This window comes from Zarconia sp. (genome assembly GCF_057467645.1).
On record NZ_JBRJXU010000091.1, the window covers coordinates 1 to 40,497 of the forward strand.

Here is a 40,497-nt window from a genome sequence, read left to right on the forward strand (position 1 = left end):
TGGAAGTCATGCACGAGCGCAACGCTCACAACTTCCCCTTAGACTTGGCTGCTGGTGAGTCGGCCCCCGTGGCTCTGACTGCTCCTTCCATCAACGGCTAATTTAGATGTTTCTAAATTAGACTTTGAGAACAAGGTCTAAAATTTAAAAACGCTCTCCCCTCGCGGGAGGGCGTTTTTTATTGGGCGCAGGCTCCCTCTTATAGAACCCATTTGGGATCTTGTGGAAAAAATCAGTATTAATTAGAAACGGCTTAATGGTTAGGTGACCGCAATCCCACGCGATGGCGCCCTACCCATCGAGTCAAATCAAATTAATTAGAAACCATCCTTCCACCCCTCGGACTTATCCGGGGGGTTAATTTTTGAAACAGAGAAATAAGGTAAGCATTTAGCTACGAACCATTAGCAGTTGCGTAGAGAACGTGTTTTTCCAGGAGATGTCCCGATGGCAATGCCGGATGATTGAAAGTGCCCGCAAACTCCAAACCGATGCGTTCCATTACCCGGCGCGATCGCCGATTTGCCGGGACGGTAAAGGAAACCACTTGGGGTAACTGGAGTTGAGTAAAGGCATAGTCCAGGACGGAAGCGGCCCCTTCTGTGGCATATCCGTTGCCCCAATAGTTGAATGCCAACCGCCAGCCGATTTCCACGCAGGGGGTGAAAGATGCCTCGAAGCGCGGTACGGATAAGCCGATAAATCCGATAAAAGTTTGGGTGGAGGCGAGTTCGACGGCATATAAACCAAATCCGCGATCTCGAAAATGATTTTCGATCCGATCGACCATATCGTTACTTTCATGGGCAGATAACAGTCCGGGCATATATTCCATCACCCGAGGATCGGCATTCAGTTGGGCAAACGGTGCGCGATCGCTTTCTTGCCATCGCCGTAAAATCAGCCGGGATGTTTGGATTTTATCCACATTTTTCATGTTTCGATCGAATTCGACTCTTTCTCTAACTCTTTATCTAATTTCGTCCCACATCGCTTGCAAAACAATGCATCGGCATCGTGACTGGACCAACCGCAATTTTCGCAGGGATTTTGGATATAATTCGCCGCTTTGATGAGTTGCTGAATCAATTCTCGCAACTGCCACGGGACGATCGCCACTCCCGTGATAATCATCAGCAACGTCAAGCATCGCCCCATTTCCGATAATGGCGTAACATCGCCAAATCCCACAGTCGTCATCGTGACGACGGAAAAATAAAAGGCATCGAGAAAGTTGCGAAATAGTTCGGGGTTTTGGGGATGTTCTACCTGATAGATTAACCCCGAATAAATAAACACAATCGTGAATAGGGTAAATAATATCTTCGATAAAATTAGCCCGTCTTCTGTGGTGATTCTAAAAATCGAAAACTCTAAATCTAAAAATCGAATCAAGCGTAAAATTCGAAACCAGCGAAAAATTCGAATAAATAAAGTATTTCCCAAACCCAAAACAAATGGGAGAATAACGAATAGTTCGATTAATGCATTTAAGCTAAAAAAAAACTTGATTGGATTTTCAGCGACGCCCAAACGAATTAGATATTCGATCGAAAATAAAATCACGATTGCCAAATCTAGCCGTTTGAGCTGAATTAAAACCTCATCCGGTAATGTATAGGTTTGAGCCACAAAACCCAGCGCCGATATCAGAATTAAACCCAAAATCGTCAAAGAAATCGTGCGACCCAGCGGGGTTTCAATATCTTCGAGATAAAACGCAATATCTTTGCGAGTTAGCATATGCTAAAAAAGATAAAAGCTCGACAAGTCTTGTGTGAGGATTCAGGATTAGACTACAGGTTAGAGCATTTTTCGGGCAACGGGGGCGCTAGCTGTTCTTACGATTTGCAGTATGGCGATCGTCATCATTACTTCAGTCAGGATACACGTGTAATCCTACCGGGGTCTTTTCCCCTGACAGGGATCGGTTTTTTACGATCGGGTAATCATAACGCTTCGTCGTCAGTTTATTGACACGATTGAAGAAATAATTTGTTTCTATTCCCAATTGCCTATTCCCTATTCCCTATTCACGCGGTGTGCGCTCTTTTTGCGCTCGTTTGGATGGTGAGCGAGTAGACTTATCCCCCTTTTCCCCTTCCCCCTTCCTTTCTTTCTTCCCTCCTCGCAGGAGGGACTGAGGGAGGTTCCCCCGTGCGAGAGGATTTTGGAGAATTAAGTTGCACATGGCGTTATTCCCTATTCCCGATGAGTTTGGCATAGAAACGCAGCCGGAACTGCGTTCTATCCTACAAATTACAGCCAGAATTCAAGCCTAAATTTAAACGAATCGCACACGGAGATCGAGTAATGCTAGTGCAAAAATGCTTCGACCTCGCCAGCGACCGGTTGAGCGGCGATCGCCCCCGGTTTAGTTGCCGTCAGGGCCCCCACCGCACAGGCATAGGTCACGATTTGCTCCACCGTTGCTCCATCGGTTAATCCCTTAGAGCCATTTCGGCAGAGTTGATGCAACAACCCGGCAACAAATCCATCCCCCGCTCCTGTGGTATCTTCCACTTGTACGGGAAACGCATCCACTCGACCGGCAAAATCGTTCAAACAGTAAGAACAACCCCGTTCCCCTAAGGTGACGAGAACCCCTTCCACATCGTTGAGGCGATGGGAAATCGTTTCGGCATCGGTGGTTTTGAAGAGCCACTGTGCCTCTTCTTCTGAAAGTTTGACAAAGTCTACCTGACTCATCATCTTCCAGATAGCGCGTTCCCCTTCAGCACGATCGTCCCAGAAAACCGGTCGCCAATTGACATCGAGGAAGATTTTCGTATAGTGGCGATCTGCCAACTCTAAAGCCCGTTCGATCGCCCTACGGGTTTCCGGATAGGCCATCTCTAAGGTTCCCAACACGAGAAACTCCGCCCCAGCGAATAATTTCTCGGGTAACTCATCCGCCTGCAAGCGCGTATCGGCAAACTTATCCGTCGGCAAATCCCCAAAGCCGGCAAAGATGCGATCGCCGTCGTTCGATCGCAACACGTAAACCTGCCGCGTCGGTGCAGTCGGATGGCGCTGCACTCCTGTGGGCTCGACTCCCACTTTGAGCAGCAGTTCCACTAACTCTTCTCCAGGTCGATCGTTCCCGATACAGCCGATAAACCCAGCGGAGGTCCCTAACTTCACCAAACCACAAGCAACGTTTGCTGGAGCACCTCCGGGATAGGGAGTCCACGACTCAACTCGTTCGAGAGGCTCCCCGGCTCGATCTGCGAGGCAGTCAAACAAAATTTCACCCAGACAAAGAACGCGAGGATCGGTCATATGAATTTATTAAATCTGCAATTTTAAAGAATCTGCAATTGTAAATTGAATACTCGATTTGTCTTCGGAAAGTCAAGGGTTCTGTTAATTGCGTTCCCTTGAGAGGGGGAAACTCGATTCGTCTTGTGCTACCCGCTCGGGCTGAATTTTTCGAGTCGATCGCCGAGCAAATCGAGCGCGTCGGGTGAAAACACGCTAGGATCGGTTGAAAGAGTTCTCTCCTAAGTATCATCACTCATCATGTTCTTCGACGAGTTACAACCGATTTTCCAAGAATTGACCCGAGAACCGATTGCTTTCCTGGGTGGATTCTTCTCTGGCGCGTTCCAACTCAATCTTGGGGAAGATCCGGTCAAAAGCTGGCTCGACGAGCAAGCGGGTTCGCCGTCCTCTCCTTCAACCCCTTCGAGTTCCCCCAATATGAATAACGGAAGTAGCAAAGGACCGCAAACAATTTCGATCGAGTAACGTCAGTTTTGCTGAAGTCGCCTCACCGGCATGCTGACTCTCGATGACGTTCGAGCAGTCGACAAGTAGATGGGACGTGAGGGAAAACACTCGGATATATCTTCTGCGAGGGAAAGAAAGTATTCCATTCCCTTTTCCGAATTCCGAATTCTCCCTTCCCCACTATCACCGGAAACATTCTGATGCAAAACTGAGGTTCGAGTAAATCCGACAAGGGAAATCGGCGACCGATCCTCAAAACCCATCTAGAACTATAAACCCACCTCAAACATACCGTTGGGGTGGGTTTATAGTTCCCAGTCGAGAGGCTCCGAATTTGGAACAATGGAATTGACAATCGCAAGAGCGCGAAAACCTGACGAGGTTTCTCGATTTCAACGCAACTCTCAACTGGCTCTCTTGAAATGTCAAAAGAACTTAGATGCTCGCATCTAAGACCGCAGAAATCCGATCGACCACCTTCACTCGCCCTCGACGGACGGCCATCAGCAATCGATTGGTGGCGAGTCTTTCTTCTTCCGTCAGTGAATCATCAAGCATTGCTGCCATCAGTCCGTAGCGATCGGCAACAGTTAAATATCCGGTTTGGGCAACAGAAACTAACATCTCCGGAATTGCATCGGGCAGGAGTTGAACGGGTTGCATGAATTTAGGTAGAAGCTTGTATACTGACCATCGATTGTCTCGGTCTTTTGTCCGTTTGGGATGAAGGATTACAGCCTAAAGGGGTATGACCCCTCATTCTTAAGGTAGGGAGAGCACCCTTACACAGAGGTGTTTCTTAGATTCCGGTGGATTTGAGCACAGGGAACTGGGAAAGCACCGGGGAGAAAAAATGCAACGGGATACCGATGCCTATCCACCAATCCCCAAGGTTCCCGCCACACTAGGGGTCAGAGGAATCAACGTCACGATCGTTAAAAATAAAGCCAGTAAGACCAACGCTGCACGGGTATCGTCCGGTTCGATGAGTTCGTTGAGGCTAGGACTTTCGAGATTGCGCTGCAAGAACAGAATCACGATCGCCCAATAGAGAGCGATCGGATTGACCAGAGAGACCAGTCCCAAAACGATCAGAGTGGCGATGGTGGTGCGTCCGGCAGTTTGACGGCCGTAAATGGCTTGAATCGCCCGACCTCCATCTAACTGACCCGCAGGCATTAAATTTAAGGCGTTAATGACCAATCCCAACCAGCCAATTGCCACCAGGGGGTGAATATCCACCAAGGATTCTTCCAACGCCGAACCCAGCACGACTTTGGCAAGGGTTCCCACCAGCATCGAACCTTGGAAAAAATCCGAGGGAATCTGAAACAGGCTACCGGGATGGGAAAGATACAAACCCGTCATCAACAGACCCAAAGAAAGCAAACCCCCCGCAGCTGGTCCGGCGATGGCAACATCAAACAAGACCGTTCGATCGGCTAAAAAAGACTCGAAGCGATTGATGGCACCAAAGGAACCCACTTGCCAGGTGGGAATAAAAAACGGCCAACTGATGCGGACGTTGTGGCGCGATGCCATGACTTGATGACCGATTTCGTGGGCGATGAGTACGGCCCAAATCCCCAAACTCACCGGTAGAACCTCTTGGATGCGACCGAGATCGTTAAAAAAATCAAACCCGATTAAGATGCCGGCCGTTTCTAATGTGGTGGCAAAGGTGGCGATTGCCAGTCCGATAGCGAGGGCTTTTTGGGTGGTGCTCAGGGGTTTGGGTTCGTTTCGACTGGGTAAAACCACCACGATCGGCTTATCTTGGCGATCGGGAACCAGAAACAAACGATAGCGATCTCCCACGCGCTCTTTGAGTTTTTGGGCCAGCTTGGTGTAGGCGGCTTCGGGTTCGCCGCGCAGGTTCCCTCGGAAATACGCACCATCTTGGTAGGGAACGCTATCGGTGGCAAAGAAGGTATCCACGCCGAAAATCCCTTTGATGCTTTCTAGATCTTCCGTGGGGATCGCGATCGGTTCGACGATCGCGGTAGGAACGACTGGGGTTTCTTTCGCGGTTGGGGTTTCTTTCGCGCTGGTGGAATCGGTTGCTGATGATTCGGTTTCCTCTGGTTGGGAGGGAGTGGGGTTAGTTTTAGTCCGCAGCATTTTTTCAAGCTGCGCGCGCCCCGCGGGGTCTTGACTGAGGGTTCGGAGTTTGTTGCCTAGGAAAATATAGGTTCCGGCGGAAACGACGATTAGAAATAAGACACCGGCCAAATTGATATAGATCCCAAGGGCGAATAGGCCGAAAAATAACAACCAGGGAGCCATCAAGGCAACGGATTGCAACCAGGATACGATCCCCAATTTGCCAAAGGATCGAGAGCGATAAAAACCCACCGCCAGTATGCCGACAGCGATGAGTACGATCGACACCGTTACGATATTTTCGGATGCGATACCCATTGAATCTCCCTCGTTTTCCTCCATGTTCCTCTCGGGGATGCCTGAGTCGATCGGTCAACGACAATTTGCCATCGATCTCGATGTTGGCTCCGATTGAAAACTCAGACATCATCTTACCTAATCCTAACTCGCGCCACTCACCAGAATCCCTCGATCGAGCGATCGAGGGAATAAAAAGAAGATGGAGTTGATGGTTTGCTCGTCGCGTTTATTGGGTGCGAGACTCACGACCGACGCCGATCGTTTCCTGGCGGGCCGCTTTATCGGATTGGTTTCGCAAAGCCACCTGCAATCGCACCCAATTCAGCCACGCTTCGAGTCCAAATCCGGTGTGGCTCGAAATCGGCAGAATCGGCATTTTGGAATCGATCTGCCGCAGATTGGCGATTGCTCCTTCGATGTTCGCCCCCTCATCGGCAGCCCGATCGATTTTCGTCAGCAGTACGCAGTTTGCTTCTCGAAAGAGGAGGGGACAATCGACAATTAAGTCTTCTCCCCGAGTTGCATCGAGTAGGGCGACTTTCAGATGTTCTCCCACGGCGGTGAGATTGGAATCGGCGGAATCGAGGTTTTTTTCGAGCCAAACGAGATCGAAGTGAGATGGCGTATATTGACCCTCGAACCGATCCAAACTTTCAGCAATGCTTCGAGCGTTGAGACCCTCTGTATTTCCGGTTCGTGGAGCCAGAGTGGGAATGCCTTGCAAACGCAAGCGATCGGCTTCCCGTTCGCAGATCGGATCGCCAACAATGGTGGCGACTTGGAGTCGATCGTTTAAAGCCGCCAGGGTGCGATCGAGCAGTGCGGTTTTACCGACACCAGGGCGACCCAACAACGCGATGCAGGTGATTCCCCATCGATCGAATCGGACGCGATTGAGATCGGCTAATCCGCGCAAATTATCCGCTCGGGCAAAATCTGGAGCCGCCGTTAAAATTTGATGCATTTTTTTCAATTGAAATTGTCAAGGGTGAACGCGGAGCTTGAGGCAAGAAGTTCCGCCAGCGTAAAAAAACCGGGTTTTTCGCCACTGCGAAACCTCGGCACTCACATCGTTTTAGTTACTTCTATTTTTTACAGGTTTCCCAAACAGACTTGCTAGACTTTAATATTTTCTAAGGTTTGGTCAGTTGCCAATTTTTTCGATCTTTGTTTCGCTTCTCTGTTCGTTTAAAATCTTCAACAAAAGCGATCGTTTTGTAATATTACAGAACTGTATAACTTGTGTTTCTTTCGGTATTTTTGACCTCTCATCTGGAGACCGACTACTTACCTTAAACTATCTAAACCCTTAGATCAAGGGGTATCAAAAATATCAATTTAATTTAGTAACTCAGTTTACAAAAAACAAAAAAATTAAGTTAACGAATGTATTGCTTTTCCTCACCCAGTTGCCGGGGATATCGAGGACGACAGGGGGTTCCCAGGCATACCCGAGCCGCCGGCAAATTGCTAAATACGCTGCTGCGCGCGCCCACCACTGCATTGGCACCGATGGTGACCCCCAGCCCGACAAAACAATCCGTGGCCACCCACACCCCATTGCCGATGGTAATTGGGGCGGTCTTGAGACCGAAAGCCGGATCTTGGATATCGTGAGACCCGGTACAAAGGTAGGTTTTCTGGGAGATGACGCACTGGGTGCCGATGCAGATGCGATCGAGGCTGTAGAACACCACATCATCCCCGATCCAGCTATAGTCGCCAATCTCCACCTTCCAAGGATAGGTAAACCGAGCCGTGGGCCGAACGAGTACCCCCCGACCGATTTTTGCCCCAAACCGTCGCAGCAGCCAGCACCGAAAGCCATTGAAGTTGTGCAAGCTCAAGGGAAAGGCGATCGCCTGCACCAGCCACCACAACAGAACGAACCAACTCGGTCGTCCGCGATCGAATTGGGATTGGTCGTACTGGCGCAAATCGACAAAAGGTCGATCGTCAAGGTTGGCTGAATCAGTCATGGGGGGTGTTGAGAATTTTAGATTTTAGATTTTAGATTTTATGCCTGATGTGAATTAAATTTGACCCTGACCCTATGGGGATTCCACGTGGTACCCAAATCCAGCGACTTCTGAATTTGAACGAATTTGCGTCACTCTAGCATCTAATTCACACAAGCAGTTGTTGAGGGCCAAAAGCCCCCAAACCCACAACTAGCGAGAAGATTCCAGTTGAGGAATCACGGGCGACCTTTTTGGCTTTTCCTTGGTGACATTGAGCTGACCGCCACAGTTTCGCAACTCGTATAGCTTCGCCCCAATCTGAAACTCGTACTGACTCAACAAACGAGCGTACATATAACCGGCTCGACCGTCCAAAAAGCCCAGTTGGATGAAGTAGAACAAAATAAATCGCAAGAAGGGTTTAAAGGGCAGTCGAACCCATACCGTTTTCAGGAAACGCTTGCGCTGTACTGCATCTCCAAACAGATTCGCCCCGATGGTACCGCTCTCGCCGCGACCCATCAGTAGATTGTAATAAACTCGAGCTTCCCAGTTCGAGTAGCGGTTGTGTCGCGCCAACCAATGATAGATATCTCGGAAGTCCTCGTGGAGCATATCGTTTTTCAGATAACCCGCCGTCGTGGGTAGAATCACGTGTTCGTGAACTTCGTTATCGCCGGTATTGGGCACTTCTTCCGTGCTGAGGTTTTCGTATCGACCTTTGGCGTGTTTGAACAAGCGCAGGTTCCAGTCTGGATACTTACCCCCATGACGAATCCAGGTTCCCAAGAAAAAGACGCGACGGTTGAGATAGTACCCATCGTAGTCGGGGTTGGCGATCGCCTCGGTAATTTCATCCCAAAGTTCTGGGGGAATCCGTTCGTCGCAATCGACAATCAAAACCCATTCATTCCGAAACGGCAGATTGTCCAAAGACCAGTTCTTCTTTTTCGGCCAAGACCCGTTAAAGTGAAACTGCACCACGGTTGCCCCGTAACTTTCGGCGATTTCGCCGGTGCGATCTTCACTTTGGGAATCGACCACGAAGACTTCATCGGCCCTCGCCACGCTGGTCAAACAGGCCGGCAGATTGGCTTCCTCATTTTTGGCAGGGATCAGAACGGAAACGGCTACTTTATCAGAGGTGGAAGTCATAACATTAGGCAGCTAAAGGGTTAGCAATTTGCGCTTGAGCGCGTTCGTCGTTTCACAAGTACAAAGCGAAAGATGCACGATGTCGGGATAACTGCGGTCGGCACCACTCACGCGATATTAAGAAGGCTTCGTGGTTTGGGATGTTGAGAGCATCCCCCCGATGGCAGCGCCCAGATAGCCAATTTGACCGTAGGCGTAAACTAAATTATCAAATCGTCGTGCGGGATCGGTGATATATTTCAGACCGTTATAGAGTCCGCGAATCATGCGTTCTCCTCCCCGTGGCAACTGTTGCCAACCGGCTTGACCGGCAAGTTGTTCTCGATAGCACTCGCTGATGCCCTGCCACCAACCCCGTTTCAAAAACCAAGACCGATACAGGCGTTCGGGGGAGACATTGTGGGCAACTCGAGCTTCGGGAAGGTATGCCACTTGCCAACCGCCTTCTAAAGCTTTTTCGGTGACAAACAGTTCTTCATTAGAAAGCAATCGCTTACCGATGCGACCGAGGTTGGTGTCGAAGCCACCAATGTGTTCGAGGAAGGTGCGCCGGATCGAGTAGTTTAAACCCCTCGGCGTCAAACCGGGAATTTGAATATCCACGAGGGTTTCCCCCAAATCGTAAGCACCGAGGTTTCCAGCTAATCCTGGAGATAACCACTTGGGCGGTCGCACCCCCTCAGGCCACAAGAGCGTCACTTTGCCACCAGCAACGACCAGACGTTCGCAATTTTGGTAAGCTCGATAGAGACTGCTCAGCCAAGAAGGACTGGCCACGGCATCATCGTCTAAATAAGCGATAACCGGAGCGGTCGTTTCCCGCGCACCTGTATTGCGAGCGACTGACAAACCCACTGTCGGTTCCCAAACGTACCGCAGGCGAGGATGAGGCAAGCGTTCTTCAACAATTGCCCTCGTGCGATCGGTGGATGCATTATCAACGACGATCGCTTCAAAATCGTCGAAGTCTTGGGCGAGTAAACTATCGATCGCCGCTCCTAAATACGCATCCCGATTGTGCGTACAAACGATCGCCGATATCTTCGGATCTGACATAGCTCCATCGAAAACTTAGGAAGCGGAGATTGTGAGTTTTCTCCTACTCCTTTCTTAACACGATTAGAACGAATCCCCAATAATGCCACGTGCAACTTACATTATCTAAAACCTGACAAAGCTCGGAACAAGGGAAAGGGGAAAGGGGAAAGGGAGATACCATCGGCTCGCTCGCAACATGGCTTGGCTTAAAGTCGCACATCGCATTTTTGCATTTTTACCAACGAGCGATAACGATCGCCCATCGAGTGTTACCGCAATCGAAGTTGAAATCTTCTGGGACGCAACCGTTTTGGGTGCGAGTTTCGCCACGATCGGCGATCGCAATTTAGATTAAAGTGAAAAGAGTACGATCGAGCTAGCCTTTGCCTTTCCACAACCATACTCTTTTCTAAAATTATCGATAAAACTATCTATGTCACTTGCCGAAACCCCCATTCCATCTCTTCGGGAGAAACAACATCCTTTAATTCGCCAGTTAGCTGATTCAATTGAGGAAATTTGGCATCGCTATCTCGAGCTATCGCCTTATCAGCTTCCAGAAGATTTAGGGTATGTTGAGGGACGTTTGGAAGGCGAAAAGTTAACCATCGAGAATCGAGGCTATCAAGCCCCTCAGTTTCGGAAAATGCATCTGGAACTGGCTCAAATCGGCAACTCTCTCGATATTTTGCATTGCGTGATGTTTCCGCGCTCCAACTATCCATTACCCATGTTCGGTACGGACTTGGTGGGGGGACGGGGGCAAATTAGTGCGGCCGTGGTGGATTTGTCTCCGGTTACCGACGGACGGACTCTATCTCGGGAATACCGGCAGAGTCTGAGCGCTCTCCAAGCATCGAACTTTACTCAACCGCGAGCGCTACCCCCTTGGGGAGATATTTTTTCGGAGTTTTGCGTGTTCGTGAGACCGAGCGATCTGGCTGAAGAAAACCTGTTTTTAAACCGGGTCGAGCAATATCTCGAAATTCACTGCCAACAGGCTATCTCTACACAGCCCGTCACCGGAGAGCGACAAGCTCAAATTATCGCCGGTCAACAGTACTACTGTCGCAAACAACAAAAAAACGATAAAACTCGCCGGGTTTTAGAAAAAGCCTTTGGAACCCAGTGGGCCGAGCGTTACATGACGACGATTTTATTCGATCTGCCAGAAATTTGAAACGATCTAAAACCCAGGGTGTGGAAGGGCAACGGGGAACAGGTCGCATGAAGTCAGGAGACGCTAAGGGTTTGAGCTTCTGAGATCCGGCGTGAATGGGTCGGGAGAAAGTTGCCAAAAGGGAGAGGACATACGAACCGCGTAGAATCCTCTAGACGTTTTGTCCCTAGTCCAATCTAAAGCTGTTCGTTGAGAATTCGGGCGTGTTATGATTGAAAGCTGCTGAATTTATACAATTAATTTCATCGTATGCCCCTCTCACAAACGAAAAAGCAAGAAATTATGGCCGAGTATCAAATCCACGAAACCGATACGGGGTCGGCGGATTTGCAAGTTGCCATGCTCACCGAACGCATCAATAACCTGAGCTTGCACCTGAGAAAAAATAAGAAAGATTATTCCTCCCAGCGCGGGTTGATGAAAATGATCGGACGGCGCAAGAGCCTGCTGGCATATATCATGAAACAAGATGAAGCGCACTATCGCGCCCTCATCGGTCGTCTCGGAATTCGCGGTTAAACTGCTACTATGCCCTCTGACTCCCAACGCAACCCCCTACCCTTCGAGCCGAAAAAAAAACCGAAGAAATCTGCTCCACAGGATAGTTCTAAATCTGAAACTCCAACATCGGAAAAGTCTGCCAAAAAAGTAGAACGGCGCTCTTCCCAATCTTCTAATTCCAACGAGAAAGGGAAGAAAGCCAAAGGCAAAAAGTCTAACGCTTCCAAAGAACAAACCACCATTCCAGAAGCTGTCAGCCGAAGAATGATAACTCGAATGGGTTTATTCAGTGGAGTTCCCACCGTTATGGGGATGGGGACTTTGGTGGGCAGCTACTTCATTGTTACCCGCGAGTGGTTTCCTTTGCCGAACGTGGCTGTTTTGTTGGTGAGCATGGGCTTTTTGGGCTTGGGCGTGTTGGGATTGAGTTACGGCGTTTTTTCAGCTTCTTGGGACGAACGACAAGAAGGCTCGAAGGTCGGTTGGTCTGAGTTTAAAACGAATATCGGGCGAGTCTATAAAGATTGGAAAGAGTCGCGGCAGAAGAAGTAATTACGTCGCACCCATACTGCAAGTCAAACCGATCGGACAAGGGGAAAATACCTCTTGTCCTCATTTTTTATCCCCCAACTGTCTACCCTTCAACTCAGAATAAGTACGCTAGAATAAACTTTATCGACCACCATTTAGCTCCAACTGTGGGATTTGCACTGTTAGACGGACACCGTGTCAACCTGTTGGAAGTTCGTGCCAATCTGGCAGCCTTTTTCGCGCCGATCGCGGTTTAATCGATCGTATCGAAAACTTCGGGTCGATTCAATTTGAAATGTGAGCGAGCGGAGTTTTTCCCCTCGTCGCTTAGGGTTTTTGCCATTTCAAAGGGTTAAGCAAAAGCTCAAAAATGTCTCTCAATTTAACCTTTTAATCCAAATCGTTCATTGGGGAGTTCTAACATGATTATTGTCATGAAAGTCGGTACGCCAGAAGCCGAAATCGATCGCCTCAGTGGGGAACTCGAAAACCGAGGATTTACCCCGGAGAAAATTGTCGGACGCTATAAAGTCGTCGTCGGCTTAGTGGGAGATACCGCAGAACTCGATCCCCTGCTGCTGCGAGAAATGAGTCCCTGGATCGAAAACGTCCTGCGAGTCGAAGCCCCTTACAAACGCGCCAGCCGCGAGTACCGCCACGGTGAGGCCAGCGAAGTGAGCGTCTCGACCCCCGAGGGCAACGTTATTTTCGGCGAGCATCACCCCGTCGTGACCATTGCCGGTCCCTGTTCTGTGGAAAACGAAGAGATGATCGTCGAGACAGCCCGTCGGGTGAAAGCCGCTGGGGCGAAGTTCCTGCGAGGGGGTGCGTTCAAACCGCGTACCTCTCCCTACGCTTTCCAAGGTCACGGAGAAAGCGCCCTCGATTTACTCGCAGCCGCGCGGGAAGCCTCCGGTTTGGGCATCATTACCGAAGTCATGGATGCAGCAGATATCCCCAAGATTGCCGAAGTAGCCGACGTCCTGCAAATCGGCGCGCGCAATATGCAAAATTTCCCCCTGCTGAAAAAAGTGGGGGCGCAAGATAAGCCAGTGCTACTCAAGCGGGGGATGTCTGCCACGATTCAGGAATGGCTGATGGCAGCCGAGTACGTTCTGGCTGCGGGCAATCCTAACGTGATCTTGTGCGAGCGGGGAATTCGCACTTTCGATCGCCAATACACCCGCAATACCCTCGATTTATCGGCGATTCCAGTGCTGCGGAACCTCACCCACCTGCCGATTACCATCGACCCCAGCCACGGGACGGGGTGGGCAACTCTGGTCCCCACAATGGCGAAAGCGGCGATCGCGGCCGGAACCGATGCCTTGATGATCGAAGTGCATCCCAACCCCCCCAAAGCCCTCTCCGACGGGGCGCAATCCCTGACTCCCGCAGCCTTCGATGACTTGATGCAAGAACTGGCAGTGTTCGGAAAAGCTGTGGGTCGCTGGGAAGAAACGCCCGTGTTGACCTAAAGAAGTACGGGCAATCCGCAACTCCCGTGTTTCAACCGGGAGTTAGGACGACGCGGGGGCTTCAACCCCCTTCCCTCGATTTAACCTGGATTATTCATGAGCCGGTGACGAAGGTGCGATCGTGGGTCGGTCTTGGGGTTCGAGCGCTATCAGAATGACCCGTGACTGGGGTGGATCGGAAAAAATACTCAGTGCGATCGCTCAAAAACCCCGTGGGTCAAGAAATTAGACACACCCTACCTAACGTCAGTTTTGGTTAAGCTACCTCGCCGGGATACCGACTCTGGATGACGTTCGGGCGGCCGTCTTGCCTCTTAATGAGCGAAGCGACAACACTGGCTACATCTGGTTGCTGGGGAGCAAAGTACTCCATCCCCATTCCCCATTCCCCATTCCCCGCCCTCACCTGAAACAGTCTTATCCAAAACTGACGTTAACTTTGCGGTAACGTGCCTGCTTGGATGCGGGTTTCAACGGTGCGACCGTTGCGCTGTACCTCGACTTGGAGTTCGCTGCCGACACTCACGTCGCTAACGGCTGTTTGCACGTCGTCGGTGGTGGTTACCGATTTGCCGTTGATGGTTTTGACGATATCTCCCGATCGCAATCCCGCGCGATCTGCCGGCGAATTCCCCACAACCCGGACAATTAAAACCCCTCGATCTTCGTTCACCCGCAATCCGGCACGGGGGTCTTGGTTGATGTTTTGCCTCATTTCGGGGGTGAGGGTGAGCATTTGAATGCCCAAATAGGGATGTTGGGCTTTTCCGTTAGCAACCAGTTGGTCGGCAATCTGCTTGACGGTTTCGATGGGAATGGCAAAACCGAGTCCCTGAGCCCCTTGGAGAATGGCAGTATTCATCCCGATGGCTTCCCCGTTTTGGTTGAGCAGGGGACCGCCGGAGTTGCCGGGGTTGATAGCGGCATCAGTTTGGATGAACTGCACTCGCTTGTCGGGAACGCCCACTTGAGAGCTAGAACGCCCGGTGGCGCTGATAATGCCAGTGGTGACGGTATTGTCTAAACCGAGGGGATTGCCAATGGCGATCGCCCATTCTCCCGGTTGCAAATTGTCGGAATCGCCCAAATTCACAACGGGTAAATTTTCATTGGCATCGATTTGAATCACCGCCACATCGGTGACGGTATCTCGACCGACGACGCGACCGTCAAATCGGCGACCGTCTTTGAGAGTGACGCTGACAACATCCGCCCCATCGATGACGTGGGCGTTGGTGACGATTTGACCGTCTGCTTCGAGAATGAAACCCGAGCCGGTTCCCGATTGTACTTCCGGCTGGGAGGGGGTTTGTCCTCGGAAAAACGGTTGGAAAAAGGGATCGTCGAACTCATCTCGAAAGCGGTTACTGACGGTGCGCTGGGTATCGATGCGCACCACTGCCGGTCCGACAATATCGACAACTTCGGTGACGAAATTCTGAGGAACGATGCCGCGAGTGGGGGATGGAGTCGTCGATTGGGCAACAACTGGGGTCGTGGTGGTGACTTGGGTGCCATCGGTAGGATTCTCCGTGCGGGGTGAGGCTGCCAGACGGGCACATCCCGAGAGGATACCCGCACCGAGGAGGGTCAGTGCCAGATAGCGAATGGTGGATGGGGTTGAGAATGAAAGGTTCGTTTTATCTTGAGATCTGTTATTCATCGCTTTGAGCTTTTGTAGACATTTCACGTTGAAGTTGGGTTGGGTGGGTAGAATCGATATCGATCGGGTATTCGGACCATCCCCAACAGCTTAGGTCTCAAGGTTGAAGCTCTAAAAGACCCAACCCACATCATGGGGGTTAGAATTTGCGCGGTAACGCGCGGAGTCACCAAATTTGCGATCGCACACCCTGTTCACTAATGCAAGAGATTTGGGTGTCAGCCCGGAAGATTGAGGAACGAACGCGATCGGGCTGACACTTTCTACAGTAATTTGAGGGTGTGACGTTCCTGTGACAGCTAGATGGCATGGAGATGAATTTTATAGCCGTCGCCAAGGCGGTTAGGGCGTGTTTTATGTTTTAAAACCCCCTGAGGGTGAACGGAGCAAGTGACGAACAGGTAGCGCGTGCGGTACAAGCGATTATCGACCATAACGATCGATTCCTCGCAGGTGAAATGACTGAAAAGGAGCACGCCCCGATCGCCGATTTTTCAATCGTGTTATACCGATAGATACCGTTACACCAACGTCTCATGATTCGATTTGAGCGCTGGGTTTCCATAGCGTCTTGTCTGAGTGCGGGTTTTAGCGTTGGGATGCTCTTCCCACCCGATCGCGTCCTCGCCCAAATTCTCCCTGATGGAACCCTGCCGCAAAATTCTACCGTCACTACAAACGGTAACCTTCAACGGATCGCCGATGGCACTCAAACCGGGAGCAATCTTTTTCACAGCTTCAGCGAGTTTAATGTTCGTACCGGAGAAACCGCTCATTTTGACAACGCGCCGAGGGTTGAAAATATCATCACCCGCGTTACCGGAGGTCAACTTTCCCACATCGATGGCATCCTTCGTACTAACGGCAGTGCTAACCTATTTTTGGTTAACCCTAACGGCATTCACTTTGGTGCCAACGCCCAACTCGAGATCGGCGGTTCCTTCGTTGCCAGTACGGCCAGTGGGGTAAATTTTGCCGACGGCAGCGAGTTTTTAACCACTGGTGGCGATACACCGCTACTGACGGTGAGCGTGCCGGTGGGGTTGCAATGGGATGGGTCGAATTCAGGGTCGATTACCAGCAACGGCGCGAATCTTACCGTTCCCACGGGTCAAACTCTGGCGTTGGTGGGGGGAGATATTGCCCTTTCTGGAGGCACTCTCGTGGCTGGGGGAAGTCCTTTTATTGAAGTTGAAGGTATTCCGACGGCTACCACATTAGGAGGACGGATCGAACTCGGTAGCATTCGCCATGGAGAGGTTCATTTTGCCCGGGGCGATCGCAGTTTGGACTTTAATTATGCTGGGTCTAATGATGGTGGAGCGATCGATTTTGGTGACATTCAACTCAGAGCAACAGATGTTAATGTTACTGGGACGGGAGGTGGCGATATCCAAATTGTGGCGCGGAATCTGCAAATGAGCGATCTGGCGCGAGTCATATCCGTGACTCAAGGAACGGAAGCTGGAGGCAACATCACCGTCAATACTACCGAATCTGTCGAATTGACAGGGACGGGGGACTTTACCCAAACCATCCAACAATTTACATCGGGAGATGCGACTCCATTCAATCTTCGGGTGACGGGTCTGTTTAATTTAACCTTGGGGATGGGGAATGCCGGAGAAATTGCCGTTGACACTTCTCGACTGGTGGTTCGCCAAAATGCCGCGATTCTCAACGGAGCTCAGGGCCCGAATGCCGGAGATTCTGGAGCTTTGAGCGTCCAAGCTGCCCAGAGGGTTGAGGTGACGACGGCTTTCATTGCCACGGCCAATGGAGTGGGGGGGATGGGAGTTGGCGGCAACCTGACCCTTTCGACAGACCGGTTATTGCTCCAAGAGAACGGATTGGTGCTGGCAACCACCTTAGGAGCGAGTCGAGGGGGCGATTTAACCGTTGAGGCAGACACAATCGAGCTAACCCGCGCTCAACCGTTTTTAGTCAATCCCATCCTCACCTTTGGGACGACGCTCTCCACAGGAACCCTTGCCGACGGAGATGCAGGGGATTTAACCGTCAACGCGCGCACCATTGAGTTGAGCGATCGCGCCCAAATTAACTCCGGCACGATCGATTCGGGGCGAGGAGGGAATCTGACGGTGAATGCCTCGGAGTCGATCGAGTTACGGGGGGGAGAAACCGTGAGGGCCACGGCAGCACCGGATAACTTTTTCAATACTTCGATTACTACGGGGACGGTGGTGGTCGCCGATGCTGGAGATTTAAGATTAACAACACCTCGGCTGGTGTTGCGAGATGGAGCTTTTGTGGCGACTGAGACCTTCGGTTTGGGTCGGGGGGGGATGTTACAGATCGATGCCGAGACGATCGAACTGAGCGGCACCTCCCCCGACGGTCAGTTGCCGACGGCGATCTCTAGTCGCAGTATCAGTCTTCTGGGTGGTGGCAATGCCGGAAACGTTCGCATTGAAACCAATCGACTGAGCGTTCGAGAGGGTGCGCAGGTGGCTGCAAATAGTCGGGGAAGCGGTAGTGCCGGGAATTTGGAGATTACCGCCACAGACATTCAACTCGAGGGCGGTGGAGAACTAACAGCAGCGACGGCGGCTGGGGCACAGGGCAATATTACCCTAAACGCTTCGGCGATCGTACTGCGCGATGGCAGCCGCATTACCACCAATTCAACGGAGTCCGCCTCCGGAGGCAACATTACCATCGACACGAATACCTTGGTAGCACTCGACAATAGCGATATTACCGCCAATGCCGAAGAAAGTTTTGGCGGTCGAGTGAGTGTTGCCGCCCGAGGTCTTTTCGGCACGGCATTTCGAGAGAACGACACCCCAAACAGCGACATCACCGCCAGTTCCGAACAAGGATCTCAATTCAGCGGTACGGTGACGATTAACACCCCCGATATCGACCCGAGTTCGGGGTTGGTGGAACTGTCTTCATCAATCCTCGATGTCGAGAACATTCTCGCTCGAGGTTGTTTGAACCCAAGTTCGAGCCAGCGCGGTCGTTTCGTCATTCTCGGATCGGGGGGTTTACCGGTGCATCCCAACGCTCCGACCAGTTTCCCCTTCGAGACGTATACTATTCCTTCTCGGTCATCAGCTCTTCAGGAGAGGGTGAAAATGAGGGAGACTGGGGCAATTCTGGAGGCGGAAGGAGTGTTTCAACTCGAGGACGATCGCTTCGTTCTCGGCCGTCAGTGTTCTCGGAGCGATCGACGAGCGGGTGCAACGCAGATCGACTCGTAAAATCGTGATACACCGATCGTCGTGTTGCAATCCCTTCTAATGGTACTTTGACAAAAATGGGTCTAATTCTTGCCTCAAACCCAGATAGAGCAAGAGTTATAGGTCAAAATGGTAACAACCTGACAACGACTCCGGGTTCGATCCATATGTATGGGCTTGACCTAAATCCTAATCTTAGAAAGAGTTTCAGCCTCTAAAGGGTTCAAAAATTATTGAAGTACCACGAATGGTTTCACGAAATTCCTGGGTGTACGTTGGCGGTTGGCTCGGTATTGGCATCGTACACATGGCGATCGCCCCATCCCAAAATCTTGCCCAAATCGTTCCCGATCGAACCCTACCGGAAAATTCCCTCGTCACCACCGAAGAGAGCCTTCAACGCATCGGCGGAGGAACCCAAGCTGGAAGCAATCTCTTTCATAGCTTCAGCGAGTTTAACGTTCGTCGCGGGGAAACCGCTCATTTTGAAAACGCTTGGATCGTCGACAACATCATCACCCGCATCACCGGAGAGCAACTTTCCAATATTGACGGTATCCTCCGCACGAACGGTCGTGCCAACCTATTTTTGGTCAACCCCAACGGCATTCACTTCGGTGCCAACGCTCAACTCGATATCGGGGGTTCTTTTGTGGCGAGTACGGCCAGTGGGGTAAGCTTTGCTGACGGCAGCGAATTTGTCGCCACTGCCGACAACGCACCGCTACTCACCATTAGCGTGCCCGTGGGGTTGCAATTCAACGCGGCTAATCCGGGGTCGATTACCAGCAATAATGCGAATCTAGCGGTTTCTACCCGCCAAACCCTAGGATTAGTGGGGGGAGACATTGCCCTTTCGGGAGGAACGTTGATGGCCGGGGGGAGTCCCTTTATCGAAGTGGATGGTATTCCCACCGCGACTACTCTGGGAGGGCGCATCGAACTCGGTAGCGTTCGGCAGGGTGAAGTGGGAATTGCAACGGGAGATCGCGGTTTGAACTTCAACTATGGCAACGTCTCTAACTTTGGCAACATTCAACTCGAGCGACGGGTGAATGTCGGGACGACCGGAACGGGAGGCGGTGATGTCCGAGTTTTCGCGCGGAATTTGCAAATGAGGGATCTCTCGTCGATATTTTCCATTACCCAGGGGTCTCAACCGGGGGGGGATGTGACGGTTAATGCCACCGAATCGTTAGAACTCGTGGGAATGGGCGACTTTACCCAAACCCTACAACAATTTACCTCTCCAGGTGCGAACCAATTTACGACTGGCGCAACGGGTCTGTATAACCTTACCTTCGGGACGGGAAATGCCGGAGAAATTACGATCGAAACGCCTCAACTGCTCGCTCGTAATAACGTCGCCATCCTCAATGCGGCCCAGGGAATCAGTGCGGGAAGAAATGGCTCGTTGACCGTCGACGCTTCAGAGTCTGTAGAAGTCACTGCCGCTCTAATTGCCATCTCCAATGGGGCGGAGGTAATGGGTAATAGCAGTAACTTGACCGTTCGGACTTCCCGGTTGCTCGTGCAGGATGACGGACTGGTTCTGACAACCACGTTCGGTCCCAGTCAAGGGGGAGATTTAATCGTTGAAGCAGACGAAATCGAGCTAACTCGCGTCCGAGGATTTGAATTCAATTCCTTTTTGAGTTTTGGGACGGCGATCGCGACGGGGAGTCTGGGGACTGGAAATGCAGGGGATTTGACGATTGACGCACGAACGATTGAGTTGAGCGATCGCGCCCAAATTAATTCTGGCACGATCGATTCGGGTCGGGGGGGAAATTTGAGAATTGAGGCTTCGGAGTCTATCGAATTACGCGGTGGAGAAAGTCTGCCGGGACCGTCAATCCTCGAAAACGTGCAGACGAGCGATAATGTTTTTAACACCACAATTACCGCAACCACATTAACCGTCGGTGACGCTGGGGATTTAACGTTGATCGCACCTCAATTGATTTTGCGAGATGGTGCGACGATTACGACCGATACGTTTGGTCGAGGTTCGGGTGGTCAGATCGATATTCAAGCCCAGAGAGTGGAAGTGAGTGGTATTTCCCCCAATGGTCGCTCGCGGACGAGGATATCGGGTCGGAGTATCAATCTTTTTGGCGGCGGCAGTGCCGGAAACGTGGAAATTGATACGAACCGACTCATCGTTCGAGACGGTGCGGGGGTGGCTGTTAGCAGTCAGGGAAATGGTAGTGCCGGAAATTTGGAGATTAATGCCGCAGACATTCAACTCGATCGCCATGCAGAACTGACAGCCGCTACGGCAGCGGGAGAACAAGGCAACATTACCCTCAATGCTTCGGCGATCGTTCTGCGCGATGGTAGCCAGATTACGACCAATTCTATGGAGTCCGCCTCGGGAGGTAACATCACCATCGATACCGACACCCTAGTGGCACTTGAAGACAGCGATATTACCGCCAATGCCGCAGAAAGTGTTGGCGGTCGAGTCACCATTAATACCCAAGGGATTTTCGGCACGGCATTTCGAGAACGGCTCACCCCCAACAGCGACATCACCGCGACGGGGGAAACTGAAGACAAAAGCGGCATGGTGACGATTACCACCCCCGATCTGGATCCGAGTTCGGGTTTCGTGGAACTATCGTCAGTAACAGTGGATACCGAGGGTATTCTCGAGCGAGGTTGTCTGACGCCGAGTGCGAGCCAGCGCGGTCGTTTCACCGTTGTCGGAGCGGGGGGTTTGCCCGATCGACCCAACAATCCGGCAAGTTTGCCCTTCGAGACGTTTGCCATTCCCCTGGAGTCCCCCAGCCGCGAGGAAGGAGTCCACTCAACAGTACCAGAGGCGATCGTGGAAGCCGAAGGGATTTTTCAATTAGAGGACGATCGCTTCGTTTTAGGTCGCCTCTGCTCCTAACAAGAGTTGGGACGAGTTGCCTCCAATTGAGTATCCTACGATTCGTGCGCTTTGCTATACTTCGATCGCCCCTAACGCTTTTAAAGTAACTTTCTGAGGTTCTGTAAGACCGGTTACCCCACTAACATTCATCCCTTCATAGGGTCGAGCTGCTCTTAGAGTCTTTACCCTCATTGCCCCTCCAACATCCCAAAGTCCGATCGTCTCATCTTGGCTACCAGTCGCGAGGGTCTTGCCATCAGGGGAAAATGCCACCGTCCAGACTAAATTCGTATGACCCTCTAAGGTGTGGATACATTTTCCCGAATCCACATCCCACAGCTTCACGGTACGATCGCTGCTACCAGTCGCCAGGGTATTACCATCGGGGGAAAATGCCACCGTCCAGACTCGGTTCGTATGACCCTCTAAGGTATGGGTACATTCTCCTGAATCCACATCCCACAGCTTCACGGTACGATCGTCGCTACCGCTGGCTAAAGTTTTACCATCGGGAGAAAACGCCACCGTCCACACCAAATTCTGATGACCTTCGAGAGTTCGATCGCACTCACTGGTACGGCTCTCGAGCGAGCATAATTTAACGGTGCAATCGCCACTGCTACTGGCTAAAGTTTGACCATCAGGAGAAAACGCCACCGTCCAGACTAAATCCGTCTGTGCTTCAAAGGTGCGGGTACATTCGCCGGTTTGGGTATCCCACACCTTGATGGTGCGATCGTAGCTGCTACTGACCAGAATGCGATCGTCTGGACCAAAGGCGAGAGACAAAACCCGACTCGTATGACCTTGCAGCGTGCGACAAACTTGACCCGTCGCAACATCCCATAGCTTAATCGTACGATCGCTGCTACCACTGGCAACGGTTTTACCGTTCGGACTCCAGGCAATCGTACAAACCCAATTGGCGTGTCCCCACCAAGTGCGATCGATTCGCGCTTTCTCAACATCCCACAACTTGACACTTCGATCGTCGTAACCGCTCGCGAGGGTTTGACCGTCAGCACTCCAAGCGATCGACCAGACGCGATTGTTGTGTCCCTGAAGCGTTTTATAACATTGACCGCTTTGGGTATCCCAGAACTTCACCATGTGGTCGCCGCTGGCACTGGCGAGAGTTTGACCATCTCGACTCCAGGCCACCGAGCGCACCCAATTGGTATGACCTTGCAGAGTTTTGTAGCATTGACCGGTTTTGAGGTTCCACAACTTAATGGTTCGATCTTCGCTACCACTGGCGAGGGTTTTGCCGTCGGGACTCCAGGCCACCGAGCGCACCCATCCCTCATGACCGGTGAGGGTTTGTTGCATTTTTCCCGAGACGACATCCCAGAGTTTGACGGTGCGATCGCTGCTCCCGCTTGCCAGGGTAGAACCATCCGGGGAAAAAGTCACGGATAACACCCCTTGATTCCCATCAGCTAAGGTATTCAAGGCTCGACCGGTTGCGGTTTCCCACAGTTTAATGGTCCCGTCGTCGCTGGCACTGGCGAGAGTTTGACCGTCTCGACTCCAGGCCACCGAGCGCACCCATCCCTCGTGACCGGTTAAGGTGTGGGTACATTCACCACCAGAGACATTCCAAAGTTTGACGGTGCGATCTTCGCTGCCACTGGCGAGGGTCTTGCCATCGGGACTCCACACCACCGACCAAATCGGATTGGTATGTCCGTGCAGGGTGTGCAAGAGATTACCCGTGCGCGCATCCCAGAGTTTGACGGTGCGATCTTCGCTACCACTGGCGAGGGTCTTGCCATCGGGACTCCACGCTACCGACCACACCCAACTCGTATGTCCGGTACAGGTTAACCGTTTTTGACCGTCGATCGCGCTCCAAAATACAATTTCGCGATCGGCATCCCCCGTTGCCAGACATTTTCCATCGGGACTAAACGCAACGGTTAACGGAATTCCCAAGGTTTCCGTGAGGACCGAGCGAGCTAAATCCGCACCGGCAAAATTGCAGTTTTGTAAGTTCACCTCCCGCAAGTCCGCTTGCCAGAGGAAGAGACTGGAGAAATCGTAACCGCTTAAATCCGTTTGCAGTTGAACCAGTAAATTGAGCAGATTTCCTCCGGCATATCCCGGTTCTTGGGAGTAGTTTTCTTGCCGTTTTTTAATCAGTTGAGAAAGTTGAGATTCGATATTTTTTTGAGTATGTAGTTCTGATAAAACTTGCGTGAATATCGGCTGGATAATTCGATTGATTTGAGCTTCTCGAATATAATCTTTTTCTAATGCTTTGAGTAAAGCGTGACAATTTAATAATGAAATTTCGCCGGTGACAATTTCTTGACTCACTCTTTCCACGAGTCGATCGGTCGTATATTCCATCACCACCGGTTGCTGGGTATATTTCCCCATTTGTTTCTCGATCAGCGATCGCCAACTTAAAGATTCGAGCGCACCCAATAATTTCGCGCGCGGTACGCTGGGAATCAGATCGGTCGCCAGCTCGGAAATTTTTGCCCATTCCCGATCGATCGCCAGCCAATACATCACATTTTTTTCCAGAGACGAGAGGCGCTCAAACTGTCGATCGAGCAGGCGGCGAATACTATTAAAAACCCCAGCATTTTGACCCAAAAACTCACCAATATTGCCATCGAACAGTTCTTGAATTGAAGTCGAAACAATCTTCAACGCCAAAGGATTGCCGCCGTAATGTTCCAAAAGTTGCTGTTTTTGTTCGTCGGAACCCGTCAGCTCTGTGAGGAGCAATAGCGCCTCGGTTTCTCCCGTTAGCCCCCGAACAGAAAGCGAGCGCACCGCCAACTCCATACCTTCGAGGACGGCAATCTCGGCCGGTTTTTCCCGACTGGTGAGGATGACACAACTCTGGTGCGCCGTTTCTCCCACCAGTTGCAGCAATTCGCCATAGCCTTCGTAACCCGCACGATACTGTCCGGCACATCCGGCTTCCAACAGGGTTTCCGCATTATCCAAAACCAGCAAACACCGCCTCGCACGCAACTGAGCCATCAACGCTTTCAGTTCCGGCTGGGTGTCCTGTTGCTCGGAGACAAAGGGCACTAAATCCCCCAGCAGCGTTTCCAGAGTGGGTGCATTTCGCAGGGAACGCCAAATGACACATTCAAAATTCCCTTGCACCTGTTCGGCGAGTTTGACGGAGAGAGAGGTTTTGCCAATTCCCCCCATCCCCAAAAGCGCAACCAACCGGCAGCAGTCGGTACTAATCCAACGTTCCAAGATCGCCAACTCTTCCGTGCGTCCGTAGAAGCGACTGACATCAACGGCTTCTCCCCAATCGGCTCGGGTAGCACTGGGGGGAACTACAGCCATCTGGTTCGTTTGACCCTCTTTCTCTTCTGGAGTGATTTCGAGGGTGGGTTCTAAAGCCTCTTTTGCTGCCGTCTCCTTTTGCCATCGCCGCTCCAAAGCTGCCCGAAAACTTGTTTTACTCACTCCTTCTCCGAGAGCTTGACTGAGAGATTTCCAGAGTTTCGGTCCCACGTCGCGGGTAATGTAACTAATGGAATACCCCGAGGCTTCGGCGATTTGGACGTAGGTTTGACTGTGCCAAGCACCGCGAACGATCGCCGTTTCCACGTCGTTGAGTCGTTTGCCGAATCGATCGAAAACGGCGGCATTGGCCACTGAAAGTGCGTCTTCCAAGTTCATGTCGCCACGTATGAGTACCTGCATGATGCTGTTGCCCAGATTTTAGCGGACATTCCCAAATATAGTTAGGATGCGATCGACTCTTTTTATGCACGAGCAAGGGAATGAATGGACAATTGACAATGGGTACCTTCGACGCTCTGCCCGTTCCGGTGTTCCTCATGCCCGATTCTCCATAGGTGTAGGTTTTTTAACGTCAGTTCGGGTTAAGGATTGTCGAGAAGTGGTGCGGTGAGGTGGATTCAGGTCATGTGTGGAGAGGGCTCTATCCACATTGGAGAAAATTTGTCAACCCAGGCAGTTCGATGAGATTCCATTCCCCCTACACCCCACACCCCATCCTCACCGGAAACTGTTATCCCGAACTGACGTTTTTTTACAATCTGGCAATTTCAGGTGGTGACGGCAACGAAAATTCAAGGGTTCGGCGATTGCCAGCTCAAATCCACCCAAATCTTAAAAACCTACACATTCCCCATTCCCCATTTCAAGAAATTGTTTTCAAATATCGCTCGACTAACGTTTCCAACTGTTCGGGGGAGTAAACTTGGGGACCGGCGATCGCATTCACGCCGATGCCGTCGAAAGTGGCAATCCAGGCAGCCGCTTCAAAATCGAGATCGAGATCGCCATGAATCTCTCCTGCGGCTTGTAATGCTGCGAGTTCTTGGCGAATAAAGGCTTTGAAGTTGGCGTAATGGCGTTCGTGCTCTTCTACCAATCCTCGATCGCCCAACGCAGCCCCCACAAAAGCCAACCAAGCTCGCCAAATAGTGACGAGTTCGGGGGTGGTTGGCAAAATCGCGAGCATCATCACCTTTAAACGGGCTAACCCTTCCGTTTCCCGAGCCGCTTGCCCCAAAATGACCGATAAGCGCTCCATAATCGTTTCGAGGACAAACAGCAATAACTCATCTTTATTGCGAAAGTAGTGGGTCAACACCCCCGTCGTGCAGCCCAACTCACGGGCGATCGCCCGCAAACTCGCACCTTGCAATCCCTCACGGCTAATTAGGCCTAAAGCCGCAGTGGCGACTTTCGCCCTCCATTGGGTTTGCTTGTCTGCCAGAACGCTCATATTTACAAATGTTGATGAAATACCCACTCATTTTATAATGACTGTTATGATAAATTATAACAACTGTTATCATATGTAAAACCGATGACCGTCTCTTCGCAAGTTCCCCAAATTCAACCTTCCCATCCCAACAGTATTGAAACGGCTTTTCCCATTGCCTGGTACGCGATTGTCCCCTCCCACAGCATTCAGTCTCGTCCCGTGGGCATTCGTCGCCTCGGTCTGGATTTAGTCCTCTGGCGCGACGCTGAGGGTCGAGTTGTCTGCCAAAGTCGCTATTGCCCTCATCGCGGGGTTGACTTAGCCTTAGGGCAAATTTCCAACCAGACGGGTCAAAGCTGCCTGGAATGTCCCTACCACGGGTTTCAATTTGCATCTGACGGTGACTGTGTGTTGATGCCCTGTGAAGGTGAAAGCGGGCGGATTCCGCCTCAAATGCGGGTTGAGTCCTATCGAGTGCGAGAGTGTCATGGGTTTATCTGGCTGTGGTGGGGAGACGATGCCGCTGCGGCTCCAGAGATTCCGTGGTTTGCAGAACTTGAAGATCTTCCCCGTCACTGGGCTGATGGTGAAATGGTTTGGGACGTTCACTTTACCCGTGCCGTGGAAAGTGCGTTAATCGATATTCATCACTTCGCTTTTGCCCATCGCCGGGTTGCGAAATGGTTCGGGTTTGGGGATGCCAAGTATCTGGATGCTTTGGAAACACAGGTGGTGGGCGATCGCATCCAAACCCGAGGCACGCTCAAAAGCGATCGTCTCGATAGCGTATCGTTTGGATTCGAGAACCAGATTCGATTTCCCAACCTCTCCATATTTAATTTTGGCTTGGGTGGCACGAAACTATTTGCAACCCTTACCCCCATCGATGGCGAACGGACTTGGATAAACTTCCGGTATTACGCATCCTTCCCTTGGGCGTTTCTGAGTCGGGCGATCGCCAAAATTGCGGTTTGGTTCGAGTTAAATTTCGTCCAACCCGATGACTATCGCTTGCTCGAATCGACGGTTCCCAAACGCAGCAGTTTAACGGTCAATCGGTTCGTTCGCGCCGATCGCACCATCGTCCACTGGCACAAATTAAACCAGCATCATCCGCAAAAGGAAATTTAACATCAGGCGAGTGTGGGGTGACGCGGTGACGCGGGGATGGGGAGAAGAGCGTCGCAACGTCCCGTTGTCAATTCTCCAAAGAAAGACCCCTCGGACGAGATTCCATCAGAGGGGATAGTGCTGTTTTCAACTCCAAACATTAATATCTAGGAACAGGTCTGAGAGATTATGCACTTCGATCGAACTTTTCTCCAAAAATTCGATCGTTTAGGAGATGGACTTCTGTTTGAGAACCAGCAAAGCGATGTCGTCGTATACCTTGTGGGTGCCGATATGCCCGCGGACATCGGCGACGATTGCTTCTCGAATTTCGCACGCACTTGCATCGGAATGAAGGGAAATCGTCTCGCACAGCCGTTCGATGCCGTAGAATTGCCCCAGAGAATTTTCCGCTTCCGTAATGCCGTCGGTATAGAGGACGATCGCATCGCCGGGGCTGAGTTCGATGGACTGGCAGTCGATAAATTCGGTGATATCTGTATCGAGTCCCAACGGCAAACCCAAATCCAGGGTATCGATGCGCTCGATACCGCCTCCCACTCGCACGACGATCGCCTCTTCATGTTGGCCGCTAATCCAGAGTTGGCGATCGTGATAGTCGAGAACGGAGAGGGTAATACTTTTATAGGAATTCATCCGCTGAACGTTGCCATAAATCGTCCGGTTGAGAATATCTAAAAATTTTCGGGGATCGGTTTGTTCGCTTTCGAGCAGGGTTCGTACCGCCGTTTGAATCATCAGGCTAAGAACGCCACTTTCGAGATCGTGTCCGGTGACATCTCCAATGGTAATTTTAACTTTGCCGTTGTGTTGCAAAACATCGTAATAGTCTCCTCCCACTTCGTCAGCGGGCTCCATAAAACCCGCAATATCCAAACCTTCCACATCTCCCAATTCTTGTTCGGTGGGAAGGAGCATTTGTTGTAGTTTGCGCGTGATTTCAACTTCCGCACTTAAGCGGGAGTTTTCCGATTTTAATTTCGTATTTAATCGGGTTATTTTTTGATTTGCTTCTTCTAGTGCCTCTAAGGTTTTTTGTTTTTCTTGTTGCGTTTTTTGTAACGTAGATAATGCTTCTTTTAATCTGGTATTTGCGGCAATAAGCTCCTCTGACTTGTCTCGAAGCTCGCAGCTATTTTGAATCGATTGAGGAACTTCTGACAGCAAATCCAAGATGACATCGGTTTCCGTCACGTACTGCTTTTCGACCCCCAGCCAAGGCTGAGGTTCGATAGCCCGATCGCAAGCATAAACAATTTTAAACTGCTTGGTTGGTAAAACCTGCCCGATGCGAATGGTTTGTCGAACGTGATGATTAGGTTCAATTTGAATGAGACCTTCGGGAGCGCGAAACTTTAAACCAATCGCTGCTTGGCGAACTTTATCGATGTCAAAAGTGCCGGCTTTTTCAACAGCTTGCTTCCATAAATAAACTTGCATGTATGCGGCTTGAATCGGGTCGCTCGTCACTCGCTCGTTACCGTATCGCGCTTTGAAATTTCTGACGAAGACTTGATTTTCTGGTGTGTTGACACTCTGAAAATATCCCCAAGCCCCGTAATGACCGGTGATGGCTTCAGAATCCATTGATTGCAGCTCGTGTTCGGAGACGCTGAGGGTAAAAATGGGAATCCGATCTGCGGTAATTCCAGCATCATAATACTGGTGATAAAATGCAATATTACTATCCCCATTGAGGGTATTCAAAACCACATCCGGTTGTGTGGCTTGAATGTTGCGAATAATGCGATCGAACTCTTTACTTCCCAAGGTCACGTACTCGGTGCGAACTAACGTCCCTCCACCCCGCTTGACCTGTGCCTTAATAATTTTATTCACCGTTCGCGGAAAAACATAATCCGAACCCAAAAGATAGAAACGCTTAAATTGGTTTTCGAACAACCAACTCACGGCGGGTTCGACCTGCTGATTGGCACAGGCTCCGGTATAAAATATATTCGGAGAGCTTTCCAAACCTTCGTACTGAACGGGATACCAAAGTAAAGAATCGAACTGCTCGAAAATGGGAACGAGTAACTTCCGGCAGGCAGAAGTCCAGCACCCGAAAACGCTAGCGACTCGATCGATTTCCAACAGCTTCACGGCTTTGCGCGCGAAAGTCGCCGGATCGGACGCACCATCTTCGATAATCGGTTCGATGGAACGACCCAAAACGCCCCCCGCTCGATCGATTTCCGAAATGGCCATCAGAGCAGCATCTTTGAGGGGGGTTTCGCTAATCGCCATCGTCCCGGAAAGGGAGTGTAAAATGCCAACGCGGACTGGCGCGCGACTCGAAAGCTGACTCATTGGCGTATTCTACAAATTAATGCCCCCAAGTTTATTAATTGCTCAAAATGGGGGACGCAAAAACAGGGGACAGTGGAACGGAATCGAATTGTACGGTCTCAAAAAGCTCGCCCCATAGGAACAACCCCGACCTTAAATCTCGATTAAATTTCTATCATGTCATCTCGATCGAGAGCTTTCACCTCCAACTGTAGTCTGAAACCACTCATTTTCTCGAACGATTGCAAAATCTGCATCGGATTTTGCCTTTTCTCCCATTTGAGGATTGAGTTGAAGGGCTTGTTTGAGGTTTGCCACGGCCTGAGCGACACTTCCCTGCAAGGCGCGGCAGCGAGCCAAATCGTACCAAATGTCTGCATTCTCCGGACTCAGTTCGATCGCCTGCTTGTAAGCCTCACTCGCCTCGTCGTACCGAGATAACTGCACGAGCACCCCACCGCGTTCGCATAATAAAGAGGGGTCTTCGGCATTAATTTGAATGGTTTTATCGTAGAGTTCGATCGCCTGAGAGTATTCACCCGCTTCCATCAAATCGCGAGCATCTTTTAGCTGATAGCGCGTCAGTTCTTGAAGTTGTTCCCCAAAGCGCTCTTGGGTTTGTACCGCTTCCTCCAAAGCACCGCGAGCGCTGGCCATAATATTTTGTACCGATAGCGCCATCGACACCATTTCTTGCAGTTGGGTGGAGTCTTGGGTGGTCTGCGCTTGGGAGTTGAGGGCATTCGGGGGCGCTAGAGAGGAAGACTTTTCCCGTTCTAGCTCGACTTTGAGGGTATCGGCGCGCTCTTCTACCGCTTCGAGCGCACGGGCGATCGCATTTCGCCGCACGAACCAAAGGGCAACACCGCCACCAATCAGCACCATTCCCAATCCCCACACCAACGTATCGAGCAGCTTGTTCATCACCCCCAAGGTGGAGTCCACTTTGCGATCGACAGCCGCTTCGACGCGCTCTTCCACCGCATCGCTATTTTCCAGATTTTCCCGCACGCTCTGGCGCACCAGTTCCTCGACTTGGGCGGGGGACATCTCCACGGTTTCGGGCATCGGGGTTCCCGGAGTTCTCGGTGTTGCCGTTGGGGGAGCGGGAGTCGCGTTCGGAGTCGTCGGTGATGGAGAGCCAGTCGGAGTTTGTGCCCGAGCCACGCCAATCGATAATAGCAGGGAGGAAAAAGCCAGGACAACTTGGGGTTTAATCTTCATAATCGAACAACGCTTAATCTAGCGAGGAATGACCAACTAACTGCTGAAAACGGGGATCGTCGCGCAGAGACGTAAATGCGGGTTCGGTTTGCGCTTGCGCTCGATAGTCTTCAAATTTGAAACCACTGTCGCTCCCCAAAACAATGGCTTGTTGGAGATTTTTGAGGGCTAAGTCGATATTACCCTGTAAGGCATAGCAGGTCGCTTGGTGATAGAAAACTTTGGGTTGTTCGGGTTGGAGGGTTAGGGCACGCTCGAAAGCGTCGATGGCATCGGAATATTGTTTGAGGGCTTTAAATGCCTGACCTCGATAAAACCAAATATCGCGATCGCCCGACTGATATTCATCGGCTTTCGTGTAGGCGAAGAGCGCCTCGCCGTACTGTCCCAACTCCATGAGGACTAACCCCCGGTTAATCCAAGCATCGGGATATTTGGATTGGAGTTGCAAAGCTTTATTGTAAGAGATGAGCGCTTCGGGAATCCGTTTGAGTTTGGCAAGCGCCGTGCCCCGATTGTTCCAAGCTTCAGCGTAGTTGGGTTGGAGCGCCAAAGCCCGATCGGTATCGGCGATCGCCCGTTCGTACTGTTCGAGTTGAAAAAAGGCACTCCCTCGGTTGCACCACACTTGATGGTAGCTCGGGCACAGTTGAATCGCGCGATCGTAGGCTTCGATGGCTTCGGTGTATCGCGCTTCTAAAAACAAGTGATTGCCCCGGCCGCAGTATTCGCGAGCGCGGCGATCTTGGTTGGCCCCAGCGCGATCGTCCAAATCGAGATACGTACGTCCCGTTGTCCCCCGAAGGGAGGAATGAGGGTTCCCTTCGCTATCGGCATCTGTTGGCTTTCCATCAGCATCCGAGGAGGCGGGAGGGGTCTTGACGGATGGGGGAGAGTGGGCTGGGGCGATATTGGAGTGCGGTTGGCTCGGAGCTGGCTCGGAAGAAGTCCAAGTGGCAACGGTTGTCTCGTATAAAGGTCGATCGAGATAGGCTCGAATTTCGTCGATCGCCACTTGGGCTTCGGCCGTGAGGGTGTCGGTTTGGGACAGTGCCCGCTCTTCTAGATCGTTGAGTTGTTGTAGGTAGCCTCGGGCTCGTTTCTCTACCAGGTGTCCGAGCAGCCCTACACCGGCTCCTCCGAATAAGGGCAGCAGAGCCAGCCAAACCAACGTTGAATGGGGGCGATCGCTCGATTCACCGGCTCTGACAGAAGCAGGCAAACCCTCAGTTGGAGTCAAGTTCGCAAGTTTGGATACTGTTTGAGTTTGTGCTGGCACGACATTTGCCGCGATCGGCAACACGATCGAAAACAAACCAATAAATTGAAGGGTGCTAAGACGCATCGATCGCAGTTCGCGCTCGTGTATGTACAGATACTCAAAGGTGTCCGAAACTTAGAATTTTCCCAAACACTCCTCGGACTGGTGCTTGAGACCCCCGAATCCAAACCCGCACCCCCCTTCACTTCAGCGCTGCACGTGAGACAGCTCGACAGTGACATTTTTAGTCTAAACGCGAAAGGCTGCAATTTGACGAACAGAAAAATTTGGGGACTGCTCTTATTTTATTGTTCTTCTCGATGGAGGAGCGATTGTCGCGATCGCAATGAAGAGTGGAGATGGGCAGAGGAGGCCGAGAAGGCAGAGGAACAGCATACGCCCAGCTGATGTCTGCGCCCAGGGTGGTGACTGCGATGGAAAGAATCGATCGATTCAGCATCACAATTGAGTCTGTTTTTGATTTTTACCAGAGGTCTGCTAACTTTCCTTGGATTTGAATTGCTTCAACGCCCACCAGAACCCTCCGGCAACCACCAGAATGGCGATGGCAATCGCTGGAACACCCCAGCTCGGGGTCGAATTGGTCGTCGTACTCGGCGATCGTGGAGTTGTCTCATCGGTAGTATTGGCTTCGGTGGCTGGGGAAGCTACCGGAGTTGTACCGGGCGTGACCGTGACGCTATAGGTCAAAGAAAAAGGGGAAAAACTTTCCCCTTCCTTGGGAGAACCGCTAATTTCGAGTTCGTAAGCCCCGGCTTGAGGGAAAACGATATCCGCCCCCGGAATATCTCGAAACTCTTCGGCAGCAATGGCTTGTAGGGTTGGAGTGAGGATGGGTTCGGTTTCGGAGATGGCGCGATCGTAGACTGCCAATAGGCAATCGCACTTTGCCAGGGGAATGAGTTCTCCCCCCTCCCGAGTGAGGGCAAACCACGCCCGCGCCGTTTCTCCCGCCCGAGGATTGTGGTCGGGTTCGATGTGGAAAGTTGCCCCGACATCCGCATCGGTTTTGACGTTGTGGGCGAGTACCGGAACCGTATCCAGGGCGATCGCGGCAAGGATAAATCCCGATCGGGCAACGGAAAAATGAGGCGATCGAATCATCGGAACTGATGGGGTTCGGGGGATGGTAGAACGAACTGAAGAGCGCTCGAACATGGAGTTGTGCTGGAGAAAGTGCAAATGCTGGCGAAAGAGCGGAGTGTGACAACGTACTTTGAAAACGTATTTTGAAATTGTCGCAGATTCTCCTCCCGTTGGGGATTGGTAAAGAAGTCGAGGACCTGCGAGAAAACCTGTGTTTGAGAATTGAAGCAATGGGATCGATACACCATCGCACCGCAAGTCCCGAGGCAGGTTGCGAAGGGCGAGATCGGTGAGTTGACGGTCCGCGAAAATGGAGTGTAAGGCACTCGAGCGCTCCAACCCAACCCTTCGGGTTTGAATCGCAATACTATATGAAGGTAGATCGTGAAAGCCGGCATCAATGACCATCCCTTGTCCGGAAATCAAAAAGCAAATCAATATCTATGCCGAAATCGTGAATTTATTTCCCGTTTTTCCCTTGAACCTTCCCCTTTTCGAGGAGAGATCTAATCCCCGATCCGGCAAACAGCAACCCATTGGGAACAGCGAACCGACTTCTGCGAGCGCGAAAAATACCACTCAATTCTCATGCCGAAATCATCAATACGACCTCTGATTCCCGTTTCTCATTCCTCATTCCCTCTTTTCCTCCAGAGGTCTAATGATTAATACGGAATTGTCATCTGAATTACCAATTTTGAGTGTGTTTTTCCCGTCGGAGATGGTTCTCGAGCTACTGTTGGTGGTTGCGTTGGGATTTTTGGGCAGTTTCGGGCACTGTGTCGGAATGTGCGGCCCTCTGACGGTGGCGTTTTCTCTATCGCGATCGTCTGTCTGGGATGGCAATTCCCATGGTAAGAATCGGTGGGGATTTCACCTGCTGCTGAATCTGGGACGTATTGCCAGTTATGCCTTGGTAGGAGCGGCTTTGGGCGGTGTGGGTTCGGTGGCGATCGCCAGCGGACAACTGGCGGGAATTGGTAGTAGCTTGCGCCAGGGGATGACGCTAGTAACGGGATTGCTGCTGATCGGGTTCGGGTTGCGACAAATTGCGCCGGATTTGTTGCCTAAACTGCCGGTTCTACATCCGCTGCAAGGGCAACTGCACGATCGCCTCAGCAAAATGATGATGAACTTCTCAATGCAAACCCAGTGGTGGACTCCGATGATTTTAGGGGGATTGTGGGGGTTGATTCCCTGCGGCTTTCTCTACACGGGGCAACTCAAAGCGGCGGCGACGGGTAACCCAATGGCAGGGATGGCAACAATGCTCGCTTTTGGATTGGGAACGATGCCGACGATGGTGGGGGTGGGTATCTCGGCATCCCGTTTGAGTGCCAACCGCCGCAGTCAGTTATTTCGGCTGGGGGGCTGGGTGACGCTGGCGATCGGGATTCTTACCCTAGGGCGCACCGATGCCATGGTGGACTATACCGGACACGGGGCACTGTGTTTGCTGATGCTGGCGTTGGTTGCTCGTCCCCTGAGTCCGGTTTGGGGAAGTCCTTTAAAATACCGACGGGCAATTGGCGTGGGGGCTTTTTTCTTATCTCTGGCACACATCACTCATACCTTCGACCATACACTAAACTGGAACCCCCAGGCGATCGCATTTATGGTGCCGTTGCATCGCTGGGGATTGTGGGCGGGGGTGGGGGCTTTGACGTTGATGACTCCGGCAGCCCTGACGAGTTTCGATCGCGCCCAGCAGGCTTTGGGTAGGCGGTGGCGGCAAATTCACCTGTTAACAGTTCCGGCGTTGGTTTTGGCGGCGATTCACACCATTACCATCGGTTCTCACTATTTGGGGGGCTTGGTTGCCAGTGGAGGAGTGCGAGTCCGGGTGGCGATCGTCGTAGTTTTAACGGTCGCAGTTTTGGGGGTGCGGTGGATGAAGGGAAAAGGGGACGGGGGCGCTCGACTCACTGTTGATGGTTAGTCGAGCTTTCATATACGATTTGAGAGTGCGATCTCAGATCTGGGTCATTAACGATCGTACGTAAATTCCACATGTCTCTTTCGCCCCCAGTCAAATCGAATTCGGATGATTCGCTAAAATTAAGGACGTCAGGGCAATCTGTCCGATCTCGTTTCTAATTCTCTCCCCACGCCCTCGAGACCTCCGAAGCTCACCTCATTCGGAAGCTCTAAGTTTCTAACCGAACTCGATCTGAGGGTAAGCCAAGAAGACAGGGGAGTAAAGATGCTGGGATTATATTGCGATCGAACACAGAAGTCGCTACAGCTCAAAAAAAAGGTGCTTTGCTCTCAGATTTTTTGATGAAGTCATTTTCCAGCTCTCATTCAAAACAAATATTAATACTATTTTAAGAGAATTCAATTGATGACCCGTTCGTTTGGGATAATATAGCCGATCTCGCTGGCTACGATCGAGTACGAGTGTCTCTAACGAAAATTTTTTGTCTGGAAAAACACTCGAATTCGAACGCTCTTCTCCGGGATGAATAGAGATGGCACGTTCCGAATTTCAAGTTGTAAGAAAATATTCAAATCATTGGGTTCTCAAAGAAATTGAGAAAGAATCTTCTGTATCGAATCAAACATCTGCTCATGTCAACGCAAGGCATAATCTAGATGTCTTGAGATAACTCGAACGTTCCCAAGGTAATGGATTACAAACAAGAACTCATTACGACGATTCACGATTTCGATGCCGACCTTTCGGCGTTGGAAGCGCGATTAACCCAACTTAGCCAAGAATCGCCAACGGCCGTTCTTATCCCCGCCCTTTACGAAGAACTAGAACGACCCGCTCTGAGTATTATCCGCGAGCATTTGCAACAATGCCACTTTGTCAATACCGTCGTGGTTTGCTTGTACGCCCAGGATCGGGAACAATACATCCGCGCCGTCCAATTTTTCGAGCTTTTACCGCAACAAACCTTCGTGATTTGGGAAAATGGTCCTCGGGTGCGATCTATTCTGGAGCAGTTGCGCGACAAAGGTCTCGATCTATTGCGCTTCAAAGGTAAAGGTCAAGCGGTGTGGCTGGGACTTGGGGTTGCCACTCTAGAAGCTGATGCCATCGCCCTCCACGATGCCGACATCATCACCTACGATCGCTCCTACCCCCTCAAACTGCTCTTTCCCCTCCTCGAAAAAGAATTTGGCATCGCCTTCAATAAAGCCTACTACGCTCGATTGGGTCACGATTCGCGCAACCTCAACGGACGAGTGATGCGCCTGTTCGTCACCCCTCTGATTTCCACCCTGATCGAACTCGTCGGCTATTACGACTACCTGCGATATCTCAACGCCTTCCGCTATCACCTCTCCGGAGAATTCGCCCTCAACAGCGATTTGGCTCTCAATACCCGCATTCCCGGTAACTGGGGTCTCGAAATTGGTATGCTGGCGGAAGTCTATCGCAACGTGGCCGAAAAACGAGTCGCCCAAGTGGATTTAGGGGTTTTCGATCACAAACATCAATCTCTCGGTCAGTCTACCGGCGAGGGACTGCAGAAAATGTGTCGCGATATTCTCCAGTCCGTGCTGCGAACCCTAACGGAAACCGAACGGGTGGTGGTTACCATGGATACGATTCGGGCACTGCGGGTGAAATTCCGTCGTAAAGCCCAAGATTATACCCGTCAGTACTTCGTCGATGCGGCTTTCAATAACCTCAACTACGATCGCCATCAAGAAGAACTTGTGGTTGAAGTTTTCGAGCAAGTGATTCTCGAAGCTGGAGAAGCCTACCTCGCCAATCCCACCGGGGCGCAAATTCCCGACTGGACGAGAGCGTTAGCCGTGATGCCCGACCTGCGGGAACAACTGCGGGATGCTGCCGTTGCCGACGCCAAAGATGCCCTCGCTCAAAGTTTAGCCCGCGCGGAAATCGAATCCTTTGAGACCTCTGATGAATCCTTAGAACCTCAAGGCGAGTGCTTACCGGTCGCAAATGGTTAATCCCTAAAATCAGTTCGGGATAAAACAGTGTCAGGCGCTGAATTTCCCATAACAAAGGCTCTAAGAAAGGCCCGATCTCCGAGCGAGATCGGGCTTTTGTCTGTGTACGTTAACGTTAGTTTTGGATCGGACTGTTTCGGCTAAGACTGGGGAACGGGGAATGGGGAGATGGAAAAGCTCGAGAGAAGAGCGTTGCAACTAACCCACTGTCAATAGTCCATTCACTCTCCCTTACCTTGCCGTTCTTGGGAGGAACAGGTTAGCTTTTAAAAGATTGCACCCTAATCAAACATCCTATGTCCTACGAAAAAGAGAAACAAGTCGCCATCGATGCGGCGATCGCGGCCGCTAAACTGTGCCAGCAGGTTCGTCAGGCGATTCCGGCAGCGATGGAAAAAACCGACAAAAGCCCGGTTACCGTTGCGGACTACGGCTCTCAAGCTTTGATTTGTAAAGCCATCGGCGATATTTTTCCCAACGACCCGATCGTGGCTGAAGAGGATGCGGCCGACCTATCAACACCGGAAATGGCACCCCAGCTTGCCAAAGTGACCGATTACGTTAAGGAACTCGATCCCGAAGCCACACCCGATGACGTGAAAAGTTGGATCGATCGGGGCAACGGAGAAGTCGCTCCTCGTTACTGGACGCTCGATCCCATCGATGGTACCAAAGGATTTTTGCGCCAAGACCAATATGCCGTCGCTTTGGCATTGGTGGAGTCGGGTCAAGTGAAAGTGGGCGTTCTCGCCTGTCCTGCCATGCCTCTTGAAAACGGCGAATCCGGGGTGCTGTACGTCGCCGTGCGCGGGGAAGGGTCGTATATGGCTCCTTTAGCGGGTGGCGATCTCCAACCCATCCGCGTTGCCGATACCGAGGATGCGGCGAATCTACGCTTTGTGGAAAGCGTAGAATCCGGACATGGCGACCAGTCCCGACAAAGTGCCGTGGCTCAAGCGGTGGGCATTACGGCAGAGTCTTTGCGGATGGATTCTCAGGCAAAGTACGGTGCAGTGGCATCGGGTCAAGCAGTTCTCTACCTGCGTTTGCCCTCTCCCAAGTCCCCCAACTATCGAGAAAAAATCTGGGATCACGCCGCCGGCACCATCGTCGTGGAAGAAGCCGGGGGACGGATTACGGATATGCACGGTAAGCCCCTCGACTTTTCTATCGGGGCGAAGTTCGTCAACAATCAGGGTGTGGTGGTCAGTAACGGAGCCATTCACGATAAAGTTTTGGAGGCGTTAGCTTAGTTTAAGGTATAGGGCGAATGAAGTTCGGATTTTTCCGAGCTACAGTAATATAGACCCTGACGCGGAAAGGGAAAATTCGAGGCACATTGCCGGTATGTCGAACCGGATGTTTTTCAATGGCGATCGCATCTTCCCTTTCCCACCCGCAGAATATTCAGCCGGGGCATCTCACCATCCGATCGATATTGAATCCGAGCGTCAAATTCCCCGTATCATGAACGAGTCCAGTCAAATTGGTTATCCAACTTTAGGGTTATTTCTCTACGATTGGCGAGAAGATCTCGATCGCACCGAAGCGGCGATCGGGCAAAATCGCCATCGATTTTGGCGAAAAATCGATCCCGTGCTGGATAAAAACTACGACGAACTCGACAGTCGCGACATCGATCGATTGCTGGAGTTGGCTGCCAAAGAAAAGCCCGAGGCGAGCGAAGTGACCTTGTGGGAAGACGTGACGGATTCAACGCAGTCCCAGATCGTTCAACTCGGCGATACCTATGCCTTGCGGATGATTTCTCCTGGGGGAGATGAAACTGGATTCGACCAGGGGATGACCTCTCTCGATCGCTTACCAGATCTCAAACAAAAGATCGCCGACCAAATTAATCACCATTCAGGGGCAAGAGAACTTCAGCCTCAAAAGTCCGGAACCATCGGTCAAACTTGGCTGCTGTGGGGACAATTGCCGGGGAATCACCCCCAATCGATGTACGTAGCGAAAGAGTGCTACACCCAACTGTCGCCCGATCGAGATTGGACGGCGAATAATATCGGACAGGGGAGATTTTTCGGGGCCAGCGTTTATGAAGTGTGGCATCTACCCACGGATTGGCAGAATTGGGCTCTCGAAAACTGGCATCAAATAATTTTTCTGTTTCCACCCCGCCAACCCATCGAAGCAATTCAAGCTAAAATCGATCGACTTTATCCCGATTTAACCCATCTTTTTTGCTATCGTCATAAAATTTTGCGGGCGTATTTCGACAGCCGCGCGATGGTCAAGCAACTGACCGCCGATGCGATCGAGATTCAACGCATTGAACGGCAAGTTTTCTCGGGTTACAACGCCAATGCGATCGATAAACAAGAAGCCGAACGAATTTCGATCGAGCTACTGGAAATCTTTTCTCGATATTCCCAACAACTCAGCCTGTTTGAATATCAAGCCAAACTCATCGATCTGAATTTAATTAACTACACCAAACGCTTAGAAAAAATCACTCAACTCGATCCGGAAAGTCAGCTCGACTTTTTACATAAATTTGCTAGCATTGCTGCCGAAAGCTATCAACTCAAATTAACAGCCGAGTATGCACGATTTAAGCTGGGATTGACTCCCATTGAAAATACGATTGCTACCCTACAATATTTGTGGAAACGGCAAGCGGAAGTTCCTCCCGAAAAACCCGAAACCCGAGAAAAAATCGTTCCTGCCATCGTCGCCGTCGGCGCGGGTGTGGCAGCGAGTAACGCAATTTTAGTCGCCACGGCATTATTATCGACCTTTGGTGGTGGGGGAGCACTTTTGGGATTGAGTCTGAGTTTGCCTGTCGGTGCTGGGGTTGGAGCACTGGTGTGGCAGTTATTTCGATCGAAGTAGTAGGAAGTGCCGTCGCACTCGCCATCTCCCAATCCGGCTTTAGCCTGGGCGACTCCCGCAACAACTCAAAAGAAGAGACTCCTTAATGTTAATTAAGGAGTCTCTTGTAGTATTAAACCTGGCACTGAGCTATTTTCCCAGGAGGCTACCCTCCAAGTATCTTCGCCGCTGAAACGTTTCACCTCCGAGTTCGGGATGGGGTCGGTGTGGTTCCGTCTCGCCACAAGCACCAGGAATGCTTTGGGGTTTGAAA

General features: G+C 51.3%; 30 protein-coding genes and 1 rRNA gene. 14 read left to right on the plus strand and 17 right to left on the minus strand.

Features of this window, described 5'->3' with window-relative positions:
* On the plus strand, positions 1-101 hold a 101-nt coding region (locus AC2215_RS13365), incomplete at its 5' end, for a photosystem II protein D1 (protein ID WP_486810536.1).
* A 293-nt stretch (positions 102-394) separates the two neighbouring features.
* On the opposite strand, the gene AC2215_RS13370 is transcribed toward AC2215_RS13365, so the two are convergent.
* The 3 genes from AC2215_RS13370 to AC2215_RS13380 all read right to left on the minus strand — a co-directional run bounded on the left by AC2215_RS13370 (position 395) and on the right by AC2215_RS13380 (position 3,282).
* Complete coding sequence (locus AC2215_RS13370) at positions 395-937, minus strand: GNAT family N-acetyltransferase (RefSeq protein WP_486810507.1); 543 nt, start codon at positions 935-937, stop codon at positions 395-397.
* Entirely contained in the window at positions 934-1,743 is an 810-nt protein-coding gene (locus AC2215_RS13375; protein WP_486810508.1) for an ion transporter, read from the minus strand. Before AC2215_RS13375 ends, AC2215_RS13370 begins: the two co-directional genes overlap by 4 nt.
* A 573-nt stretch (positions 1,744-2,316) precedes the next feature.
* Positions 2,317-3,282 (minus strand): carbohydrate kinase family protein, encoded by a 966-nt coding sequence (locus tag AC2215_RS13380; RefSeq protein WP_486810509.1) that lies wholly within the window; start codon positions 3,280-3,282, stop codon positions 2,317-2,319.
* Between the two features lie 240 nt (positions 3,283-3,522).
* Between AC2215_RS13380 and AC2215_RS13385 the strand changes: the two genes are divergently transcribed.
* Complete coding sequence (locus AC2215_RS13385) at positions 3,523-3,750, plus strand: ssl0294 family protein (RefSeq protein ID WP_486810510.1); 228 nt, start codon at positions 3,523-3,525, stop codon at positions 3,748-3,750.
* Positions 3,751-4,167: 417 nt separating this feature from the next.
* On the opposite strand, the gene AC2215_RS13390 is transcribed toward AC2215_RS13385, so the two are convergent.
* The 6 genes from AC2215_RS13390 to AC2215_RS13415 all read right to left on the minus strand — a co-directional run bounded on the left by AC2215_RS13390 (position 4,168) and on the right by AC2215_RS13415 (position 10,307).
* Positions 4,168-4,395, minus strand: a complete 228-nt coding sequence (locus AC2215_RS13390) for a hypothetical protein (protein WP_486810511.1) — start codon at positions 4,393-4,395, stop codon at positions 4,168-4,170.
* A 210-nt stretch (positions 4,396-4,605) separates the two neighbouring features.
* The gene (locus tag AC2215_RS13395) at positions 4,606-6,153 is read right to left on the minus strand and encodes a site-2 protease family protein (RefSeq protein ID WP_486810512.1); all 1,548 of its coding nucleotides are present in this window, start codon (positions 6,151-6,153) and stop codon (positions 4,606-4,608) included.
* Between the two features lie 208 nt (positions 6,154-6,361).
* Complete coding sequence (hypB, locus tag AC2215_RS13400; RefSeq protein WP_486810513.1) at positions 6,362-7,099, minus strand: hydrogenase nickel incorporation protein HypB; 738 nt, start codon at positions 7,097-7,099, stop codon at positions 6,362-6,364.
* A gap of 415 nt (positions 7,100-7,514) precedes the next feature.
* Positions 7,515-8,114, minus strand: coding sequence for a hormogonium polysaccharide biosynthesis acetyltransferase HpsU (gene hpsU, locus AC2215_RS13405; protein WP_486810514.1), 600 nt, complete (start codon positions 8,112-8,114; stop codon positions 7,515-7,517).
* A gap of 192 nt (positions 8,115-8,306) precedes the next feature.
* Positions 8,307-9,251, minus strand: a complete 945-nt coding sequence (locus tag AC2215_RS13410; RefSeq protein WP_486810515.1) for a glycosyltransferase family 2 protein — start codon at positions 9,249-9,251, stop codon at positions 8,307-8,309.
* 117 nt (positions 9,252-9,368) lie between these two features.
* Positions 9,369-10,307: a glycosyltransferase family 2 protein gene (locus AC2215_RS13415; RefSeq protein WP_486810516.1), complete on the minus strand. Its 939-nt coding sequence runs from the start codon at positions 10,305-10,307 to the stop codon at positions 9,369-9,371.
* Between the two features lie 178 nt (positions 10,308-10,485).
* Between AC2215_RS13415 and AC2215_RS13420 the strand changes: the two genes are divergently transcribed.
* The 5 genes from AC2215_RS13420 to aroF all read left to right on the plus strand — a co-directional run bounded on the left by AC2215_RS13420 (position 10,486) and on the right by aroF (position 13,979).
* Entirely contained in the window at positions 10,486-10,644 is a 159-nt protein-coding gene (locus AC2215_RS13420) for a hypothetical protein (RefSeq protein WP_486810517.1), read from the plus strand.
* A gap of 78 nt (positions 10,645-10,722) precedes the next feature.
* Positions 10,723-11,469, plus strand: coding sequence for a phycocyanobilin:ferredoxin oxidoreductase (locus tag AC2215_RS13425; RefSeq protein ID WP_486810518.1), 747 nt, complete (start codon positions 10,723-10,725; stop codon positions 11,467-11,469).
* A gap of 249 nt (positions 11,470-11,718) precedes the next feature.
* Positions 11,719-11,988, plus strand: coding sequence for a 30S ribosomal protein S15 (gene rpsO, locus AC2215_RS13430; protein WP_486810519.1), 270 nt, complete (start codon positions 11,719-11,721; stop codon positions 11,986-11,988).
* Positions 11,989-11,997: 9 nt separating this feature from the next.
* Complete coding sequence (locus AC2215_RS13435; RefSeq protein ID WP_486810520.1) at positions 11,998-12,522, plus strand: photosystem II biosynthesis protein; 525 nt, start codon at positions 11,998-12,000, stop codon at positions 12,520-12,522.
* A 401-nt stretch (positions 12,523-12,923) separates the two neighbouring features.
* Positions 12,924-13,979 (plus strand): 3-deoxy-7-phosphoheptulonate synthase, encoded by a 1,056-nt coding sequence (gene aroF / locus AC2215_RS13440; RefSeq protein ID WP_486810521.1) that lies wholly within the window; start codon positions 12,924-12,926, stop codon positions 13,977-13,979.
* A 433-nt stretch (positions 13,980-14,412) separates the two neighbouring features.
* Here the strand turns inward: aroF and AC2215_RS13445 are convergent, their stop codons facing one another.
* Entirely contained in the window at positions 14,413-15,642 is a 1,230-nt protein-coding gene (locus AC2215_RS13445) for an HhoA/HhoB/HtrA family serine endopeptidase (protein WP_486810522.1), read from the minus strand.
* A gap of 536 nt (positions 15,643-16,178) precedes the next feature.
* Between AC2215_RS13445 and AC2215_RS13450 the strand changes: the two genes are divergently transcribed.
* Entirely contained in the window at positions 16,179-18,869 is a 2,691-nt protein-coding gene (locus AC2215_RS13450) for a two-partner secretion domain-containing protein (protein WP_486810523.1), read from the plus strand.
* A gap of 226 nt (positions 18,870-19,095) precedes the next feature.
* Positions 19,096-21,747 carry a two-partner secretion domain-containing protein gene (locus AC2215_RS13455; protein ID WP_486810524.1) on the plus strand — a complete coding sequence of 884 codons (2,652 nt, stop codon included), beginning with the start codon at positions 19,096-19,098 and terminating at the stop codon, positions 21,745-21,747.
* Positions 21,748-21,801: 54 nt separating this feature from the next.
* Here the strand turns inward: AC2215_RS13455 and AC2215_RS13460 are convergent, their stop codons facing one another.
* Both AC2215_RS13460 and AC2215_RS13465 read right to left on the minus strand, forming a co-directional pair.
* Positions 21,802-25,413 carry a WD40 domain-containing protein gene (locus tag AC2215_RS13460; protein WP_486810525.1) on the minus strand — a complete coding sequence of 1,204 codons (3,612 nt, stop codon included), beginning with the start codon at positions 25,411-25,413 and terminating at the stop codon, positions 21,802-21,804.
* 463 nt (positions 25,414-25,876) lie between these two features.
* Positions 25,877-26,467, minus strand: coding sequence for a TetR/AcrR family transcriptional regulator (locus AC2215_RS13465; protein ID WP_486810526.1), 591 nt, complete (start codon positions 26,465-26,467; stop codon positions 25,877-25,879).
* A gap of 84 nt (positions 26,468-26,551) precedes the next feature.
* Here AC2215_RS13465 and AC2215_RS13470 point away from each other — a divergent pair, with 84 nt between their 5' ends.
* Positions 26,552-27,580 (plus strand): Rieske 2Fe-2S domain-containing protein, encoded by a 1,029-nt coding sequence (locus AC2215_RS13470; RefSeq protein WP_486810527.1) that lies wholly within the window; start codon positions 26,552-26,554, stop codon positions 27,578-27,580.
* Between the two features lie 207 nt (positions 27,581-27,787).
* Here AC2215_RS13470 and urtA read toward each other — a convergent pair whose 3' ends face one another.
* From urtA to AC2215_RS13490, 4 genes are all read right to left on the minus strand, one after another.
* Positions 27,788-29,890 (minus strand): urea ABC transporter substrate-binding protein, encoded by a 2,103-nt coding sequence (gene urtA / locus AC2215_RS13475; RefSeq protein WP_486810528.1) that lies wholly within the window; start codon positions 29,888-29,890, stop codon positions 27,788-27,790.
* Between the two features lie 159 nt (positions 29,891-30,049).
* Positions 30,050-31,093: a tetratricopeptide repeat protein gene (locus AC2215_RS13480; protein WP_486810529.1), complete on the minus strand. Its 1,044-nt coding sequence runs from the start codon at positions 31,091-31,093 to the stop codon at positions 30,050-30,052.
* 13 nt (positions 31,094-31,106) lie between these two features.
* The gene (locus AC2215_RS13485) at positions 31,107-32,438 is read right to left on the minus strand and encodes a tetratricopeptide repeat protein (protein ID WP_486810530.1); all 1,332 of its coding nucleotides are present in this window, start codon (positions 32,436-32,438) and stop codon (positions 31,107-31,109) included.
* 414 nt (positions 32,439-32,852) lie between these two features.
* Positions 32,853-33,479, minus strand: a complete 627-nt coding sequence (locus AC2215_RS13490; protein WP_486810531.1) for a hypothetical protein — start codon at positions 33,477-33,479, stop codon at positions 32,853-32,855.
* Between the two features lie 643 nt (positions 33,480-34,122).
* Between AC2215_RS13490 and AC2215_RS13495 the strand changes: the two genes are divergently transcribed.
* The 4 genes from AC2215_RS13495 to AC2215_RS13510 all read left to right on the plus strand — a co-directional run bounded on the left by AC2215_RS13495 (position 34,123) and on the right by AC2215_RS13510 (position 40,244).
* Positions 34,123-35,400: an urease accessory protein UreH domain-containing protein gene (locus AC2215_RS13495; protein ID WP_486810532.1), complete on the plus strand. Its 1,278-nt coding sequence runs from the start codon at positions 34,123-34,125 to the stop codon at positions 35,398-35,400.
* A gap of 689 nt (positions 35,401-36,089) precedes the next feature.
* On the plus strand, positions 36,090-37,391 hold the full coding sequence (locus AC2215_RS13500) for a glycosyltransferase family protein (RefSeq protein ID WP_486810533.1): 1,302 nt from the start codon (positions 36,090-36,092) through the stop codon (positions 37,389-37,391).
* Positions 37,392-37,687: 296 nt separating this feature from the next.
* Positions 37,688-38,644, plus strand: a complete 957-nt coding sequence (locus AC2215_RS13505; protein WP_486810534.1) for a 3'(2'),5'-bisphosphate nucleotidase — start codon at positions 37,688-37,690, stop codon at positions 38,642-38,644.
* Between the two features lie 94 nt (positions 38,645-38,738).
* A complete protein-coding gene (locus AC2215_RS13510) occupies positions 38,739-40,244 on the plus strand; it encodes a hypothetical protein (RefSeq protein ID WP_486810535.1) in 1,506 nt (501 codons plus the stop codon).
* A 116-nt stretch (positions 40,245-40,360) separates the two neighbouring features.
* Here the strand turns inward: AC2215_RS13510 and rrf are convergent.
* Positions 40,361-40,478 (minus strand): 5S ribosomal RNA (gene rrf, locus AC2215_RS13515).
* Positions 40,479-40,497: the final 19 nt, after the last annotated feature.

Bases quoted from the DNA above. Each gene is read 5' to 3' on its own strand.
- AC2215_RS13390 (WP_486810511.1), bottom strand. From the start codon at position 4,395: ATGCAACCCGTTCAACTCCTGCCCGATGCAATTCCGGAGATGTTAGTT.
- AC2215_RS13460 (WP_486810525.1), bottom strand. From the start codon at position 25,413: ATGCAGGTACTCATACGTGGCGACATGAACTTGGAAGACGCACTTTCA.
- AC2215_RS13385 (WP_486810510.1), top strand. From the start codon at position 3,523: ATGTTCTTCGACGAGTTACAACCGATTTTCCAAGAATTGACCCGAGAA.
- AC2215_RS13470 (WP_486810527.1), top strand. From the start codon at position 26,552: ATGACCGTCTCTTCGCAAGTTCCCCAAATTCAACCTTCCCATCCCAAC.
- AC2215_RS13435 (WP_486810520.1), top strand. From the start codon at position 11,998: ATGCCCTCTGACTCCCAACGCAACCCCCTACCCTTCGAGCCGAAAAAA.
- AC2215_RS13445 (WP_486810522.1), bottom strand. From the start codon at position 15,642: ATGAATAACAGATCTCAAGATAAAACGAACCTTTCATTCTCAACCCCA.
- AC2215_RS13395 (WP_486810512.1), bottom strand. From the start codon at position 6,153: ATGGGTATCGCATCCGAAAATATCGTAACGGTGTCGATCGTACTCATC.
- AC2215_RS13370 (WP_486810507.1), bottom strand. From the start codon at position 937: ATGAAAAATGTGGATAAAATCCAAACATCCCGGCTGATTTTACGGCGA.
- AC2215_RS13505 (WP_486810534.1), top strand. From the start codon at position 37,688: ATGTCCTACGAAAAAGAGAAACAAGTCGCCATCGATGCGGCGATCGCG.
- hypB (WP_486810513.1), bottom strand. From the start codon at position 7,099: ATGCATCAAATTTTAACGGCGGCTCCAGATTTTGCCCGAGCGGATAAT.
- AC2215_RS13490 (WP_486810531.1), bottom strand. From the start codon at position 33,479: ATGATTCGATCGCCTCATTTTTCCGTTGCCCGATCGGGATTTATCCTT.
- AC2215_RS13380 (WP_486810509.1), bottom strand. From the start codon at position 3,282: ATGACCGATCCTCGCGTTCTTTGTCTGGGTGAAATTTTGTTTGACTGC.
- AC2215_RS13425 (WP_486810518.1), top strand. From the start codon at position 10,723: ATGTCACTTGCCGAAACCCCCATTCCATCTCTTCGGGAGAAACAACAT.
- AC2215_RS13500 (WP_486810533.1), top strand. From the start codon at position 36,090: ATGGATTACAAACAAGAACTCATTACGACGATTCACGATTTCGATGCC.
- AC2215_RS13485 (WP_486810530.1), bottom strand. From the start codon at position 32,438: ATGCGTCTTAGCACCCTTCAATTTATTGGTTTGTTTTCGATCGTGTTG.
- AC2215_RS13465 (WP_486810526.1), bottom strand. From the start codon at position 26,467: ATGAGCGTTCTGGCAGACAAGCAAACCCAATGGAGGGCGAAAGTCGCC.
- AC2215_RS13375 (WP_486810508.1), bottom strand. From the start codon at position 1,743: ATGCTAACTCGCAAAGATATTGCGTTTTATCTCGAAGATATTGAAACC.
- urtA (WP_486810528.1), bottom strand. From the start codon at position 29,890: ATGAGTCAGCTTTCGAGTCGCGCGCCAGTCCGCGTTGGCATTTTACAC.
- AC2215_RS13455 (WP_486810524.1), top strand. From the start codon at position 19,096: ATGGTTTCACGAAATTCCTGGGTGTACGTTGGCGGTTGGCTCGGTATT.
- aroF (WP_486810521.1), top strand. From the start codon at position 12,924: ATGATTATTGTCATGAAAGTCGGTACGCCAGAAGCCGAAATCGATCGC.
- AC2215_RS13495 (WP_486810532.1), top strand. From the start codon at position 34,123: ATGATTAATACGGAATTGTCATCTGAATTACCAATTTTGAGTGTGTTT.
- AC2215_RS13410 (WP_486810515.1), bottom strand. From the start codon at position 9,251: ATGACTTCCACCTCTGATAAAGTAGCCGTTTCCGTTCTGATCCCTGCC.
- AC2215_RS13510 (WP_486810535.1), top strand. From the start codon at position 38,739: ATGTCGAACCGGATGTTTTTCAATGGCGATCGCATCTTCCCTTTCCCA.
- AC2215_RS13480 (WP_486810529.1), bottom strand. From the start codon at position 31,093: ATGAAGATTAAACCCCAAGTTGTCCTGGCTTTTTCCTCCCTGCTATTA.
- AC2215_RS13450 (WP_486810523.1), top strand. From the start codon at position 16,179: ATGATTCGATTTGAGCGCTGGGTTTCCATAGCGTCTTGTCTGAGTGCG.
- AC2215_RS13420 (WP_486810517.1), top strand. From the start codon at position 10,486: ATGGCTTGGCTTAAAGTCGCACATCGCATTTTTGCATTTTTACCAACG.
- rpsO (WP_486810519.1), top strand. From the start codon at position 11,719: ATGCCCCTCTCACAAACGAAAAAGCAAGAAATTATGGCCGAGTATCAA.
- AC2215_RS13415 (WP_486810516.1), bottom strand. From the start codon at position 10,307: ATGTCAGATCCGAAGATATCGGCGATCGTTTGTACGCACAATCGGGAT.
- hpsU (WP_486810514.1), bottom strand. From the start codon at position 8,114: ATGACTGATTCAGCCAACCTTGACGATCGACCTTTTGTCGATTTGCGC.